The organism is Burkholderia sp. FERM BP-3421 (assembly GCF_028657905.1).
Classification (GTDB): Bacteria; Pseudomonadota; Gammaproteobacteria; order Burkholderiales; family Burkholderiaceae; genus Burkholderia.
On the sequence record NZ_CP117780.1, the window covers coordinates 56128 to 113798 of the forward strand.

Below are 57671 nucleotides of genomic sequence, written 5' to 3' on the forward strand. Positions count from 1 at the left end.
GCGCAGCACGTCGCCGTCGACGAGCGGGACGCGGCTCGCGTCCAGTCCGCGCGACGTGTACTCCGGCAGGCAGACGCCGTAGCGTCGGCCGGCGCGCAGCAGCGTCATGCGGCTCGCGTCGCCCGTGCTGAGCACGCCGTCCGCCTCGTGCAGCGCCTGCGCGAGCGTCATCGGCACGTCGGTGATCGGTTTCACGCCGGGCGAATGCACTTCGCCGTTCACGTACACCTTCTTGCTGCGGTAGCCGATCACGCGCAGCGAGATCTGCGGATCGTGGATGTACGGCTCGAGCGCGGCCTCGAGCCGCTGCTGCGCCTCGATCTCGGTCATGCCGCCGACCCGGAAGCGCTTCACGTACGGAAACTGCAGCAGGCCGTCCTCGCTGACGACGTAGCCCGGCAGCCGCTGGCTCGCGAGGCCGACGCTCTGCGGCTGCGCGCCGCCCGTCGAGCCGATGTCGTAGGTGAGATTCGGCATCACCAGTTCGGGGTGGTCCCAGACGATGACGGAAATCACGTCGGCCGGGCCGATCCGGTAAGGCTCGCCCATGCCCGCGAGCGCATCGGTCTCGCAACGTTTCGCGAGTGCCTGTTCGTTGAGCGCGTCGAGTTGCGCGATATTCGACGGAGCGAGTTCGGTGACCGCGATCGGCGGCCCGGCCAGCGCGCGCGCGTCGAACTTCATGCCGGGTGCGAGCACACAGCCGGACAGTCCGCACAGCAACGACAGAAGGGCGCACCCGCGTGCAAGCCCAGGAAGTGGAAACAGCATCGTCGATTCGAATGAGAGTGGGAAAGACTGCCGCGCCGCCCCGCCCGGGGATCCGCGGCGCGGACCCGCCGAGGCGGCCGCGGACGACGCGCGGCCGGATCAGTGTGCGTTGGCGCCTCTGAACCCTTTCAGGACGGTGAGCAGCACGATCTTCAGGTCGAACCAGAAGGTTCGGTTGCGAATGTAGTAAAGGTCGAACGCGACGCGGTCCGCCATGTTCTCGACGCGTCCGGTTTCGCCGCGCAGGCCGTTGACCTGGGCCCAGCCGGTGATGCCCGGCTTGATCCGGTAGCGATACATGTAGTGCTTGACGAGGTTCTTGTAGAACTCGTCATGCTGGGTCGCGTGCGGACGCGGTCCCACGACCGACATCTCGCCGCGCAGCACGTTGAGGAACTGCGGCAGTTCGTCCAGGCTCGTGCGGCGCAGGAACGCGCCAATCCGGGTGATGCGTGGATCGTGCCGCGTCGCCTGCGTGACCTGGTTGGCGTGCTCGTGATGCACGACCATCGAGCGGAATTTGTAGATCGTGAAGACCGCGCCGTCGGCGCCCATGCGGCGCTGGCGAAACAGCACGGGACCGGGGGACGACAGCTTCACGGCGATCGCGATCGTGGCGAGCGCCGGCGCGAGCCCGATCAGCGCGAGCGCGGCGAACATGCGGTCGAAGATCGCCTTCGGCACGATCTGCAAGCGGTTGACGGGCGAGGTCACGATATTGATCGCCGGGACGCCGAGCAGCTCGACGGCGCCGGCGTCGCCGAACGCGAGGCTGCCGAGGTCGGGGAAGAAACGGATGTTGACGAAATCGTGCTGGAAGGTCTCGACGAACCATTCGACGGGCTGCGCCTCGCCCGGCCGGCCGACGATCCAGACTTCCGACACCTGCTCGCGACGCACCGCGACGACGAACTCCTCCAGCCGGCGGGTAACGGGCACGCCGAGCACGTTCGTGTTGTCGTGTTCGCGCATATCGAACACGATCGCGGGCCTGAAACCGGCGTGGCGGGCGAGCAGGACCCGCTTCACCATGCGGCGGATCTCGGTGTCGCCCGCCACGATCGCGACCGCGCGGCCGTTGCGGCCGGTGCTGCGCAGATAATTGAGCGTCGCGCGGATCGACACTTTCGTGCACAGCAGCCCGACGATCGACAGCAGGCTCCACAGCGCGAACCAGCCGCGCGACACCAGCGTGGATTCGCGCGTCGTGAACACCAGCACCACGTTCATCGCTTGCACGGTCGTCCAGGCGAGCAGGGTGTTGAGCAGCAGCGCGAACACCGGCTTGCCGCGCCAGGAGCGGTAGACGTCGAACAGCGGAAAGATCACGAGCGACAGCGCGACCGAGGAGCCGACGAGCAGGGCCTGGAGATCGGAGAAGCCGCTCGCGGTGTCGAACCGCAACAGATGCGCGCCCAAGGCGGCGAGCAGGATCAGGAAGACGTCCGCGAGTTGCGACAGAGTGGGAATCATGCGGCCCTCCCCGCGGCGGCGCGGTAGCGCGCCGTCACGCGATACTCGGTGGGCGACATCGCCAGGCGCTGGCGGAACAGCTTCGCGAGGCGGTCTCCGCAGCCGAGTCCGGCGCGGCGCGCGATCTTGTCGACCGGCAGGTCCAGGTCGGCGAGCAGCGCGCAGGCGAGATCGAGACGCGCGCGCAACAGGTACTCGGACGGCGTCACCCCCATCTCCAGCTTGAAGCGGCGCAGGAAATTGCGCTCGCTCATCGACGCCATCTGCGCGGCGTCGGGGATCGACAGGCACTGTTCGCAATCCTCGCGCATCCGGTGCGCGACGGCTTTGATCGGTTCGCTGATGCGCGCCGGCAGCGTGTCGGGCCATGCGTTCGGCGGAGCCGCGAGGCGGGCGGTCGTCAGTTGCTGCGCGACGCGCGTGGCGAGCCCGGCGTTCGACGTGCGACGCACCAGCGACAGCGCGTGGCCGGCGGCGTCTGCGTACTGCGGCTCGTTGACGCCCTGCATCGCGGGCATCGCGACGAGCGCGAGACCCTCGCGGTAGGCGGTCTCGCGGACGTTCGGGTGGGCGAGCAGCCGCCGCCAGTCGAGCGCCTCATCAGCGGAACGGGGGGCATCGCCAACGACGAACAGCATGTCGAAACAGCCCGCGTGCCGCACGTCGGCGCGCTCCGTCCACGTACACATGCCGGAGCGCGATCGCACCATTCCGCCCCGCGCGGAGAGCCAGTTCACCGCGTAGGGCCGCGAGCCCGGCGCATGCAGGCGGTTGGCTAGATCAAAGATTTCGGCCACGTTGCTCGCGTCGGGCAGCGGAAAGAGATCCTGCAACAGGATGCCGATCTGCCAGGTGACGCGGGCCGGCGCGGAAGCGGCGGCAGGAGGAACGCAATCGACGAGTACGGAAAAATCGGCAGCATTGTCCATTGATATCCCACTGTATATTTACGGATTCCTTTCTGAAATTGAATATTAAGGCTTGTAAAGCCATGAGCCGATAGCGGCGTCGGATCGAGCCTGCATATTGTCGGATTTTGTCGGGGATTTGCCGCAAAGCGAAAATCCCGAGCGTTGATACTAAATAAATGATCGAATTGTTATTGGTTTTATATTTTATTTAGAAGCCTTCAGTGAGGCTGGGGCATGCGACGGCGGCAGTCGGGGCAAGTAAAACGATATGATAAGTTCGAAGCGAATACGCGGTTTTACGTAGCCGGAGAACCAGGTATTCGTGTGTTCGGCCAGCCAACGATACCGTCCGAGCAGCTCGCCGCTTTGCTTGTGGCGATGGGCCTGCGAGCCGTGGCGCTTACCGACTTCACATGATACTGGCAACGAGTAAAGTCGGAATTCTTGTCCGAAGTCAATTTAATGGGGCGTCTTTAGTACGCTTGGGTTTGATGGAGACAGTGAGTTGGCGGCCACTTTTTGTCACCGCGATTCAAGGAAGTTGCTGGGCGGCGCCAATTATTCTGGCTGGTTTGAATTGAGTCGCGAACGTTTGGCTCGGGTCTGGCGAGATTTTTTTGGCTTTGCCTTTCTTCCACTGAGTACGCTAATTCGGCTGATAAATCGGATGCAGGAATATTCCGAGTTGACATGACTTTTCTCCGCGGCAAAGTGAGTGGCGAGGCCGCGGGAGGCGGTTGCAGAACGCCGCCTTCGCCCGTACCGGCAGACCTCGATGAGTGAGCGACGGCGAACCCGAGATTCACCGATTGTCGCGCTGCGCCTGATTCGCGTCGGCGACTCGAAGCACGCGCCCCAGGCGCTTGTGTTCGATGCAGCGCCTTGATCGATTTCGTCCAGGCGGTCCTCCTTATTACCTGCAGCGCAACACACGGCCATCGGTCAGGCTTTCGATCCCATGCGGTCGATCAGCTTCCGTTCTCGTGCGTATCCTCCAGCAAGTACATCAGCCGGGCGCACTGTACCGTAAGCGATTTCGTCACTTTTCCCAGCTCGGGCCGCCGTCGGCGCCAAGTCCAAATTCTCGTCGGGTGCGTATTGAAGCCGCTCTTCGGCGGCTTTGCGAAGCGCGCGTTGTAAGCGGCCATGGAAGAGGGCATATACCGCTGCCCTCTCGATCCTGATTCTCCGTGCGCGGCGGATCGCCGGCCGCGTGCGCGGCCGGCCTCGAACGCATCATGGACAGGCCGTGCGTCGCATGTACCAGTCCGCCCGCGGCTCCGTCTCGACCCGCGTGCCTTTCGGCACCGACGTGTTCAGCAAAACGAACTGCCAGCACTGGTGACGTGCATCGTCGGTCAGCGTGACCGGCCGGTTGACGTCGACGCGCCGTGGCTCATCGTGCTCGAGCAGATAGACGAAATCGCCGTTGATCTTGCTGACGACGTGGCCGGGCAGCAACTGGCTGCGCTGGCCGCCGTTTGCCGTCAGCCGCAGCCATGGGGTGTCGTCCCCCGCGGTGCGAAAGGTCATGATCCGCATCGGCCCCGCCGGATGCATGACGACCCATGCCGCGACATACTGGGCGCCCAGGTGCCTGGGAAGCTGCGCCGGCCAGGGCGAGATGCTGACCTGCTGTTCGTCGAGCCGGAATTGCAGCCCGGCCTTCGCATGCAACTCGAAGTGCGGCACGAGCACCTCCGCCGCCGCGCCTGCCACGGGCGGCGGGGAGAGACCGTCGATTCGCAGGGGTTCCGCGGGAAGCGGCATCGACAATCCGAGAAGTACGGCGACAGCGGCGCCCCGCAAACCGAAAGTGGCCATCCATGATCTCCCGTTACTTGGCGCTGACTTGCTTCAGATGCGCGAGCAAGGCCGCGGGCAGGGCTTCTTCCGTCTCGATCCGGCTGACCTTGATCAGCGGCGGCTGAACGGCGCCGATCCCAAAGCTTTGCGCGATTCCGACGAGGTTGTAGTTCTTGCCGGTCACCAGCGCGAGATGATCCCAGTCATTGTAGTCGCGCAGGATCGCATAGACGGGTCGGCCGAAGTTGTCCGTCTGAGCCGTCAGCGACAATAGGTACGGAACTTCCTGCTTGACGCCGTCCAGGTTCCAGTCGCCAAAAGCGGTGGGCACGGCCCCCGCACCCCGGCCGACATAGTCATTTTCGCTGAGCGCATTCTCGTTCAGGTTGAGGCCGCTACCGTCGGAGTAGTCGATCTTGAAGCTGTCCGAGGTCGGGCCGTGCGGTAACGCGTTGGCGGGATACGTCCCCGCCGCATAGATTGCGTTCGGCATCCTCGTATTGGGCACCGGGACGCCGTCCCAGGCATTCCGACGATAGTAGTAGCGCTCGACTGCATCAGTGCCGGTGCCGTCGGTGGGTACGCCCGACAGCTGGTACAGATAGTTCATGATGCTGAGGTAGTTCGGCTTATTGTTGATGCCTACGTCGCCGCCGTGTTGCAGACCCAGGCTATGGCCGAATTCGTGCATCAGCGTGGCGGCCTGGTAGTTCACGCGTATCATTTTCCCTGCGTCACTCAGGTCGTTCGCGAGGGCCCCTCCTAAGGTCACGAGCGCCTTGTTGCCGGGTAGCTCGGAAGAACCGGACGATCCCGCGCCGCCGTTGCTCCGTTGCGAAGAGGCAAGCAGACCATAGCGGAAGAAGGCCCGGCGTCGCGGATCGACGTACTGGCTATAGTATGAATACATCGACGTGCAGCCGTCGTCGAGCTGTGTGCGGCTCGGATTCTCGCCGAGCGTGGTGACCTGCGAGCACCTGTTGAAGGGGCGTTCGTGGCTCTTGCCGTCAAGATTGTAGTGAGTGCCGTCGACATTGGCGGAGAAGCGTGTCCCCGCATCGAAGTGCACCACGATGTGGTGCGGGTTGAACGCATTGACCATCTTGGTCAGCGCGGCCTCCTGCAACTGGCGGGCCGTGTCCTGGCGAGCCGCGCCGGCGTCGTCGCCCATGTAGTCAAGCTGGATGAACATGTCCTTCTGTCCCTTCCGCGCGCCCATCGCGTACAGGTTCAGGCCTGCGTAGGTTCCGCTCGCAGCCTTGGCCGTGTCGGGGATACCGTCGTGATCGCTGTCCGTGACGCCCGCCGCCACGTCGTTGGGCCCGCCGGGCGTCGGGAAGTTGACCAACGTCCAGTCCTTGCTGGTTCCGGTGACGGTGAAATGGTTGCTGAGACGGACGAGGGACTGGTCATGCGTGTCCAGCGGATCCAGTGACTGGCTGCCGACGTAAGTCGCCGGAGGTGTGGCGAAAGCCGGCACGCTCGGGCCTGCCCACGCGGCCCTGGTGAGCGGAGCGGTGGTGTTCGCGCCGAAGCGGACGAAGTCCACCGTTTTTGCCGCCGCCGTCGCGGTTTTGGCCGCCTGCAGCTCGATGAATCCGCCGCTGTTGCTCCAGTACGGCAGGTAGGTCTCGCTGGCGTCGAGAATGTAGACGACCTTGCTGGTGTCGGTCACGGTCGAATTCGTCAGGTAGGACGACTTCTTCCCCGCGATCACGACGTAGCCGTGGGCCGGGATCGCCACGTCAGGCAGCGCGTAGTCGACCGATTCGCTGATCTGCGACGGATCGTTCTGTTCGATGCCGCCGGTGCGCAGCACGTAGTCCCTCAGGTTCACCGCGACATCCTGCTTGTTGTACAGCTCCACCCACGCGACGCTGTTGGTCACGACTCCCGTGTCATAGTTCTTGTCCTGGCGAAAGTTGCCCGCCACTTCACTGATGAACAACCCGGTCGGCGCGACCTCGGCGGCTCGCTGTTCCGCCATGGATTGAGCGGATTGGGCGGCGTTCGCCTGTGCTGATGTACCGGCGGCGGAGGACGGCGCGGGGCTGCCGTCACCGCCGCAGGCGGTGAGAAGCAGCGCGGCGCAGAACGGGAAGAGCTTCCAGAGCATGTGCAGCCCGGCATGGCGTATGCAGACGTGACGCATAGTGTTCCCTCTGTGTGGCGGCGGCGGGCCCGAACGGCGCTGAGAACCGACCAGCCTGCCATTTATGTTTGATAGTGAAGAAATTTCAGTGGGTGAGCGATCTTGCTTAAGCGCACGAAAAACAGGTAGTCCTCCTAAAAATATAAAGTGATAATTTCCATGCTGCTTTCCGATAATCGAACCCTGTCGGTTAATAAGATCCAATATGTGAACACGTCTCTTTACGAAATGCTTTCGCGTGCTTTAACGTTGACAGGATGGGTTGCAGCTGACTTTCCGCTGCGGGTTCCTATGAAATCCACTGACTCGCGTTCACATTCTCACAAGCGCTGAGAAGGCGAGATAGTTGCCCGCGAGCTTGTCGTATCGAGTGGCGACGCGACGAAATTTTTGATGCGATTGAAGAAGCGTTCAACGATGTGTCGAGTTCGGTGCAGCACTCGGCTGTGCCGACGTTTGGCCTTTCGATTCGACCGTGGCGGGATGACAACCTTGCCACGCGCGGCACGGATCGCATTCGCACAGGCATCCGAGTCGTAGCCTTTGTCGGGAATTCCCGCGCCCGTGCGCACATGCTCGACCCAGGCGTGCGCGCACGAATTATCGACAACCTGTCCCACGGAGAGGCTCATGCGCAGGGGGCGTCCGGCTTCATCGCCAGCCAGAGGCGGCTTGGTCGTCAGTCCACCGCGCGAACGCCTTCCTTGCCTGGCAAAACCGATTCGATTTGCGCCCACCTCCATCGGGCACAGCTTGCCATCCGCAAGCATCAACAGAGCGGCTGCCCGCGTGCGCGTGTCCTGGTACGGATGATTGATCGGCAGCGGCTGCAAGATCTTCCCCTCGATTTAAATCAGTACACCGATGCACTTAGTTCAGCGCTCCAACGAGCGGTTTCGCCGAAGTTGGAAAACTTCAATCCCGTTTGCCAGCAATACTTATCATCATCGCGTGGCGTTTATCGCGCATTGCTAAACATAATGAATGGTGGCTTGTAAAACTGCGAAATATTTAAGACGAGATGAAGCGACAATCAAATTAAAGAAGCAAGTCATTTTCACAAAAATCGACAAATTTTCCGGCGAAACGCCGAGATCCAGGTTAAAGCCACTGCGTTATACCGAGGTCGGTCGTCGATATTCAGCCGCTCGGTATCGGGACGTAATGGCCTTGCCGGATCAAGCGCCCGCGTGAGGCCGTCCACGCATTAACGCGCCGGCTCCATCCCCGCGGCGACGAAAGCCTCGACCGCCGCAAGGATCTGGCTTTCCGTCAGGCGCTGGGCCTGCACATGCCGGACCGTTTCCGTCCGGATCGGCCGAAACACCGTCGATGTATCGCATCCCCACACGAACAGCACGGGGCGACCGAGTTCCGCTGCAAGATGGCTGAGTCCCGTGGACCCGCCAATGCACGCGTGCGCACTGGCGATCAGGTCGACCAGTTCGCCGCCGGACAGGTCGGTCAACACGTCGACGCCGGGCGGCCAGGCGGCCAGGCCGCGCACGGCGGACAGGCCGACCACGGCGGTCGGCGCGCGCGACGACGCGAACGCGGCGATGGCCTGCCAGCAACCCAGCTGCTGACAGCCCGTCATCGCATGGGGAAACAGCAGCAGGCGGGCGCCGGGTGCGCCGGTCGTGCGCAGTGCCGGTCTCGGGCGGCCCTGATCGGGCAGATCCAGCATGCTTCTGAATATGTCGGCGAAGTGCGCATGGCCCCAGCGCCGCACGCTGGCCGGGTCGTCCCATTCGCGCGTCGCGCGCGGATGGATCGGTGTGTCGAACAGATGTCGGTAGGCGGGCCAGTCGAGCCAGGCATTCAGCTGCTGCAGATCGATCACGCCGCCGCGCGGCCGCAGCGAGCGGGCGAGCCGGAAGGACGCGGGTTCGGTCGCGACGCAACGGAATTCGATGTTGTCGATGCCGAAGCGCTCCAGCACACCGGCGACGGTCGGCGTCGCGACATAGATCAGGCGCGCATGCGCGCGGCTCGCCTCGTGGGCGATCTCCCAGGTCAGCAGGTTGTCGCCGATTTTCGTGATGTCGGGCGGAAAGTAATAGGCCGTCGAATTCATCGCGCTCCGCTTGGTAGGGTCGCGAGATCGTCGCGGCGACACGGGCGATCGGCGGGAATATCGGACATCTAATCATTCGCGGATTTTCCGGGGCAACTACCAATTCAGGTAGTTACGCGTCGGGGGAAAAGGGGTTGCAATCACCGCACGGCATCGACGACGCATGTGGACGGAGCGAGTCCGCATGCGCGTCCGGCGAACCCGGCACGTACGCAGGGCGCGGCGCCGTGCTTCAGGCGCCCGGCTCCCCACTCAGTCCCTGACGGGAAGAGAGAACATGCGTACCCAGACAGTCCGCTTTCACGATACCCGCTCCCCGGACGTACCCGAGGTGCATGCGAGCCTGCCGCGCGCAATCTATGTCGAGTTGACCGACCTGTGCAATCTGACTTGCCCGATGTGCCGGTGCAGTCCGGTCAAGGGCAACATCCTGCCGTTGCCGCTGTTCTCGGAGATGGCCGCGGCCCTGTTTCCATCCGCCGATTTCGTCGATCTGCGCGGTTGGGGGGAAAGCACGATCATCCCCGATTTCGAACGTTACCTCGACGTCGCACAGGCCTATCCGGTCAGGGTCAAGCTGATCACGAACGGGGTCGCGCGCCGGCCGGGGCTGTGGGCGAGGCTCGGCCGCGACGGGATCACGGTCGGCGTGTCGTTCGATGCCGCCGACGCCGACCTGTTCCACGCGCTGCGCGGCGGGGCGGACCTGGGTCAGGTGATCGCGAATCTCCGGATGCTGGTCGATGCGCAGCGTAGCGCCGGCCACGATCCGGGCGAGCGGCTCTATTTCTGCATCACGGCGAGCGGCCGCAACGTCGGGCAGCTCGACCGGATCGTCGAAACCGGCATGGCGCTCGGCGTGCGGCGTTTCAAGATCGAGCCGCTGCACGCGGCCGACGACGATCCCGACCGCCTCGAGCGCCACGCGGACAAGATCCCGCCGGCGCTCGCCCGGCTGGCCGCGCTCAGCCGCGACCACGACCTGATGATCGAACTGTCGGCGTCGCTGCTGCCCGCCGGCACCCGCGGCGATGCGGTGCGCAAGACCTGCATCCATCCGTGGGAATACCTGTATATCAACAGCCGAGGCCGCCTCGGCTTCTGCGATCACCTCAACGGTCGCGACGAATACACGTTCGGGGACTGGCAGACGGACGGCTTTGCCGCGTTCTGGAACGGCGCCGCGATGCGCCGGCTGCGCGCCGAGCACCTGAGCCGGCTGTCCGGCGACACGATTACCCAGTGCGTCGACTGCAACTGGTGTTACGAGCGTCGCTATATGGATCTCGAGGACTGGATCGCGCCGGACTGGTCGGCTTATCGCGTAACGGTGTAAACGGACGGAGATCGGGATGCAGGCAAACGATGTGCCCTGGTTGTCGAATTTCTATGATCCCGCGCTGTTCGATGCGGGGGCGGGGGAGAGCGACTCCATCGCGACGATCTCCCACTCCCGCGCCCAGCTCGCGGGCACGGAACAGGATGTGGCCGACATCGGCTGCGGGACGGGACGGATCGCCCTGCGGTTGATCGACGATGGTCATCGCGTCCATGGCGTCGACACGTCGGAGACGATGCTGGCGCCACTGGGCCGCAAGGCGGAGCGCCTGCCGCGCGACGCGCGCGACCGGCTCGACCGGTGGCATGTCGACGTGCTCGCGCCGGCGCCGCCGCGAACGTTCGACGCACTGATCACCATGGACGATTTCGTCAGCCACTTCGACACGCGTTCGATCGAGCGCTTCTTCCAGGTCGCGGCGACGTGGCTCAAGCCGGACGGCGTATTGCTGCTGTGCGACCTGCGGGTGCGCGGCGCGCCTCGCGGCGGCGTCGGCGGGTTTCCCGAAACCTACGGCCTCACCGAGGGCATGCGGACGGAGGACGGCATGCGGCATGCCGCGATGATGGGCTGGGAAGAATACGATCCCGCCAACCGCCGGCTGGTCAGCCACCAGATCTACAGTTTCATCGACGTTGACGTTGACGTTGACGTCGACGGCCGCGAGGCGCAGCGGGTCTGGACGACGATCGTTCAGTACAACCATTCGAATGCGCTGCTGATCGATGCGGCGGAACGGGCGGGATTCTCCCTGGAATCGGCGACCGGCCGCGCCGGCGAGACGGAGGCCGGCGGGCAGGGCGGCTATTTCCGGTGGCGCCGGCAGCGGGCCGCGTGACATGGCGTTCGATCTGATCTGGGTCGTGCCGTCGCTGGCCAATCTCGGCGGCACCGAGTACGCGGCCGTCACGTTCGCGAAGCTGATCGCGGCCGATGGTCACCGGTTGCGCTTCGTCACCGGGCGGGGCGCGCATCCATCCTGGCGAGCGCGGCTGCGCGACGACGAAAGCGGGCGGCTCGATCTGATCGAGGCGGAGCAGGATTCACCATTGGCGCTATGCGCGCTGGCGCGCCGCCTGCATCAGACGGCGCCGGCCGACCTGATCCAGTTCATGCCGATCGAGGCGCATTGCCTGGCATGGCTGAGCGATGCCCCCGCGCTGCCCGTCGCGGGCTGGGAGCCGACTGACCTGAGCGCGCGCTGCTGGTGGCTGTCCGATGCGCTCGATACGCTGATTCATCGGCTCGACGCGCTGCTGGTTTTCAATCCCGACGCGGCCAGCCATGCGGTGCGCCGCTATGGCTATCGCGGCGGGATACACGTGGTGCCGAACACGGTGGCGCCCGCCGGACCGTACGTGCCGTCCGTCCGCGCCGGGTCCGCCCCGGTAGTGGGCTGCATCGCCCGGCTCTCGGCGGAGAAGGGGATCGAATTCCTGCTGGCCGCGTTCGGCTTGTTGCGGCGGACGATGCCGGCGGCGCGGCTCGCGATCTGGGGAGACGGCGACGACCGGACGCGGCTAGGCGAGCTGGCCACGATGCTCGATATCGCGTCCCAGGTCGAGTTTCGGGGGGCGTTCGCGCCGTTCAGCGCGATCGACGACATCGCGCACGCGGCCGACGTGTTCGTCTCGAGTTCGCTGTTCGAAGGCGCGCCGGTGGCGTTGCTGGAGCTGGCGGCGCGCGGCCGGCCGGTCGTCGCGACCGGAACCGCCGGTGCGCGCTGGGTTTGCGGCAGCGACTACGACTGGATCGTGCCGATCGGCGATACCGGCGGCCTCGCGGCCGCGCTCGCGAGCCTGCTCGCGTCGGAGCCGTCGCGCCGCGCCGCGGGGGCGCGACTGACGAGCCGCTTCACGCAGTGTTTTTCGCCCGAGCAGTCGGTCGGCGCGCTGCGCACGGCCTACGCGACGATGCTCGGACATGCGGCCGCCGGATGAGCGCGGCGCCAGTGCTCTATTTGTCCCCGCATCGCGACGACATCGCCTATTCGCTGGCTGGCCGGCTCCTTTGCGCGGCCGCGTCGCGCTCGGCCGGCGTCGCCGTCACGGTGTTCACGCGCAGCAATTTCGCACCGTATGCGCGGCCGGGACTCGGCATCGCGGCGATCACGCGGCTGCGCGGCGCGGAGGATGCCGAAGCGTATCGCGCGCTGCGCTTGCGCAGCCTGTCGCTGCCGTTCGCCGAAGCGCCGCTGCGCGGCTACCGCACGGTCGATGCGCTGTTCGTCGACGATGCCGTCGCGATGCGCGATCCGGCCGTCGGCGCGCTGGTCCGGCACCTGACGACGCTGAACGCGATGCTCCGGCCGCGCGCGGTCTATGCGCCGCTCGGTATCGGCGGCCACGTCGATCATCTCGTGACCCGCGTCGCCGCCCAGGCGGCGTTCGCCTCGCGGTGCGAGGTGTGGCTGTACGAGGACCTGCCTTACGCGGGCGAGCTGGACGCGCGCGCTTACGGGACGGAGCTGGCACGCCGGACCGGCCGGGCCCGGCCGGCTCTCACGCCGAACGGCGCATGGCTGGCGGACAAGCTGCGCGTGCTGGCCGGCTATACGTCGCAAGTCGCGCGGAAGGACCTGTGCGCCGTCGTCGCACATACCTATCGAATTGGAGGCGAGCGTGTCTGGTGCTGTCGTTGATGTGTGTGTTCTGACTTTCGCGGTCGATCGTCCGGAGGCGCTGGCGCGTTGCATCGCGAGCGTCGCGGCGCAATCCGTCCGGCATCGCGTGCGGCATCGCGTGCTGTCGGAGCGGATCGACGCGCTGCGTGCCGCCGCCCCGCTGGCGTGCCGCCGCCCCGCTGGCGGGCTGGCGCGACGCGGTCGAGTGGCGCGCGCTTGACGGCGCGCCATTCCAGGGCGCGTCGTCGCCGCGCATTGCGCGCCTGCGCGCAGCGGCGCTGGACGACGTCGAGACGCCGTTCGTCTGCTTTCTCGACGATGACAACGCGCTCGATCCGCATCATGTCGAATCGCTGCTGAACCTGATCGAACGCGACGGACTCGATGCCGCGCACGCGTGGCGCTTCGTCAGGAATCCGGATGGGTCGCCGTTCTCGTTCGATCGCTATCCGTGGCACGACGATCCCGACATCGCCGCGCGGCTTTATCGCGCGTGCATCGAGCACGGCGTCATCGTGCCGGGCGACCCGGTGATGCGCGACGGCGCGTCGGTTGCCGCGGAGGATGCGGACTGGGCGACGGTGGACATGAACGAATGGCTGTTCCGGACGGCCGTGCTGCGGCGGGTCGGTTTCGACACCGCTTTCAGCGCGGCCGATCTGCGGATGCGGGTGGGCGAGGACGACAAACTCTACCGGCGCTGCGTCGATGCGGCGATCCGTTTCGCGTGCAGCCGCCGGCCGAGCGTGCAGTACTACCTGGGGGGCGTGTCGAACCTGCGTGTGACGAGCGGCCCGACCCTCGATCGTTGACGGAGAGCATCGCATGAGTGAACTGGCTTGGGAAGGCGGGCGCGCGGTACGCGATCGGCCGTGGCCGCGCTGGCCGCGCACGACGGACGCGCTGGAGCGGGAAGTCGTCGAGGTGCTGCGCAGCGGCCGCTGGGCGGTCAGCGGGTTGTCGAACGGGCCGCAGGACGCCTACGACACACGCTTCGCGCGCGCGTTCGCCGCGTACAACGGCGTCGAACACTGCATCCCGACGGCGAACGGCACCAGTGCGCTGATGTGCGCGATGCGCGCGCTTGGGATCGGCGCCGGTGACGAGGTCCTCGTGCCGGCGCTGACCTGGGTGGCCTGCGCGAGCGCGGTGAGCGCGGTCGGCGCGACGCCGGTGCTCGTCGACATCGATCCGGCGTCGCTTTGCATCGATCCGCGCCGGGCGCGCGACGCGATCACGCCGCGCACGCGCGCGCTGATGGTGGTGCACCTGTACAACGCGATCGCGGATCTCGATGCGCTGACCACGCTTGCGCAGCAGGCCGGCATCGCATTGATCGAGGACTGCGCGCAGGCGCACGGCGCGCTCTGGCGAGGCCGGCGGGTCGGGTCGATCGGCACGGTCGGCACCTTCAGCATGCAGAACGGCAAAGTGCTGACGGCCGGCGAGGGCGGCGCCTGCATCTGCCGCGACGGCGAGCTGGCCGACCGGATCTATCGCGCGCGCTCGGACGGGCGCCGGCTGACGGCGCAGCGCGCGCCGGAAGGGCGGATGGATCTCGAGGACGCCGGCGGGATCTTCGCGCAGAATTTCTGCCTGAGCGAACTGCAGGCGGCGATGCTGCACGTGCGCCTGGCGGATCTCGACGACGAGAATCGCCGGCGGGGGCAGCGCGCGCAGCGGTTGCGCCGCGCGTTGACGGAAATCGGTGGCTTCGGCCTCCAGCACAGCGCGCCCGGCAGCGACGCGACGACGCTCTATCACTTTCCCGTGCGTCTCGAGCACCCGGTGTTCGACGGCGTCGAGGCAACCCGGTTCGGCGCCGCGCTGTCCGCCGAACTGCGCTGCTGGGTCCATCCGCCCTATGCGCCGCTCGACCGGCACGCGCTGCTCGCCCCCGGCACGGCGGAGGCGCGCGCGCCGCTGCCGCATGCGCTCGACGCGCATCGCCGGCACATCGTGCTGCCGCACTGGCTGTTTCTCGGCGACGAGGCCGACATCGACGATCTCGCCGCCGCCTTCGACAAGCTCAAGCGCCACGCGCACCGACTCCGGGCCTGAATCATGGAACAGACGCAAGGCTGCGACTTTCGCGGCGACGAGGCCGCGGCAACGCCCGGTGCCGTCGATACGATGGATTTCCGTTTCGGCGCGCGCGACATGCGGTTTCTGCTCGGCTATCGGTGCACGGACGCGCTGGCCGAACAGATCGCGGGGTTGACCGACCATGTCGTGTTGGTGGCCGACGCGCGAGTGCATGCGCTGTGGGGGGCGGAGCTGGTCCGCGCACTGCGGGCGCGGGTCAGGGTGTCCAGCATCCTGGTCGAGGCGACCGAAGCCGCCAAGTCGCTCGACCGCGTCCAGTCGATCCTTGACGAGGCAGTCGGCGCGGGCGCGACGCGACGCTCGGTGGTGGTCTCGTTCGGCGGCGGCCTCACCGGCAATCTCGCGGGACTCGCCGCCGGATTGCTGTTTCGCGGCGTCCGGCTGGTGCATGTGCCAACGACCCTGCTGGCAATGTCCGATTCCGTGCTGTCGCAGAAGCAGGCCGTCAACGGGCTGGGCGCGAAGAATCTGTACGGCCTCTACCATCCCGCCCAGCTGAGCGGCGTCGACGTACAGTACCTGCATACGTTGCCGCCGGCCGAGTTCTCGGCGGGCGTGGTCGAGCTGTGCAAGAACGGGCTGGCGTTCGACGCGGCGTCGCTGCCGTACTACGACGCAATCGCGGGGCGCGCCGATCCCGCCGCATGGTGCGCGCTCGTCAAGCTGGGCGTCGCCGCGAAGCAGCGGCTGCTGGACGACGATCCGTTCGAGCAGCAGCAGGGCGTCGTGCTCGAATACGGGCATACGGTCGGTCACGCACTGGAGCTGGAGACGGGCACGCTGACCCACGGCCACGCGGTCGGCCTCGGCATGCTGGTCGCGGCGGCGATATCGCGTGCGCGCGGCTGGTTGACGGAGGCGGAGGAAGCGCGCCACGCAGACCTGCTGTCACGCGCGCGCGCGCCCGTGACGCTGCCGGGCCCGGTCGATACGGCGGCAGTGGTCGAGCGCATCCGGCGCGACAACAAGCGCGGCCGGATCGCGCTGAAACCGCGCGAACATTCGTTCGTGCTGCTGGAACGCCTCGGCCGGCCGGCCGTGACCGCGGGGTTGCCGCTCGTGGCGGTCGACGAAGCGGAACTGGTCGACGGCTTCGCGAAACTCGCGTCCGGTTATTACGCCGTCGCCGGAAGTGTGCGATGAGGCGGACCGTGGGCATCTCGATCAAACGCACGCATGGGCTGGGCAATCTCGTCATGTTGCTGCCCGTCGTGGACAAGCTGGCCGCGCAGGGCGTCGACGTGCATCTCGTGACCCGGCCCGACTGGATCGAGGCCGTTCAGTCGGGCCGGCCCGACGTGACCTGCTCGGCGACGGCGCGCGCCGGGACGATCGATCTCGACGCGGCCACCTGCACACTGGCGCCGACGACGCACCGGACCCTGGAATTCGCCCGTCTGCTGCGCGTGACCGGGCCGTTCGACGCGCCGCGCCTGCATGTGCCGAAGACGTGGAGCGAGCCGTTCGTCCGACATGCGGGCGCGCTGGTGATTGCGCCGGAATCCGGTCATCCTGCGCGCAGCTGGCCGGTCGCGCATCTGAAGGCGCTCGCATCGCGACTCGCGCGCGAGCACGTGGTGCTGAGCGGCCTGAGCGAGACACCCGCGCTGCCGTGCCGCGCCGATCTGCGCGGCCGGCTGAGCCTGCCGCAATTGCTCGGGCTGCTCGACCAGGCGCGCGCGGTGCTGTGCTTCGATTCAGGCATGCTGCATCTGGCGATGGCGCGCGCGGTCCCGACGCTGGCGATATTCGGCGGCATCGAGCCGCGCTTTCGCGCGACCCGGCAACAACGGGTGCGGGTCCTGCAGGCCGAACTCGACTGTTGTCCGTGCAACAAGGCGGAAACCTGCGCGGGCCGCTATCCGTGCCTGGCGCAGATCGCGCCCGAACAGGTGGTTGAGGCGCTGGCGTCGATCGACCGGCTCGCGCAGCGTGAAATTCTCCGCATCAAGGTGCCGGCATGCCTGCACTGACCGATGCGCTTGCCTATGTCGACCCGGTACGGATCGATGCCGCCGTATCCGCCGCGAACGAGCGGGGGCGACCGCTCTATCTGCTCGTGCTGGCCACCAAGCCTTGCTACATCAAGCTGGCCAGTCTGGTGCACGCCTGCCTCGCGGCGGAGGTGCCGTTCCTGCTCGTCGACAGCGGCCAGCATTACGATCTCGAACTGACGGGCGCGAAGCGGGAGCTGGGCTATGCCGAGCACGTCGCGGTGTTGTTCGGCATTCGCGGCACCTTGCTCGAACGCGCTGCGCACCTCGCCCGCGGAATCGACGCGCTGGGCGAGCAACTCGCGCGACGCGGCAGCCGGACCGCCATCGTGCCGGTCGTGTCGGGCGACACGTCGACGGCGGCGCTATTTCCGCAGTACTGGTATTTCGCGAACGGCGTGCGCAGCGTGCACGTCGAGGCGGGGTTGCGCAGCCTGGGGCCGTCATGGCCAGGCGGCTGGGAAGCGCTGGACGACGTCCGGGCGCAGCGCACCGGCGCATGGACGGCGTTTCATGACGAGCCGTTTCCGGAGGGCATCGATACCCGGCTCGCGTCCGTCGCATCGGATCTGCTGCTGGCGCCCGTCGAGCGCAACGTCGATCAGTTGGTGCGGGAAGGGTACCCGGCCGGGCGGATCGCCCGTGTGGGTTCGCTGAGCAGCGACGCGGTCCGGCTCGCGCACGCGGCGGCCGGATCGGCATCGCTGTTCCAGCGCTATCCGCGGCTGGCGTCGGGGCGCTGGCTCAGGGTCGACCTGCATCGTCGCGAGAACATGACGCCCGCGCGGCTGCGGGCGGTGCTGGAGGGCGTGGCCCGGCTGAGCCGCGCGGGCGTGCAGGTCGTGCTGGTGAAGACCAATGCGCTCCTCGGCGCGCTGCATCAGCATGCACTGGAAGGCCTGCTCGACGACGCGGCCCGGCATGGCGTGATGATCCATGAACTGTGGCCGGGCTACGTCGACGTGATCGCGTTTCTCGCGTCGCCGCATTGCCACGCGGTGTATACCGACAGCGGCGGCCTGCAGGAGGAAGCGGCCGTGCTCGGCGTGCCGTGCATCACGTGCCGTTTCAGCACCGACCGCCCGGAAACCGTGCTGGATGCGGAAACCAATCTGCTGGTGCCGCCGTTGTCGGCGGCATTCGTTTACGCGCAGCTGGACTTGCTGTTGCGGGAGGATCCCGAAGCTAGCTGGCCCGGCCTGTCGCGGGGCGGCGAGTTTTACGGGCAGTCGGTCGGCGCGGGCATCGCCCGGCTGCTGGCGGACTATCAGCCCGCCACGCCGCTGGCTGGCTCGCGCGCGCGCTTCGAACGACGCTGACCGGGGGGGCGAAGCGCGTGATTGTCATCGATTGATGACGATCGCCATGCATTCCGGAGTACGGTGATGTGGGCGAATTTTGCGCAGCTCCCGGCGCAGCTGTTCCGGTGATGTTTGCCGTTCCGGTTCGATGATTTCCCCAGGCCGGTACGAGTTTTACTTCCGGAATGGATCAACTTTCACTTCGTCGAACGGCAGGTCGTGATCGAGACGGAAAGCGTGGTGGGCAACACGGTGTTCGCGCAGCCGGGGAGTCGGGGCTGTTCGCGCGGCACCGGCCGCTGCGCCGCGCCCGGCAAGGCATTCCGGACAGGGCCCAAAAAATATTCCCAGTTTGGTCAAAAAAGTGAAGGGGGCATTATGGAAGCAATGGGCCCCTGCGCTCACATTCAACTAAGTCTGCTGCTCGCGGCTGCCAACAAGGTCCGTTGGCAGCCTCCCTCTGGCGTCCTGCTGGCCCAGCTTCCTGGCAAAGCCCCCTTAGTCAATCTTCGGCCGGGTTTCGTCACAGGAACGTGCCGACGTGAGAACAGGGTTTATCTTGCCGTTGCCGAGGCCCGCCGCCAGAACGTCCCGCTCGCGTCGTCCAGTGCGGCGCAACTTTAGTTGAAAGCGGAATTGACCTTGAACCCCTGCGCAGCAAGGGTTTTCGGGAAATATTGCGGTGCGCGATGGCAGTAACAAAATTAGTTGCGTGAGCGGCCCGCGAGCCGCTGCCTGACGCGCTACGGTGCGTCTCTTCTTCATCGACATATCCATGATTTTTACACCTCATGATATGCCCCGCACACGAAATCACGGATAGGTCCGGGGGATGCGGCTGACGCCGGAACTGCTTGCGGCTTTCAGTCCATAGCAGACTCACCATTTCAATCGCTTTGGTCTGTTCAAGTTGAACGCATTCCCCCTGAATTTCCTATACCTGGCAAAAATGTGCCGAACCGGGGTAGCTAGTTATTGGGAACCCATTTCCATTTCTGGTAGGAAAGGTTGTTGCAACTGTAAGTATTGACCTTGGCATTAAGTACGCCGCCACCGCTTGCATCCAGACACTGATTGGACCCCACGTTCAGAAATGCTTGAGTGGACGGTATGTAAAGCCATTCCTGGCTACTGCTTTGATTGCATGCGGTCGCCTGGACTGGCGAGCCGGATTGCAGGCACAAACCCCGGTCAACGAGCTTCAGATGATTACTTGCGTCTATGCTGAGGATCTGGTTCGCATCTTTTGTCGTGCAATTCCATAGACCCACGTTGCTGCCCCCAGCTAGCGTATCAGCACAGTATCCATTGACTGCATTCTGGAGCAGCGACTGATTGTTGACTGAACCGGCCTGGTTGACGGTGGCAGTACATGCGAGATCTGAAGTACAGACTGAACTGGCAATGGACTGGCAATTACCGTAGGTGTTGGTCGAAGCCGACGTTGCCGGATGCCCGTCCAGGTTCGGGGTCCGGAAAACGGCGGTGGTCGGCGGAACGTTGGAGCAGCTCGCGTATTGTTGCGCTCCCTGAGTAAAGTTCTCGACGAACTGGCTCACGGTGCCCTGCAGAAGGCCTTGCGAAGCGGGAACGTAAATATCACCGATCGTCGTGGAATGCCCGGCCTGATCGGTAACTGTCGCCCGCCAGGTGGAGTTACCGCTACCGGAGCCGGTAGCAACCGGAAAGACGGAAAGGGTGTAGGTTGAACCCTCAACCCAACTGTAGTTTATTTTGCACTGTATGCCGGTACCTTCGCCGCCGAATGACTGGCATTGGGCAGCAGTTGAAGGTGCCGCAGCTGATACGTTCCAGATAGAAAATATGGCGATCTTCTGGGTGCCGGAATTCTGCTGTATCCCCACATACCCGCCAATTCCACCCAAGAACCAGAACTGGTTGGCATAAAATGTATTTCCGTTTGCGCCAGGCTCATGAGTCACCTGCACACTGGTGTTAATCCGACTTCCGCTTGAATTCGGTGAAAATGAAAATGAATTTGAAACCATCCCGCCGGCGATGACAGCACTCGAAATGCTAGGCCACAAAAGAATCGGAGCGAGAAGTATCGATATGTAGCGAAAAAGCCTTGCTTTCCTGAGCATTTTATTCCCTATCTTTGTTGTATTTGCACGCTGTTCAATCCGCACGCTTAAAGTACCTTGATAAACAGGTTGAATAAGCTTGTTTGATTGTATGGGCGCACGTTGCTATATGAGTCCGGGGCTGACACTCCGCGTTGTACGGCAATGCCAACGGCGAGGCAATGTCATGCAGCATGAAGAACGCCCCCGTCTGCGCGCAGATCAGAAAATACGTGCCGGCTGGGCGCGGACGCGACTCGGGACAACACAGCCGGCAAGGCCGACTCCACGGCTCGCCAGCAACATCGTTGCGATAAGACCTTTCATGCAAACTCCTTAAAATTTTCCAGGAAAGGCTTCTTCCGCCATGTTTTTCCCATGCCGTAAACAAAGGTACGACCTGATGGCCAAGGCAGTTCAGCCACTACCACGACTATCGCCGCTCAGTGTAGCCGTCCCCGTGCAGAGGATCGTGAAAAATTGTTACGCCCCGAAAGAGGTATTCGGGCAGTGCATGCGCAGAGGTCGCGCCGGGAATTCGGACAGGTCGGTAAGTGGAACGGTCGGGGCTGATCTGGTCGTAGGGGCCAGAAAAAGGAACCTGAAGAGGGCAAAAAGAAGCCTCCAGCCGCATAGCCCGGTATTCAAGGAAAAGGCGCGGCGTTGGCAGTCCTGAAGATGGGCTTCGAGCGCCGGCGCGACACGAGACATTGGGGGCCACTCCCGCAATCGACCAACCAACCGACGCACCTGCCGCGCCGTCAACCCGAGTCGTTCGGCTGCACGCCAGCCACGGCTTCAACTTGCCGTCAGCCACATTCAGTTCACCCAGGCAGGCCCGACGCGCTCGCGGCTGATAAACCCTCGGCGGCCGCTGCCGGCGCGGAATCCACAATCCAGCCCTCGTCATGAGCTTGCGCGCCGTTTCCTTCGACAACTTTAGTCCATGGCACTCCCCAAAGCTTCTCGCAAGCCAGCGTCGGCCCGAAATCGGCGTAGCGCTCATGAATAACGGTGAGGGCACGTAACGCCAGCCCGTCGTCGAGCTTGCGGTTGCCTGGCCGGCCGCGACGGCCCGAAGCTACGCCGCTGGCTCCTTGCTCTCGATTCGGATGACCAACCGTTCCACCTGGCGCACGCTCCGGCCCAGACGTTCAGCCGCACGCCCAGGCTTCAAGCCCGTGTCCACCACGGCCTGGATTACCTTGAGTCGATCAAGCTCTCGTATTGTCAGTGTCACCAATCCGACTGGCTGCATGGTCGGCTCCCGTGCTTGCTCAACGAGCCGCCCAGCATGCCAGCAGTCAAAAACACGGCATCTTGAAATAGCCAGAACACGACATTAGGATAGGGCCGCTACAATCAATTTTTTCGATAAATTCCGTTATGTCAAATTACATGCGCAAATTTATCCATGCGATTCGGGCAATCAAAGCAACCCTGTTGCTGGCAATCTCTCGCCCGGCAACAACGTAGCAGACCCAGAATCGCCTCCTTAGAGACGCCTGCCATGAGCAGGCGTTTTTTTTGAACCGCTATCGCATAGTATGCCTGTCGCCGCCGTGCTCCGTGAACACCGCGCCTCGTATTGCGGATCGTCCAATACAGCCGGCGGATCTCCCGGGCAATCTCACTCAACTCACGTTCCGAAAGCTCCGGACGCTCCAGTAGCTCCAATTGAACCATGCCGATTCCGCTAAGTTATAAGTCGGTTATCGGCAGTCGTGCGTGCGGATTCACGTAAATTTTGTCAACAAATGTCGCTGCCCTACATTCCATCGCTCTAGCGGATCAGTTCTACCATCGAGCAATCGACCACCGAGCGCGGGTGGCCGAATCGTAAATGTCTAACGATCGCCTGTCAAATTCACCAACTTCCGCCGAGAAAATTCTGCAATCTTCGCCCGGAAACGCTGATACGAGGCCAGCCTGCTTACTGGTCCTTGGGGATCTAATTCATTAGTTAGTCGAGAGCGCATTTCAGGAAAGCATTTTCTAAATTTACGTAAGCTTCGCCCCTGAACTTGACTCGCTTCGCACAAAGCATCTAGCAATGTGGTTTTGGCATCCAAAATGTCTTCCAATCGATTTAATTCTGGGATGCAATTTATATCCCCCTGATATCTACGATTTCCGGCAATCCTTTTTATTGCCTCATGATCAGTCAGTAACCATGTTTCCAGTTCGGTAACCGGAATAATCGGAATAATTTTCTCCGTAACATTAGCCTCGCCGGCAGCCGCAAGAATTTCTTGCTCCCGGCGAATGCTTCCAATGTTATCCGCATCGCGATGCATAAAAATCAAATCGGCATGAGGGTGATATTTTTGCAAGGCACCAAGTTTGTCACCAACAGAACGCCCTATCGGAGGACGAAATAAGCTTAAATCAGGAGCCTCACCACTAACCTCAGAAAAACCTTCTTCGATCAAAATTTCCTGGATATGGTTTACCAAGTTAAGGTCGGAGGTTCCTTCTCCAGAGAGAACAAAGTGTATTTTCATTCCTTCGCCTCAACGTTTTCATCCTCAAAATTAAGATCCATTTGCGTATTTTCTGGAAGATTAAGATACGCAATTATTGACCCTTTATCTAAATAATTGCTTTCGCCATCTTTTTCTCGCCAACTTCCCGGGATGCTTTTGCAGCGTATGGTCGAGGCCGGCATTCCATCAAGCCCCCTCACCTTAACGATATCGGCATAAATTAAATCATTTGCATCCTCTAATTTTACCAAAACTGGCGAATGTGTTGCAATAAGAATTTGCCGCATTGGATTATCGTCATTGACCTCATTATGTGGGTCAACCGATAGCTCCTTGAGCAAGCTTAGCATTGCATGCATTTTTGCTGGATGGATTCCGTTTTCCGGTTCCTCAAAACAAAGAAGTCCATTGAAATCTGAATCTTCCGCCATAATACAAAGCGCCAGGAATCGTAACGTCCCGTCTGATAGCGCTCTGGCCGGCAAAAATGCACCGGATCGCTCTTTAACTTCTACTGTTAGCAATTCACGCACTTGATCCACATCAAGTCGAATATCCGAGGTGGGAACTATCTGAGATAGTCGACTCGCAATTCGAGAGCAAACATTTTCGTCTTGACGGCTGAGTTTAAACAAAGTGGCGGCCAGCCTTCCACCATCCGCGCCAACACTACTTGGCTCGTGTAATTTATTAGAACGGCGCATGGCACTCGGTTCTAGCGAAAGAAATCTCCAGGATTGCATTTCGCGCCGCGCAGCAAGAACAGTTGGCCAAACTGAGCTATTTGTATTTGCGACCACAGTTTTTGGAATGCGATTCGCCGGTATTTTTTGAGTTCTCCCGCCACCGTCACCATTTGAATGTAGATGCACCTCAACAATACCATCCTCGCTGGTCCGAGTTGAAATGTATCCCTCCCCTTTTCGTTTGTTTACCACAACTCTGTTGCGAAATAGCGCAGCATTGAGCGGGAAGTGAAGTTTATTAGCAGCCTCACCTTTATTTATGTAAATCAATTCCTCTCGCACTAAATACAAACCAAATGCACGAGAAAGTTCATCCTGCGGATTGCGAGCCAACTCTAATTCATAACGCAGGAATGTAGACGTCGCTTGCGCTTTACGACCAAAGTCATCCGTGATATCAAGTGGCACTAGCATTTCAACTGCCAGAAACAATTTCTCGGCACGAAAATTGCCACTAGTCCAAAAAATATCCAAAGGATCGGAGGACTCTGAATCTCGGACTGCCAGGGCAGCCTCAATGAGCGAAACGTCGCTTAGCAACGAAAGAAATTTTATCGCATCGAATATGTTTGATTTTCCAACACCATTTAACCCGGCGATACAGTTAAACGGGCCGAAAGATATCGAGAAATTGAGCAAATTCTTGAAACCGTGGGCTTCGAGTTTAGTCAACATAGCTTTAGGCTTATTCTGCGAGGTTGCAAGATTACATGGCCAAAACAACGGCTCACTTTCTTAGAAGTATGCCACCGAAACAATGATCCGCTTGGGTTTCCCGGACCAGATCTAGAGCGAGTTTTCCGGCGTTTGATCCGCTTGGGTTTCCCGGACCAGATCTAGAGCGAGTTTTCCGGCGTTTCGGGTCTGGTTGAACCCGGCAAAGGCATCAGCTGACGGGCGAATTCAGCTGGTGCCAACTCTTTGAGAGCAGAGTGAGGACGGCTCTCGTTGTAATCCCGGCGCCAGGCCTCGACGATCGCTTTGGCTTCGCCCAACGTCTCGAACCAATGTAGGTTCAAGCACTCATCGCGGAATGATCCGTTAAACGTCTCGATGTGGCAATTGTCCGTCGGCTTGCCCGGTCGGCTGAAGTCGATTTTTGCTTGGTAGTGGTACGCCCACATATCGAGCAGGCGCCCGGAAAACTCGCTGCCGTTGTCGACAAACAGATGCCGCGGAGCGCCGCGCCGAGCGGCGATTCGGTTCAATGCGGATACCACGTGTTCGCCTTTCAAGCGTTGCCCCACTTCGATCGCCAACGCCTCCTTCGTGAACACATCCACGATCGTCAAAGTGCGAAATTTCGAGCCATCAGCAAGCTGGTCAGCCACAAAATCCATACTCCAAGCGTCGTTTGGCCTGACCGGAACGATCTTCGCCACGCGCGTCACCACCATCTTTCGTCGCTTCGGCAATTTCGAGCGCAACTGCAACTGCTCTTCGCAATACAACCGGTACGCCTGATTCCGACCCAACTGCCAGCCTTCCCGGCGCAGCAGTACATGGACGCGTCGATACCCGTAGCGCACACGCGTATAGGCGATCTCGCGCATACGTGAGCGCAGTTCTGGGCGAGGGTCCTTGATGCTTTTGTAGTACTGAACGCTGCGCGGTTGCTTCACGAGCCGACAGGCCCGCCTCATCGTCAATCCGTAGTGGCTCACCACGTAATCCACCACGTCTCGTCTCAGCGCGGGCCGGGCCACTTTTTTGCAGCTACGTCTTGCAAGATGGCCTTGTCCAAGCTCAATTCGGCGACCAGCTTCTTCAGCCGCGCATTCTCGTCCTGCAACTGCTTGAGTTCGCGTACCTGATCAGACTGCATCCCGGCGTATTGCTTCTTCCACCGATAGAACGTCTGTTCCGAAATACCGACCTGCCGGATCACATCGGCCACCGGCATCCCCAGTTCGGCTTGCTTCAGCACTGCCACAATCTGTTCGATCGAAAAGCGTTTCCGTTTCATGACAAACGACCTCCTGGTTCAGGGTCAAGTTTGCCGCAAAACTCGCACTCGGATTGGTCCAGAATTCCTAAAGCGGATCACGCGGCGTCGATTAAGCAAACGGGACCACGGGCGCCGGCAGCGCCGCGGGGTCGAGCTTGCCGATCAGCTTGAGCCGCATAGCCTACAGCGCGACAATCGCGGCCGGCATCATGTGCTCGGGCAGTTCGGCGGGCAGCGTTTTCCGCAAGGCCGCGATGTCGACACCCGCGTCGCCGTGCAGCACCACCTACGCAACCAGATGCGCGGCCACGCCCTCCGCCTGCGACACGCTCGCCGGTCGCTCACGACAAACGGCGCACTGCTGACCGTCAAGGGCGGCATCATCAATATGAATCGAGGCGGTGATGGACGGGCTGCAGGACGTTTCATTCAAGCACGGCGACACGTGCATCGACGGCACGACGCTCGACTGCGCATTGAACGGCACGGCGCATCCAGCTGACCATGTACGCGGTAGCCTGCACTGTGCCGCGACGATGCACGCGCCGACAGGCGCTCGATCTGCTCAACGGACACGATGCAATCCCGCCCGACTGAACCAACGCCTGGCCGCGACGCATCGGGATCGGCTCCAGCACGCCCCCTGCTCGCCCGCCCAACGTCCACCAGCCGTGTGGTCTAACTAACGCGACCATGAAATCGAATCTTCTCCGCCGCTTCTCATGCGCGCTGTTGAGATGCGATCTCGACGCCGCGATTCCGCGCGCCGAGAATTTTTTCGATGGCTTCGACGCGATGGAAGCGCAGGCCTTCGCCCAGGGCGTCGTCGTTCGTGGCAACCCGCCGGCGCAGTTGTCGTGGTACTTTCAGACGCCGCTCACGTACCGAAAAATGCCCCCTGCTCGCCGAAATGGGCGTCGCAGCTGTCTACCAACCGTAATAGACGATGGAAATCAGCGCACTGTTCCGCGACAGCGATTTGACCTCCCGCGACTTCCCGGCGATCGTCGCTCGCCAGTCCAAGATCGTGGCGTCCCTGGCGGTCTTGGCTCCAGCGATGGTGCACGAGCACTGGTTTTTGAAGGGCAACACGCTCAATGAGGCGACGCTCTACCCCGCCTTCGACGCCGACGGATCGCCGTCGACGCCCGCGATCGCCGTGCTGAGCGAAGCGTTCCGCGAGAGCAAGCAAGGGGTGTCGTTCGCCGCGATCTGGAACAACAGCACCGCGCCCAATGGCAGGGGATCGATGACGTGTCGCATCTCCGATGCCAAGGTGCTGCCGGACCGGCTCTCGGTTCGGCTCGGGGCACCGAGCTGCTATGCGACGGTTGATGCGGCCGCTGGCGTGGTGCGCGCCGTGATCGACACGTTTGCGCCGCGCGTCGTCCAGCAAATTCCGCGAGAGCAAAATGCCGGATTCGACATTCGCGCATGACCGAACGAATCCACGCATACGCCCTGAACGGGCGTCACATGCCCCGGTCGTATCCTTTGTCTCGATGGCTTACTGATACGTCATGGTGAAGGTCAGCACCGCATTCGCACTGCCGGCCGTCACGCTGGCGGCCGTCTGGTAGTACGCGGCCGTGAGCGGGATCGTGTAGGAACCGCCCGTCGTCTTGCTGTAGCTCGTCAGTGTGTATTGCGTGTTGTATTTCAACGGATTGCCGCTGCCGTCCTTCAGTTGCAAACCGATGCCGGTGGCCGTCGAACCGCTCGACAGCGCCAGCACGCCATTCGTGGCGTCGAGCACGGCATTGACCGGAATGAACTGATACTGGATCGAGTTCAGCCCCGTCGGACAGGCATTGACCGCCACGTTGAATGCCTTGGCCGGCGTGCTGGTCGAGCCGATGCCCTTGAAGGCCGACTGCATGTACGAACCCATGGTGACCGTCACGTTCGGCGTGGTGCACGCCGCCACGGTGACGGCAGTCTGGGTCAGCGAATACGACACGTGGCCCGAGGTGCCGACCGTATACGGACCGCCGATATTGGATGCCGTGATGGGCGCGCCCTCGAACAGCACGCCGCCCGTTACCGTACCCGCCGTGATCGGGCCGGTCTTGACCAGGGCCGCCTGAGCCTGGCCGCCATTGATGACCGAGCCGCCCGAACCATTCTGGTTGCAAGCCTGGCCCGCCCACGGGCTGGGAAACGCCGAAAACGGCGTGCCGGCATCCTGCCATGACTGCCACCCACACCCGTTCGCGTAGGTCCGCACGCCGATCGCAATACCGACGCCGGGCACATTGGTGTTCCAGACCGTATAGGTCACGCTGTTCGGCCCGGCCACGGTGCCGGCCTTGGTCAACGACAGCGGCTCGAAGACCATGCCGGAGGCAGCCGATCCCGACGTCGTGCAGTTATAGAAGTTGGTGGTGGCCGCGGTACTGATCCAGGAGGTCAGCACCGTCCCGACCGCGGCGTCGCGCGGAACCGTCACCGAAGTCGGCATCGAGAGCGTCACCGTCTGCGCCGTGCCCGTGCAGCTGACGCTCTGGGCGAAGGTCGCACGCGAACCGAAGCCCAGCATCAACACCGCCAGCGCGAGCAGCCAGAACGCCAGGCCACGCGCCGATTTCGCCTGCCTGCGTATCGCGGCCGGCTTCTCATTCCATTTCATAATCTTTCCCAGGCTTTTCGGAGGGCGCGAACGATGTCGAATCCGACGCCCCCGCATGACCGAATGCATCGATGCGCAGACCACGACCGGGCGTCATGCGCCCGGCAGCATCCCTCGCCTCGACGGTCGCCACCATGACTTACTGATACGTCATGGTGAAGGTCAACACCGCGTTCGCACTGCCGGGCGTCACGCTGGCAGCCGTCTGGTAGTACGCGGCCGTGAGCGGGATCGTGTAGGAACCGCCCGTCGTCTTGCTGTAGCTCGTCAGTGTGTATTGCGTGTTGTATTTCAGCGGATTGCCGCTGCCGTCCTTCAGTTGCAAACCGATGCCGGTGGCCGTCGAACCGCTCGACAGCGCCAGCACCCCATTCGTGGCGTCGAGCACGGCATTGACCGGAATGAACTGATACTGGATCGAGTTCAGCCCCGTCGGACAGGCATTGACCGCCACGTTGAATGCCTTGGCCGGCGTGCTGGTCGAGCCGATGCCCTTGAAGGCCGACTGCATGTACGAACCCATGGTGACCGTCACGTTCGGCGTGGTGCACGCCGCCACGTTGACGATGGTCTGGGTCAGCGAGTACGACACGGGGTTCGAGGTGGAGATCGTATAGGTGCTGGTCTGCGCCGTCGCGGACGCCCCCTGGAACAGCACACCGCCCGTCACCGTTCCGGCCGTGATGGGGCCGGTCTTGACCAGCGCCACCTGGGCCTGGCCACCGTTGGTGACCGAACCGTTTTGGTTGCAGGAGGAACCCACCCACGGGCTGGGGAACGTCCCCGACGGCGCCCTGCCAAGATCGAACCATGGTTGCCACCCACACCCGTTCGCATAGGTCCGCACGCCGATCGCGATGCCGACGCCAGGCACGTTGGTGTTCCAGACCGTATAGGCGACACTATTCGGCCCGGTCACGGTCATGCTGGCCTTGGTCAGCGACATCGGATCGAAAAGCATCCCCGAAGGTGACGAATTCGACGCCGTGCAGCTATAGAAATTGGTGGTGGCCGCGGTACTGATCCAGGAGGTCAACACCGTGCCGACCGCGGCGTCGCGCGGAACCGTCACCGAGGAAGGCATCGAGAGCGTCACCGTCTGCGCCGTGCCGGTGCAGCTGACGGTCGCGGATGCCGTGCGCGCGCCCAAGCCGAGCATCAACACCATCAGAGTGAGCAGCCAGAATGCCACGCGGCCCAGTCGTTGCGCGCTCGTCCCCATGTCCGACGCACCGGCTCCGCTTATTGGGTGCATACCGCCTCCGCATCCGTCCAGCGCTGCTTGCTCGACTTGTCGGCCACCGGCAGCGTGTACGTCAGCGAGCACGCCTCGCCGGCCGTATCGCCCCACTTCACCTGCAGGGTGCCGGTATCGGTCTTCACGCCGCGCAGCACGACGCGGCCTTCCTGCGCCACCGTGCCGACGTTCTGCCCCGCCGCATCGCTCACTTCCGCGCCGAACGGAACCGGCTCGCCACCGGCCATGCGCGCGCGCAGGATCACCGCGCGCCCGCCGCCCTCGGTCTCGAACTTCAGGCGCACCACCGCGCCCGCGGTCGGCGCCACGTGCTGGGCGCTCGACTTCAGCTCGACGCTCATCGGCACGCCCTTCGGATCGATCTCCACCTCGTTGGTCGAGAACGGCGTCAGATACGACACCAGCGCATGGCCGAACGGATCGATGCGCAGGCCGCTGCCGGACGTCACGCGCGCCCCGCCCGCGTCCTTGGCCTCGATGATCGCCACCGTGTCGCCCATCGTCGGCGTGAAGGCCACGCCGCCGGCGTACGCCACCATGCCGCCCGAGATGCCGCCGCCGTACTGCGTGAATCCGGTGCCCTTCGAGGCATTGCCCATGAAGGTCGCATACGGCGACAGGTAGGACAGGTTGCCGCCCACGTTGGTGGTCGTCTGCGCGCCGCCGCTGGTGTGGCCGACGTTCACGCCGTAGCTGAGCGCGTTGTCGACGCCGAGCGAGCCCGTCATCGATTGCTGGACCAGCGTCGAACCGTTGGAGTCGTGCTGCAGGCTGGTCGACGCATACACCGTGTGCGAGCCGAGGTTCAGCGGGATCGACAGGTTCAGCATGAAGCGGTTGTCCCAGCGATTCTGCGTCACGTCGAATTGACGAGACGCCGACACGCCGTAGTTGATGCGCCGGAAATTATTGTTGTAGCCGGCCTGGAATTGGGTGTCGTTGCCGGCGCGATTCCAGTAGTTGACGGTCGAGCCCGACAGGTAGAACGAACCCCATCCTTCCGGCAGGCTCTGGTTCAGCGTGACCTGGAACTGGCCGCGACGCACGCCGCCCGACAGCAAATTGTTGACGCCGCCCGTCAGCGACCGCGCAGCATCGCATCCTGCAGGCCGAGGTAGCCGCTGCTCGAATAGCGATAGGCCGCCACGGCAATATTCGTGCTCGTCGGACTGATCAGCTTGCTGTACGAGACCTTCACGCTCTGACCGTGACGCGTGCCCGTGCCGGGTACATCGGTGTTGGCCTGCGTGATGTCGACCGCGAACGCGCCCAGCTCGGTATTGAGCGCAGCGCCGACCAGGCCGGCCACGTAGCCGGGCGCGGCCGTCACGCCGCCGTAGCCGGTGAGCAGGTTGGTGAAACCGTGCTGCACCGTCGCCTGGAACAACGCCGGCTTGCCCGAGAACAGCGCGTTGCGGTACTGGCCGCCCGTCACGCTGAAGTGCGTGACGCCGGGGCGCAGCGAATTGACGGCCGACGCATACGGCACCTTGAAGGTGTGGATGCTGCCGTCGGCCTCGGTCACGACGACATCGAGGTCGCCGCCATAACCGGTCGGATAGAGATCGTCGATCACGAACGGACCGGTCGCGACGTTGGTGCTGTAGATGATGTTGCCGTTCTGGCGCACCTGCACGAGCGCGTTGCTGTTGGCGATGCCGTGGATGGTCGGCGCATATCCGCGCTGCGATTCCGGATACATGCGCTCGTCGCTCGAGAGCACGCCGCGAAACCCACGCTGTCGAACATCGTGCCGTCGGTGAACGCGTCGCCGATCACCAGTTGCGCCTTCAGAGACGCGATCGAGCGCTGCAGGCTGGTCTGCACGCTCTGGTAGTGCGAACCGCCGTGCGTATCGTAGGTGTAGTTGCCGTTGTGGCGGAAGCGCCAGGGCCCGACGTTGAAGCCGGCGGTCAGGCCCAGGTAGGCCTGGGTCGACGACGTGCCCTGGTTCTCGGCGCGATAGATATTGCCGTTGTACGACAGCAGCGCGGCCGGCACGCCCTCGTCCCAGTAGCGCGGGTCCACGTAGCCGCGCGCATCGCGGCTCAGCGCGGCCTGCGGGACACTGACGTCGAGCCGCTGCTCGCCGTTGTCGAAGGTGGCGACGGCGTCCGGCACCAGCATGCCGATCATCAGGCAGGCCTGGCTGCTGTCCGTCAGCATGTGCGTCGCCTCGGGCGACAGCTTCGCGAGATCCACCCCGACCTGCTGCAACAGCTCGCGATCGAAGCAGGGCTGGACGTTGTTCGGATTGTTGCCCACCGGACGCAGCGTGATGCCGGCGCGACCGATCCAGTTCGTGTTGACGAAGAGGTCGACGCGGTACGCACCCGGCATCGCGGCATTCCCCTTTTCGAAGCGGCTCACATCCACCCGCGCACCGCCAGGATGCTGCAGGAACATGTCGTCGAACTGGACTTCCGCCACTTGCGTGGCGTCCGGGATGGCTGCCATCGCGCCCATCGACGCGAACACGGACAGCACGAGCAGCATGCTCTGGCGCGGACGCCAGTACATGGTCCGCGGCAAGCGAGATATACGTTGAATCACGATAGACAGCCGAGCATAAGCGAGCCCGCGCCCTGCCCGTCCGGGCATGCGTGGTCTTGCAATGAAAAGGAGAGCGCGCGCTATCCGCGCCTCGCGCAATGGAAGATGGTCAGCAGTGCATCACGGCGACGTCGCCGCAGCGCCGGATCGCAACGGCGTCTCGCCGCTGACCGCGCCGCCATAGTCATTGAGTGACGTGTAGTGCACGCGAGCGCCCGCCGCGTCGGGAACGTCGCCCTTCAGCGGGAAGGCGCGCGTCTCGCCCGGCCCGACCATGCCGCCGTCGTCGAAAGCCGCGCTGCGGTCGCCCAACTGCACGCTGATCGCGGTCAGCGACACGTGGAACGGGGTCGGGTTATGCGCTTCGATGGCCGGCTTGCCGTCGACCTGCGTGAGGCGCCAGGTGAGCTGCGCCGGCGCATCCGCGGGCGAGCCCTTGAGCGTATCCGGTCGATAGAACACCTTGATGCGCGAACGGAATGCGAGCTGCACCCGGTTCATGTCCGCGTCGGCTGCGCTCGGCTTGGGGGGCACTTCGAGCACGTTGAGCCAGAACACCGACTCGCGATCCTGCGGCATCGGCTCGCCGGTATAGACGATTCGCAGCGTCTGCGACTTCGACGGATCGATTCGCGCGATCGGCGGTGTGACGGTGAATGGAACCTTGATCGTGGACGGCGCGCTGTGCACGTCGCCTGTATCGACCCATGACTGCACGAGCGCCGGTGCCTGGCCTGCGTTCGACAGTTTGAGCGTGACCTCGGACTCGCTCGCGCCGTAGATCACGCGCGTGCCGCCGATCACCACGGAAGCGTCGGCGGGCGTTGCCAATTGGCTGAACCACGCGATACACGCGGAGGCGATCGCAAATCGTAGTGCTTGACGGAACTTCATGGTCTTAACCAGTGCGTGTGAAATGGGAGGAGTGAATACGAATCACCCCATCCCTTATTATTATGTAAAGCTAATTAATTATTTACTGATAAATGAGCGAGTACGTCACGCTCGACGTTGCCGCGCCAGCCGTTGCGGCGCCGGTGGCGACATACTGCGCGTAGTACGCGAGCGTGGCCGCGCCGGCGGAGCTGATCGCGACCGACTTCGAGTTTTGCGAAGCGTCCGCCGCGCCGACCTTGATCGCCGAGAAATCGCTGTTCAGCAGGCCGATCTCGACGTTGGTCGCGCCGCCCGTGGTCAGGACCAGGTTGCCGGTGGCGGTGTCGACCGTCGGGCCCGGTTCGAAGTAGGTGTGGACATTGCCCGATGCCGGCGTGCAGGCCGTCAGCGCGACAGTGAACGGCGTGGCGCCGGCGACCTTGCCAGCAGCAGGCAGTGCGCTGGTCGACACCTTGGGCAGCGTGACCGTGAAGTTGTTCGAGCCGCTGCCGTTGCCGTTGATCGTGCAGGTTTGCGCGGTGATGCTGCCGTTGAACGTGATCGTGCCGTCACTGGCGGAGGCGATTTGCGAAGCGGTGGCGGCGCCCACGAGCAGCAGGGCGGAAATGATTTTGGTTTGCATGGTCTTTTAATTAAAAACTACATAAGTTAATATACGACGCCAAGACATTAATTCAATAACGCCACGTCCCATCCAGCGGCGACCCCGAATCAAGCACCCCTTGCCAACATATTGCTTTCATGCCGGCCACTTTTGGACAGGCGAATCATATCCAAACGACACATCCCGCATATTGAATTAATGTCATACTTTGCAATGCTTGACAGATACCTCGATGTCACAGATATTTAACAATGTTTTATTTTTTGTTCTGTTACCCATTAACTCGAAGACTGCAATCCGTTGCGACAATCCGCCGCCGACAGCAAGATGCCAGCCATGGCTCAGGAGCAGAAGGCAATTCGTGCACGCGCCAAGCACGAAAATGAAGTGCACGGCGATTTCGAGCCCGGATGTCTGGGCTCCTGTCGCGCGCAAAATACGTCCTTTGTCGGTGACCTGCTCCCTGCGTTTAGTACGGTGACCGTGTGGAGTCCGTTCAGAGGAACTGAGCCGATTTCGGCCACCACGGCCACCGCGCACGGTAGCCAACACGAGATGGTTCTCCAGTGACAACGCGCGGTTCTTTTCCATCGACGGCGGTAACAACATTTCTTTCGTCAGACCCCACTCGTCCAGGTCGCTGGGACAAATTTTTCCTGCACCCCACGTTACTCACTCGTCGTGACTCAACTTCGACACATCGTGTCAGCCCCAGGCGATCTAATCTCTGGGGGGAAAGTCGGAGTTATTCCACACATGTTCACAAAGCTTCGATCGCGAAGCAATACCATGACCTTGCAAACTGGGTTGTCGGTTTACGACTCGAAGGCAACCCACCCGTCTGGCGCGTTTCTCGCACGCATGATCTCATATTTCAATCGCCCATATCAGGTGTAACGGATTTTGTGGTTCTGAGTGATGTTGGTAAATGGCGACAGAATAATTGGCAAGTATTTTTCTAATGAAAATGAAAACCCCGTGCCGACATACCAAAAACGTCTCGTAAAACGGATCACACTCGAAGTAGAACTCCATACTGCCAAAGCGGTGAAACGGGAGTCCGCTTTGACGCAAGTTCGCCAACTCGTCGGTGAATTCGATATCAGCGCGCAGGAGATCTTCCCTGCTCACCAACCCCGTAGACATAGTCGCCACGATGCGAAGTATCGCCACCCCGAGTCCGGCGAGACCTGGAGCGGTCGTGGTCGGCCACCTGGGTGGATTGTAGGCAAAGACCGCACACTTTTCGAGACCTAGAGAAGCGTCGCTAGCGTTGGTTGCCTGGCCAGTGGGCCGACATTGTGCACTGGCATTTCCTCAGCACCGCGAACCTCGCGGACCTGATCCCATGGCACACGGCCGACGGTGGAACGCTCATCAACGAATACCTTCGCGCGCACGTCTGCGATCACCGCCGCAATTTCCGCAGCCTGCAACTCCTGGGCCTCAATTTCCAGCGCTTCAATCTGCGCCTTCACCTCTGACAACGTCCGTTTTCTCGTTACTACGGCTTTTCACTCCGGTCGTTTTTCGATATTCAGGCCAGTCCGCCGAAATCCCGTTTGGATCAAGTGCGGACTCGCTGGACCGCGTCGTTTTAGATGGCGAGCAGATCGGGCTGAACTAGGAACGCGGCAGGCTCGTCACCGAGCCAAGTCGGCTGCCGACCCCGGCCAGACCATGTTCTACCTGTCGTCGGGGCGCGGTACTCCAGGGCCGTCGACACGCGCTTCGCGTTGCGCTTCTGCACACGCTCTTGCAGATCCACAACGCTGATATCGAACTCCTGCATCAGCGCCTTGATCTGCGCCGATCGCCGCGCCGCGTTCGACGTCTCGAAGGGCTTTGATTTGCGCATCCAGTGTTTCAAGTTGCGCAATTGCCCGTCGTTTTGGAGGTCATGCTTTAAAATTTCCGGGATGTTGTTATTTACTTAATCGGGCAGGTCAAGGAGCTTCTTGAATATCTTGCTGTCCTCGCGTCGAGTCGGGTCGGTTACTTCATCACGCGTGACGGTCTGCCACACCAGCCATGCGCCCGCAGCGTAGTCGCGAAGATGCCTGGCCGATTGCGAGTTTGGCTCCTTCGCCGCGCGAGCCAACTCGTCTGAGACGATTTGCTTGGCGGCTTCGGTGATTTGCTCGTAGGTGTATGTCTTCATCGTCGCGACCTTTGTTTCCGCTATCTTAGACTTCCGAACTGCCGATCCACTGGCCTCCAAAGAAAGCGTCCGCACCGAAGTGGCGGCTCTCGAATGCCTTCGCGTCATCACGGTTCAGCGCCGCATTCAGGCTTTCGTGTGTCCAAGTAGGCGCGGGATCAATTCGGAGGGTTGCTTGCCCTGCCAATGCACGCAGGAATAACGGCTCACGCTCGTTACCAGCGAGTAGATCGACTTCACTGGAGTCGGCCGGCCGTGCAACAAGGTACCATCACGGTTCCCTTTTCCTTTCGGATTTCGCGCAATATCGCAGGGTGTCGCCCGAAATCGCAAAGCGCTATACGGCACTTCTTCCATTACTCGAGTATTAATTCGAGAAGCCACTGCCGCGCGAAAGCAACCCCGCCTACAATCCTGATGCTCCTGCTTCAGGATCTGTAGCCGCGCGTGGTACTTGGCCGCTTCCTGGCGCATGCGCTGCTGTTCCGCGTTCACGTAGATCGTGGTGGTCTGAAGAGAGGCGTGGCCCAGGGCCTGCTGCAGGACCGCCATTCCAGACGCCGCGGCCTGCGGGCCGGAACGCGTGCCGGAATGCGTGCGGCGAGGTCTGCGCCAGCTGACGCCACGACGACTCGAGGATGTCGGGCAGCTGCTCGATCAGCCGGCCGAGCGCGCGACCTTGCGATCGAGTGCGGGCGACGCCGCCGGCGGATAGCGCTCCGCGTAGAGCGCCGACAGAAATGGGCGCTCGTCAGGCGCAGCAGCGGCCGTCGTGGATCCGCGCGCACCTCAGGCCTGCGTGCGCGCCAAGGCCATCGGATGGCGGTACCTCTTAGTGGACCGCGTGTGGGTCAATCAATGTCCATCGACCTCCTTCGGTTCCAGATACAACCAGGTCATCAGTGTTGCTCGGCTCTCCGCGCAAAGTAGCCAGCGGTCGGTGTCGTTCCAGCCTGACGCCAACGCAGGAATTTTCGATGGATCGCGTGCGCCGGTTGTCAACGTATGCACGTTGAATAGCTCCGCTGAGCGCTCAAGCAGATCCTGCAGACGTTTTTTGCCATCCGGTCGCAGGAACTCATGAAGTTCCACGATGACGTGCGCGCGCTGTAACTGCGTCAGGCATTCGTTTGTCAGCACGTCGAACTCTGCGCCCTCAATGTCGACCAGCACCGCCGCCCGCGCGAAGTCGACGCCATGCGCGGCCAGATCTTCCGCAAACGAAGGCGTTGCCGCGTGATAGACGTGCACGCGATCGGCAACGTTGTTGTTCACCGCGTTACGCGTGATATTCGCCCTGCTCATTTCCTCCAGCTCGAAGCAATGTGACTCGTGATAGAGGTTCTTCGCGACTAAGCCGACGGCGTAGTAGCCATCAGCGCCTCCGAGGTCAATGAAAACGTCACGCGTCGACGCAATCCTTGCGAGCAAATCGCAAACCTCTTGTTCGTAGAACCCTAGCAACTTCACACCGTTGTCTGCCTCACGCCACGTCGCCAATCCTCCGAGATTGAACCCGGCCAGAGGTCCGTGCTGGATGATGCCACCGGTCAGATGCATCAATCGGCGCATCAAAACGAAACGCCGTAGCTCCGAGCCATTCGAAGTGCTGAACTCAAGCATTTGCTCTAACTCATCGGCGCTGAACGCGCCAGTAATGTGATGGCTCATTGATTTCCTCGTGCGTTGAGAGTCAGTTAGTCTACCGTTCAGACGAGCAGATCGTGGTCGTTGCTGGTCTCCCAGCTCGCGATCAAGGCTCGTTGAACCTTGGCGGGCAGGTGTTGCCAGCCTCCCTCCACGTTGAATGCCACAACGCCTCCGATAGGTTGGTCCGCGATGTCAAATCTACCGCACCCTACTCGCCGCGACGCTCCGCCAGTCGCGCGTGGTGCTTCGCCGCTTCCTGACGCATACGCTGCTGTTCGGCATTGACGTAGATGGTGGTGGTCTGCAAGGAGGCGTGGCCCAACGCCTGCTGCAGGACTTCGAGCACCATCCCGGCCGCCGCGGCCTGTGTGCCGAACGTGTGCCGAACGTGTGTCGGAACGCGTGCGGCGAGGTCTGCGCCAGCTGACGCCGCGACGACTCGACTAGATCCGGCACCTGCTCGATCATCCGGCCGAGTGCGCGAATCACGACGCGCCTTGCGCCGCGCGACGTATAGCCAGCCATCCGGGTGACCGCAGCATCCTCGACGCCGAACTTGTCGTGGCCGGCTGGCGTCGGCGGCACGACCGTCGGCGCGACGAGCGGCGGATCGGCGTCGCCGGCGTCGAGGTCCAGCCGCGATCGCGCCAGTGTTCGCACAGCGCGTCGATTGCATCGTCGGTCACCGGTACGAAGCGCTCCTTGTTGCCCTTCTCGATCACGCGCAACATCCAGGCCGCCGGCATCTCGTCATCGGCGGCCGTGTAATCAATGCGTCTCAACAGCTGCCGGTCATTGCATGTATCGATTTTATAAATCGTCATGTGCAGATTTATTAATTAATCGATAATATTTGCTTGATTTTGACAGAATTAATCAGAATTCATCCGAATTGATTTTATTTTGAGATTAACGTTTACCTAGACTGATACCCATTGGCTGAGCTTTACACCCTGACACCGAACATCGATCCCAACAACGAACACGAATAAAGGAGTCGCGATGAATGGAAGCAATGGGCTAGAACTAGGTGTCGCCGCGAACCTGGTGAAAGGCTACGCGTCCGGCTGGGATCCGTCGGCGGGAACATTGGACATCCTGCACCGGCCAGCCGAGCAGCCGATGGTGCCGCAGCCGCTCAGCCCTTCGGGGGCGCGGGGGAACTGGAGCTATCCAGTGATCACCCTGCACGACACGCCGGACAACCTGGTCACGGAACTGCTCGGCTATTCGATCGACGCACCAGCGATCGATCAGGCTCCGCCGCGACTACCCACAGGTGCGCTGCTTCTGTCGTCACCTGGCGGAAGCCTGGCGCGGAGCCGTCTGGCGGCCGCGCTGGGAGTGTCGCTCGACAATCCCGACCTGCGTTATGCCCTCGTCAAGCTGACTCGCGCCGATCAGGTTTTCTCCCATACGACCAAGGAGCATGGCATCCTGACGACGGTGGATGCACTGAGCCCGGATCGGAGAATCGGCGTTAATAGCGAATTCATGCGTTCCATGGCGCGTCTGCGCCACTTTCGGACATCCGACGCGGAGCAAGCCGCCGCCGAGCTGACCTTGGAGGATGCCAATGCCTATTTGAAAGGGTTCGCCCGGTGGGGCACCCATTTCGTATCGTCGATTACCGGCGGCGACCAGATCGTTCAGGTATTTGCCTACGAGGCGGATCGTTTCGAGCGGGTACGGACGGCGTTTGAAGCAGATGGTAATGATTTCACCGGCATTGACGCATGTGATTTCCAGTATTTCACCACGGATGCCAATAAAGGCGCCTTCGGCTTCGTGCGGCAATATGGAAAGATCCTGTGCTTCAGCAACGCCCGGGTGTTTCAGGAGAGTCTCGCGGCCGGAGAATGGGTCGAGAAAACCTGGGCGAAGCAGAACAGCGTGTTCCAGGTTTTCGCCATCGGCACGGCGGTCTCCCGGCGCCGGCTGAACGCGGAATTCACGAACCAAGTGCCGGTCGCCGTGACCCTCGCTCCCCTGACGACCTTCACCGAATACAAACGCACGACCGTGTGGAGGCACGTATTCAAGGCAGCCATGTCGTGTGTATTCGCTGACGCGATCGATCCCAACTTCGTGTCGCACGACGCGACCGACTTCAATGTCCTGATCCCGGAAGAGCAGCCGGGCGTGATCTCCGCGATCGCCACGCCGACCATCAATATTTACAAGGCGCGCCTGAATCTGGCCGGGATGCAGTTGGTCGCGCGCGCCGACGTCCGGAAGTTCATCTCGTTCGGCTACGTCGTCAGCGGCACATCGCCGTCGGCCATCGATCTACCGGGGACGGCTGTTCACGTGTACGGCTACATTCTGGACATGCGGGCGAACGGCCGGCCCAACGTGGTGTCGTTGAGCGATAAGGGCTTCGATGGTCTTGCCATTGGGTGTGACCGGTTTCTCGGCGTCGCGCGCTTCCAGAACGCCGAAGGCCGCAAGCACTTTCTGGTGGCCGACGGCTTGCGCTATGAGCTGGATGCGGACGGCTGGCCATCCGTGACCGGCGACGTGCGGCATCCGCCACCAGCGTCCGGCCTTCACGCGCTAAAGGACAGTCTCGAGTTCTCGCTGGCCTTCGGCGAGACCGTGCTTGGCATGCAGACGGTGGAAACCCTCAATGACCCGACGCGGCTGCTGGCGCGCGACTACCTGAAATGGGTCGGCAAGCTCATCCCGGCCGATTGCGCCGACACGGATCTCCAGACGATGCGCTTTCGCGCGCTCGATTTGAGCAGCTATGCGCCTAACACCGGGGGGGGCGCGTTCGTGCCGATTCTCCCGGCGGCGGATTACCAGCAGGCGGTCGGGAACATCCTGGACTGCTTGCAGGAGATCCAGAGGCAGGTCAGCGAGAGCACCATTCAGATCAACCAGCGCAAGCAGGCCGAACTGACCATCGACGTGGCCAGGACGCTGAATGAAAACATCGTTCAAAGTGGGGAGTTGCTCTCGGGTCTAATCAAGGCAAACGCACAGTCAGCCAGGGATTTGTCCGGCCAGTACGATGCAGTGATTTCCGCCAGGCAGGCGGAGGCCCGAGCGCAACAAACCAAGATCAATGAATTGTCGAAGGCCGTGTTCGAGCAGCAGGCAGAGGTCGACCGGGCGGTTCAGGGCTATCAGGCGGCGCTCGCTCAGTGGGAAACCCTGGAACTGGTCAAGTTCGGCCTGGAGGTGGCAACCAGCACCTTCAGCCTGAGCAGCGCGGTCCTGGTTCCGTCGACTTCCATCTCGGCGGTCAAGGACCTGGGACAAACGGCGCAGCGCATTCAAAAGACCCTGAATGTGCTGAATGCCACCATGAAGGTCTACACGACGGCCTCCGGCGCCGCAAAAAGCATTCAGGATGCCCAGACGACGCTCGACGGCCTGGATGGCCTGGACTATGGCAATACCTCTGCGTTGAACTGGGACGAGATGTCGATTCAGCTCGACGTCGCATTGTCCACCGGACCAGGCGGCAGCGTAACCGCCGCCAAGGCCAGGCTAGTAGCCGCGTTCAAGCTTCTTGCCTTGCGCGGTAAAGCACTCGTCGGTGCGCAATCCAGCTTGCATCAGATCCAGCGCGAAATCTATACGACGCAGCGACAGAAGCTGTTGAACGACCGGCAGACCGAACGCCTCGACGATCTGACCAGGACTTTGCATCCCGCGCGCATCCGAGATCTGGACAGGGAAGCGATCGACCTGGTCGGGCTGACCGGCAGCCTGGACTACCTGCGCCGCCAGATGCTCACCACCTTCACCAAGTCTTTTCTGTTGCAGGATCAGGCACTGCAATACGCATGGCTGCAAAAGCCGACACCCATCGCGAGCCACAGCCTGCTGACCTTCATGCAGGCGCGCATCGCACAGAGCGAGGCGACACTGGAGGCCAAGTCGCAGTTGCTGAAATACCAGGCGGGAACCACCAGTCCGATCTCCATCGACATCGAGGGAGTGCTGGTCGAGGACATCTGCGATGGCAATGCCTTCGAGATCATCATCGATCCTAATTCGCTGCCGTTTCGCCAATACGTGAATCTGCGCGTCCAGGCGGTGGTAGCGGAAGTGCAAGGCGTGAAATCCACCGATAGCGGCAAGGTGCTGCTCAAGCTGACCTTCGAGGACAAGCCTTTCATCGACCGCAACGTCGAACGCGCCACTTTGCGCTTCCACACTCCGTTCCGCGAACGCGTCTACCAGTTCGACGTTGCAACGGGACAACCCGACTTCAGCGATCAGGGCAGGTCATGGTCGACGAACGTCAGTCCGGTCACGCCCTTCGGTTCCTGGCTCGTATCGCTCCCCAAGACCCAAACCAACCAGGGGCTGCGTTTTTCCGGCCTGACAGTCACTATTCGCCTGACGTTCGTCCTCGAGGCCCGCATCGTCGATGTGCCGGTGGCGCTCCGCGGCCACGCCCTCCGTTCCCCGGGAGCAGACGGCGCCGTGGCGATGCTGGCGGCGAGCGGCGCCGAGCGATGGTCCGCGGATCAGCTAATTGCCAAGCTGAACGCCGCTGGCGCGACCACCAACGGCTGGGACGTCGTCTTCAACATGGGGCTGTCACAGATCAACAAGTCCTTGCGCGACCAGTACGACGCGCTTGCAAAAGAATCCAAGTACAAGCACCAAATCTCCGTCCGCACGGAGTACGAGGTGATGGAAGGCACGACTGGAATCAAGAAATTCGACTTCACGTACGGGTATCCATTGCTGGAATTCCAGTCCAACAACCCCAACACCGTCCTGCTGAAAATGCAGATCGAGGATGGGACGCTGACCAAATGCAAGAGAGAGGACGACCAGCCGGAAAAATGCGGCCAGCCCGTGAGCATCAAAGGCAAGACGCTCATGGCGGTGGTGACGCTGTCGTTGACGGAGGGTGTCGTCTTCGTGGATGGATCCAACCAGAATATTCTGCATGTCGAACTGAATATGGCCAAGGGCGCATTCTCTGCTGACGACATCGAACTTATCGACGAGGAAGAGGTCAGTTTCAGCCGGGCGATCAAAGCCCATTTTCAGAACAACCCCATCGTTTATCGGATCAACGCCCTGAATATCACCAACGTGCCGGTGCTCGAAGCCCTGAGACCGAACGGCTTCCGGTTCAAGTTGTTGACGACACCCGCTGGTGTTGACCTCTTGCAGCTCTTCATTCAGACCGGTAGCCGGAAGTTGCCCAACGCGACGCAGACCTTCCTGAACCACGTGGACGAACCGTTGCCGTTAGGCAGTGAGGCATCGCTGTTTATCCGCAGCGATCTGTTCTTCTCGGAAATCCTTCCCCAATCTCTTGACAGGCGTGCATCCGGCTGGAGTCTGGTGGGTCGAAAGGGCCCCGAGTCGGTGAAAGCGTCGTGGTGCGAGTTCACCAATGCCCCTGTCTTCGCCACAGATGTCAAGCTGGGGAGCGTGACCGACACCCAGGTGTCTCCCGGGCCGGATCCGACCGGCATCAGCGTCACCGTGACGACCTATGCCCTTCCAAACGACACGATCAACTGGAACTTGGCGGGCATGACCTTGACGCCTCGACCAGACGGCCAGATGCTGCTGTCCGGAACCAAGGCTCAATCGATGGCGATCAATACATACGTCAGCTCCTCAGCTTTCATCGGAACCATCCCTGGGAAGACGTTCACCAACGAAGCCACTTCCAGCGTGTATGCGATGGCGCAGGTGAAGGTCGAGGGTAGTGGACGCGATCAGACCATCAAATGTGTCATGGAGAGTCAGGCGGTGACGGTGACTGGTGGCGCCGAGGGGGGCGGTCCATCGAACACACCTGACCTACAGTACAGAATCAACGAGAAGATCCGGGACCAAGTGCCGAAACAGATCGTGAAGCAGCTGGACGTCAGTTTTGCCGCAGTGTCGCTGTTCGCGATCAAGAACCTGTTGTTCCCGACCAACAACTACATCACGTTCACCAAGTCCGCCGCGCCCGGCGACATGCTGGTGCTGGGCAACTTCAGTGGAGGTGCCCCGGTAATCCCGGACAAAGCGTCGCACTAAGGTTGCTGAACAGTATCGGTTTCGGTTGCGGCATGTAGATTGAGTCACCCTACTGGCGTTCCGCCTGGCTCCTCGATGGTCCCGGTGAATGCGCAGTCCATCACGTCGCCCGGGAGCAGTTGCCAGCAACCGCCCTCGACAAGGCTCGAAACATGGACAGCCTGCTGTCCTATGTCAGTCAGCATCGGACAACATTGTTCGAATGGGAATCCCGGCTGCCGTTTGAGCGACTACCGCGCCGACGCATGCCGCGCTAGCTGTGAAGCTTCAATAGGTTGTATCGATGGTTCATCCGGACTGAGTCTGGGAGACTGGAAGTCGCCAAACACCCAACCTTCCAGGAACCCAGCCGGATGAACACCCATAAGAATGCCCGACTCACTTTCGCGCGTCGACTTGAGATGGTTCAGGAGATCACCGAATCCGGTTCGAGCGTGCCGCAAGCCGCAGTCGATCATGGCGTGACAGCACCGACGGTACGCAAATGGCTTGGGCGCTATCTGGTCGGCGGCGCACTCGCGCTGGCAGACGCCTCATCGAGACCGGCTCGCTCTCCACGCTCCATTGACCCGGCGACTGCCTTGTTGATCGTGGAGTTGCGCCAGCAGCGCTTGCTGCAACGTCAGATCGCTCGACAGGTGGGCGTGTCGGCCTCGACCGTCAGTCGGGTGCTGGCGCGTGCCGGACTGTCCCGGTTGAGCGACCTGCAACCAAGAGAGCCGGTTCAGCGTTACGAACACGAGGCACCGGGCGACTTGCTGCACATCGACATCAAGAAGCTCGGCCGTATCGCGCGTCCTGGCCATCGTGTGACCGGCAATCGGCGCGATACGGTCGATGGTGTTGGCTGGGAGTATCTGTTCGTCGCCGTGGACGACCATGCCCGGATTGCCTACACAGCAATGCATCCAGACGAGACGAAAGGGAGTGCCGTGAAATTCCTGCGCGATGCCGTGGCTTGGTACGCTGGACTTGGCGTGCGTGTGCGCCGATTGCTAACCGACAACGGTTCGGCGTTCCGTTCACATGAGTTTGCTCGGACCTGTCAGGAACTGGAGATCCGGCACAAATTTACACGGGCGTACCGTCCTCAGACCAACGGCAAGGCCGAACGCTTCATCCAGTCAGCGTTACGTGAGTGGGCCTACGCATGGACGTACCAAAGCTCAGCCCATCGCGTCGAAGCCCTGGCGAGTTGGCAGCATCACTACAACTGGCATCGTGCTCATAGCGCCATCGGCGGCGTTGCGCCGATGGCCAGACTTCCCGTATCGAGAAACAACCTCTTGACGCTTCACAACTAGGCCCAGGCGGCGCCGGCGCCCGATGACGCGATCGCGCGTTGGTTCCGCGCTCGTTGCCCAGCAACTGCGAGATCGAGGTGCGCACCGTTGGACAGCTGCAACCGCCGCCGCGGATCCTGGTGGCGGTCGGTGCCGCGCATCGGCGTCGGCAGGGCCCGCACCGTGGTCGCGTGGCTGCGCCGGCACGCCGAGACGATGGCGACACGGTCACGCTCGACGTCGACAGCATCGATCGATTCGTCGCTGCACCGGAGGCACGCGTCCCGCTGCGCAGCGACCAACCGTGGCGATGCCGAAGGACCTGGACGGCTCGGCCGGAACGAATCGCGCGCCGGCGCTCCCGTACATCTCGGCCATGCACGACCTCGACGCCGTGTTCGCGTACCTGCATCGCTACGACGGCCAGCCGTTGCGCGCGTGGATACCACAACGTCCACGACCTCACGGTGCACACCCACATAGGCAGCTTGCACAACGTCATGCTTCGTCACGGCGCGTTCACCGCATCCTTAAATGCCTTGCCTGCGATGAACTTTACCGTTTTCGCCGCGGCGATCGCGATCTCCGCGCCTGTTGTGGGATTGCGGCCGATACGGGCTGCGCGTTGCCCCTGCGAGAACGCCCCGAAGCCGATGAGTTGTACGGTATCGTCGGCACTCACCGCGTGCGTAATGACCTCCAGCAGGGCTTGGATTACTTCGCTAGTGGCAGTCTTGCTGGCGCCGGTGCTAGCAGCGACTGCGTCAATGAGTTCCTGTTTGTTCATGGACAACCTTGGTCAGTAAGTTAAAGCCGAACCCTACCGCATTGCGCGGCTCGTAAGCGCATCCTGAGGCAAACTTCAGGGCCGGTCAGAACACCCGCAGCGGACTACGCAGCGACCACCCTGTTGCGACCTTGGTGCTTCGCGTGATATAGGCGTTCGTCCGCCTTGCGCAGGATCGCGTCGATCGTCTCCCCATCACGCCCGAACTCGGAAACGCCAATGCTCACGGTGACCTCAATCGGCTGACCGATGTCGGCCTCAAACGGTGTGCCAGCGATCGCTGCGCGAATACGCTCACCAATTGAGCGAGCGGTGTCCAGAGCAGCTTGCGGCAGAAGCACCATGAATTCCTCTCCACCTACCCGCGCGACGCCGTCGAATGGCCGGATCGCATCACGGCATTTCGTAACAAAGCGCTGCAACACGCGGTCGCCCGCCTGATGCCCGTAGCTGTCATTGATAATTTTGAAGTGGTCGAGATCGAGCGCTAGCAACGAGAACGGCGCGCCATTGTGTTTCGCCCGGGCAATTTCGGCCTCCACGCGATCGATGAATTGGCGCCGATTGGCCGCGCCTGTAAGCGGATCCGTTGCCGCCATATGCTCGAGCTTCTCGTTGGTCCGCTGCAGTTCCTGCAGCGCCCTCTCCGTGCGCCCCATCGCTTCTCGCAACCGGGCAAACAGCTCTCCTTGGCTATAGATCTTCGAAAACGAGCGCGTCGTGTGAAAAGCCTGAACAACCCCGAAACTGAGCAGAAAGAAGCCGGCCGCAAAGATTGCGTGCGCAAGCCACCACATATGATTCCACGGTACCCCAAGGATGAATGCGAGAGAGGAAAGTGCGAACGACGTCACCGAAATGCCGTAGATCGTCATCAGCGGAGAGCGAATGCGACGCTGGACGAGCGCAACGACGTTTACGGTGGAAAGCAAGAGCGCGCCTCCCTCCATCGAAACGCGCATCCATGGGGCGCCGGCCACTGGCGAGTAGGCGATTCCGGCAACCGAGAGGTCGATCAGCACAAACAGTGCAATCCACGTCGCCCAGACGCGACGATCAGCACGTTTGGTTGCGCTGTCGGCCGCGTGGCTATAAGTGAGCTGCCCGATGAAAATAAGTATCGACATGACTAGGCGGGAGGCCGGCCCGTACAAAAGAAACAGCCAGATATTGTGATGTGCCATGCCGGTGAAGACGCCATGCAACGCATAGATGAGAGAGAAGCCGAGAAAGCCGAGCGTGAGCCAACGCAGCAGCGGTTCGCCTGACAGACAATAGCAACGCCAGCAGACATAGGTGACGAATCCGCCTTCGAGCGTGGCGGCAGCGATCGCAAGCTCGTGAAAAGCGTGATTCTCGAATTTCAGCGAAGGATCCTGAAAGAAATATAGGTAGGCAATCAAATACAGCGGTATCAGCGCGAAGCCCGTCAGCAGCAGCTTGGCATAGCCCTTGGTGACCAGTTGGATAGTGCTTGAAGGCTCATTGGCGGCAACGCGGATGCTCATGTTCTGCCTCCCGTTTCGTCAGGTGAATCCAGTATAGGAAAGGAGACTCCTACCGTTAGATTTTCATGCAACAAGTTTCTTGGCACCGAGTGGACCGGCCAGTTGAACAGCCCCCGGAAACACCTACAAGGATCTTCGGGTTCACGCCTCGCTGGCATGCCCTGGTCAACATCGCCCGACCGCAGTACTCTTTGCCGTTGTCGGTCCGAATGGCATTCGGCAAGCCGCGAAGCAATGCCACACGATCGAGAATTCGCGTCAACACGTGCCCGATACGGTGCAAGAACCTTGATCGTGTCATCAGGAAGTAGAGTCAACCCGACTGCGGTTGCATACTCTGGCCGCGACGCGACGGCGGCCTACAGCGACTTCAATGGTGGCACGGCGTAACCCAAAGCCGCCTCGAACCAGGTATGAACGGCGGCTTGATTGGTGACCTCCCATGGCAATTGGGGGTGCATCCTGCTTGAATGAGACTGAAACGTTGCGTCGCGCGCGGCAGAAAGATCAGCGCCATCGAAGTACGCAACATCGACGTCACGCAATGCTGACGATGTCTCCAATCCATGCAAAGAGTCCCAGACGAGGTTCCGTACGGCACCAGCACCGATGCACCAGGAAGGTAGATTCAGGGACCGGACTGCAACCAGTGCAGGCCAAAACCATGAAGACTCTCGCGCAAGGGCAACGAGGTGCGCTTCGAAAGCAGTTGATGGCATGGGCGAAGAGTCCGCTGGGTAGCGGCGACGATCTGCCGCTGAGCAAACTCGCCGCTCACGGCAAGTCGATCTTAACCGAGTGTGACGCAGATGGAGGGGAGAGGCGTCCTTTACCGACCGCTTACGCTGAGGCTACGGGATAGACGCGACACGAAGCGAGCCCTACGCGGCGATGATGCGCTTCTGCATGAATACACTCAGTGGATCATTCGTGTAATCGCCAAACGGGCCGCGGCGCTCGTAGCCGGCGGAGGCATACAAAGCTAGCGCCTCGTGTTGGTACGGTCCGGTTTCGAGCTTGAGCAACTTGCAGCCCAGACCTATGGCCTTCGACTCGAGAAGAGCCAAGAGTCTCTTGGCAACGCCTTGCCCGCGACCGCGAGGACTAACATACATGCGTTTGAGTTCGCCAAACTCAGGGTAGAGAACGATCGCTCCACAGCCAATGGCATTACCCGCGCTGTCTCTCGCAACTGCAGACAGGACATTCGATTGCTTCAGCGCCGCGAGGTCAAGGATATGTCTGCTCTCAGGTGGGTACAGGGAGTCTTGATAGGCGTCCAGCTCTGCAATCAGAGCAATCACATCTGGTTGATCTGGCGATTCGATAGCGATAGTCATGACTGAAGAAGCTGAGCGAAAGGGAAATTGTAGGCGCCCTTGTCATACTGTAGCGCCGCTTGTTGACGCAGGAGATGAGCGATTCTATCGGACAGGTTGCGCGCGAGCCGAAGGCGACAACGATGAGGCCACGTTCCACGGCAGCAGTTTGTCGATGCGGTTGCCCCTCTCTTCTACATTGACCGAGCGTGAGATTGAGGTCGCAAGCGCTGCTGGCTCCTTTCGTGCACGCCGCTAGCGGGTTTCGTGACCATCGCTAGTAAAATTTGTGAAGCTCAACAATTGGCGCAGAATGTACAAGACGATTCATTTACAATTCCCTCAGAATGACAACACCCGTTTGAGAATTGCGGCCGCAATCGGTCTCCTGCCAATAATCCGACTGCATCCCAGCGCATTACTTCTTCGATTGACAGAACGTCAGTTCCGAAATGCCGGCCTGACGAATCAAGTCGACAACCGGCATTCCCAGCTCCGCTTGCTTCAGTACCGTCACAATCTTTCGACCTTCAACGCCACTTCACCGGAGACGCTCCCCAAAGGGCTCATGCAATGAACCGCATCGTAATCCTTGGCAAGGCTAAACCTATACCGAGTCAAGACGATGCTCCAAAAGACTCTTGCCTCAAGATTTGCCAAGGCGGCGCCGACACAAGTATGTACACCGTGTCCGAACGGGAGATATTGGCCACGGTGCCGTTGATGCTCCGCGCGCGCCGATGAGAATCGCTCGGGATCAAAGCGCTGTGGATGATCCCAGAGATCCGGATCCTGGCCAAGGAGACCGGTGAAGTTGAAGACCAACGTCCGCGGAGGAGCGACGTAGGAGCCAACTTGACATTCACCCAATGAAACGCGGGGTGTGATGGCCGATACGGGAAACATGCGAAGTGTTTCCTTCCAGACCTGGGTAGTTCGCTCCATGCCATTGAAGTCGGCCAACGTCGCTTGCTCAGGTAGGCGCATGGCTTCTGCTCGCAGGACCTCCTGCCAATGAGGATACTTGGCAAGCAGATAGGCCATGCTGGTTATTCCCATTGTCGTAGTGTCGAACGCGGCAAAGATAATATTGAGCATCAAATCGACAAGTTGGTCGTCATCCAGTCCCCCCGTATCGTCCCTCGACTTGCACAGTTGACTGAACAAATCCACCCCGCCTTCGTCACGGCGTTTCGGAATCAAGTCGTACATAATGCTGCTAAGTGTCGCAACCCCGTCCACGCCTCGTTTCCATCGTTCGCTGAGGTGTCGATTCTTCAAGACAACAGGAATCGCACCCCAGTAATCACGAGTGGCCCCTTCGAGACGTGCGGCCTCCTTTGGGTCTCCAATACCGAAGAAGAGACGCGCTGCAAGCTGGGAAAAAATTTTCCGGGCTTCCACTCGGAATGACACTGCCCCGTCACGAGGCCAAGCCTCGATATTGTGAACGAATTCATGATGGATGACGGTCAAATAGCTCGCGAGTGCGCGATCGCTGAAAGCCGGCTGAACCAAATTACGCATTCGCCGATGAGCATCAAAATCCAATGACATCAATCGACTCTTCTTCTTCAGATCGATATCAAAACTAAGCCCTCGTGTTACCCTCTCTACCGCCAGTGCGGTCGACCAACATCGATCGCCATTTTTCAGGATTTGCGATATGACTTCATGATCAGTCACCCCGACAATGGAGTATGGGCCGAGTTGGCTGCGGAACACCTTGCCATAAATGCTTGCCTGATTTGCAAAGAACTGCAACCCTTCTCGCTTATATGCAAAAAGAGATTTCATGCCCGCAATAAATCCACTCACCCCAGGGATGTTGTTGGGGGCTTTGGCTATGGACGGGAATGCTTCAGGTCGATCCGGGTTTTTGATGATTGACAACACTTCGGGATCTACAGCAATTCCTTTAATGCTCTTGCCATCATTCTCGACATTTCCGGCGTCGCTCATTTAAGAACTCCATGTTTTCGCAATTTCAAAAACCAACAACCCATCAAGAAATATTAACCGTTGCAGAATCCCGCGATCCCAACCCGCTGTCGTTTTAAATCTCTCGCGCCCAAACCAGCCGGCTCGAACCGGAATCAGTTGAATTCTCGAGGACGAGCCGCCCCTCTTCGTACCTTACCTCCCTCACAAGTCTTGTCCCAACGAAATCCGGGTAACTTGATAAATCAACGTGGTGTAAAACCGTTTTCCCATCCGTTGAATATCTTCCGGAATAGCCCAGGACTCCGGAATTTGCCCGGATCAACCTAATTAATCCAATTATTCTTTTAATGCCAAATATATTTAGCCAGAATTTTTCAGGAATGAATCCAACATTCGCCCTGCCCTTGGCGATCAAAAGTACGGACATATGCCCGCTTTCCATGTAGATGATGCGTCCCGATGGATTTCTCCCCAGCGGGTAAGTAATGTTGCCGTTCGCCAGCCTGAATTCGCTCTCTTCCAGCGACCAGGACCCCGTCAGATCACTCATGACTCACTCGCATCATAAAATTCATTGAACGGCGGGGCTCTTGAGCATCGCCAGGGCATTGCCAATAAAATGGTCTAAAAAGCCCACCGGCGACAGAATGGAAAAATGAATGGCTGGATTCATTGAAAATGACTTTCCTGTTCAAGTGATTGGATGCGCGCCCGTCAGTGTATTTTTCATGTGCGCGTGGGCGCTTGATCAAATCATCCGCGACGCGGCCAAGGGCTTGCCGAATATCCACGAGTTATGAATGGCCCGCCTCCAGCTGGCGCATGCTCATGGACGTGCGGAAAGAGCCGAGAATCGCACGTGGACCTGTACATGCGCGGCGACCATGTGATGCGCGCATGTTGTCGATATAGAGAATGTCTGATCTTTCCCACATTACATGGTATTCCCGGTGCTCGTAAGCATGCAGCAAATGATGTATTACATCATCCGGTATCGGATCGCCATTTCCGTACAAAGCCGTCTGCCAGATTTCATCTTGCGAGCGAGGAAGCGATGCAGCCGGGTACGCACGCCTGAGCAAATCCCACCAGCCCGCTGGATGACAGACGCAAACCGAGCTAAAAAAACTTTCCTCCGCGGTAACAGGATGGCGTCTGACCGCCGTGGCATACTGACGAATCTGCAGATGGTCATCGTTGATCCAGATTGGCTCGATTTTCCGCTCCGCGCATATCGCGTTCACTTTATCCCGGTCGCTCGTCCCAAACGTATCCCCGATAGATTTGTACGGCATATTTTTAGGAAAATTCCGTACATACTGGATGCCAAACTTCGAGAATGGATCCAAGATCGTCGGGTTCATGTCCCGTAGGAATTGGCGAGCGTCACATACCGATGTCGTTCCACCCGTACCCGGGGCCGGAGGCTGCTCGCAGAAGAAGAGAACATGCATTGGCCAGTAAAGGTTATAAGCCATCTCATTATGCTGCGGCAGCGCCATCGAGCCGGGTACGTCTATGGTGAAAACATTTGCGTCGACAGAGGTGTGCGGCCCGCTCCCGGCGGTGTAATCGAACTCGCCCGGTTCGAGTCGTTCCGCGATAGTACCGAATGCCTTTCGGTCGCAATCCAAGCCGCGGATCAGAACGACGCCATATCGCAGAAGCGCTTCACGTAACATCTGACGGTGCCGCGTCACCCATTCGACCGCAGGCAAGCGTGAGGTCGCTTGAATGCGAAGGAAAAATTCCTGCTCGGGAAAAAGAAGCTCTATCTGAAAGTCATCTGCGGATCTGAGTTGATCTAGAAGCGCTGTCATGGAATGATTCCAGTAGGTTGGATTTCGGCTCTGACCTTGAGAGGATGGTCAAAAACAGTGCTCAAGAGTGCGACGTGTCACGTGTATGAGAAGCATCGGATCATCAAGCATGCTTCCAAAAGCGTCACCCCGGCATCGTCACCATTCGATACCATCTCATCCCCACAACTTTGACGGACTACTAACAATATCCCTTGAAGAGCGATACGTATGCACTGAATATCCGGTACAACGTGCGGATTTTACGTTTGGGGCGTGCTGTTCTTGCGCAGTGCCCGCCCCGAGCAACAAGGCCGGCGGAGTGCGCGCGGCAGGCGGCTGCGACGCGCGAATTCAGGCAGCCGTCAGCTCGTTGAGATCGAAATAGCCGTGATAGCCTTCCATGTAGACCGCCGCGCGTTGATTGAACAGCACTACCGCTTCCGTTCGCGTGACGAGATCCCGGTACTCGGGGTGCTTCGAGGTCACGCGCGTGCCGACCGGATAGCGACGATTCCACGCCGCCACCTTATCCGCCGCACTTCGCGCATCCGCCGCCACGGCACCCATCGGCGCTACCGTTGAACCCGTCTCTACCTCGGTAGCGATATGGGCGATCACTTCCGGCGATGTTTGCTGGCGAATGGCCTGCACGAGACGCGTCAGCACGTCGCCATTGCCGAGTTCCTCAAACTCGATCTGTTCGCCACGTCGCGCGGCGACGCCAAGCAGATATTGAATACTGTCACACCAGCGTACGGGGCGATCGATCTGACTGGCGAGCGCCGTATCGATACCGGCCGATTCATAGGGACGCGCTGACACGTTCGAGATCACCGGCACGCTCGGCGCCGCGAAACGAAACGATTGCAGAAAACGTGCGAACTCCTCGCGGGCCGATCGCATGAAGGGGGAGTGAAACGCGCCGCTCGTATTGAGGGGGTAGCAGCGCATGTCGCCAGAATTGAACAGGAGTTGAGCCTTCGCCATCTCGTCGGCCGCACCCGAGATCACGATTTGCGACGGCGTGTTGTAGTTCGCGAGACTCAGCTGCGTCAGGCCGTTCTCGATGAGGGTTCTCTCGATCGTAGCCTGATTCGCATTGACGATCGCGGCCATCGCACCATTCTCAGCGCGCCCCATCAGTTGTCCGCGGAACCGCACCAGTTCGAGTCCCGTCAGGAAATCAAAGCACCCGGCGGCGAGTAACGCATTGAATTCCCCAAGGCTGTGCCCCATCACGAAATCTGGCGGTTTTGCCGCTTCCTCAATTCGAGCGTAATACGCGAGCGCATTCACGACATACAGCGCCGGTTGCGTGAAACGCGTATCCTTCAGCTCGTCGCGCGGATCGTCGAGACAAAGTTTTCGAATCGAATAGCCGAGCATGGTGCTCGCGTCGTCGGTCAATTTTCCGAATCGCTTGAACAGTGCACCGCCCATGCCTTTCGCTTGCGAACCCTGTCCCGGAAACATGAATACCTGCATCGTATCGACTCCTATAAAGCGCCGGCGGCAGCCGCATCGTCGCGACTCACGCATACGGCGGTATTGACGCCGCCGAAGCCGATGCTGAGGTTCAGCGCATGCCGGATTTCGTGCGGCACCGACTGCTGGCGCACCCAGTTGAAATCCGACTCGATCGGATGATTGAGATTACGTGTCGGGTGCAAGCGCCCCGCACGCATCTGCAACAACACAGCGACCAGTTCGACCGCGCCGGCTGCCGAAAGACCGTGGCCGGTGATCGACTTGGTCGCGTTGAGATACGCGTGGTCGAGCCCGCATGCGCGCAGCGCCTGCAATTCGATCACGTCACCGAGTGGCGAGCCGGTACCGTGCGGATTCACGTAGTCGATATCGCGCGCGTCGAGGCGGGCGCGCGCGAGCACGTCGCGGATCACGGCGGTCTCGCCCGCGAACGATGGGTCGGGATTGCGATTGGCATCCAATACCGTACTCCAGCCTGCGATATATCCATAGGGTGCAACGCCGTTCCGATGTCGCGCGTCGTCGCGCTCGATCACGAGCGCCGCGCAGGCCTCGCCATAGACGAATCCGTTTCGCTTCGCATCGAACGGCCGGCTGACCAGCGCCGCCTGTATCCCGTCATGTCCGGGCGCCATCGCGCCGAGCGAACTGAATGCTTGGCACTCCCAGTACGAGAGATCCATCAGCCCGCCGATTGCAATACAAACGTCGACGCGGGCCGAGCGCACCGCCTCGATGGCGTGCAGCACCGCCACCTGACCGCTCGCGGACGCGGCTCCCACTGTCTGCGCGAAGCCGCGGATGCCGAATGCTTCGGAGCAGATGCCGCACATGTCTGTGTCCATGAACGACATCGCGTAGGTCGGGCGCATGAACCCGGCACGCTCGCGATAGGCATCCTGCAGAAGAACCTGTTCGCGTTGCTGCATGTTGCTGCCGCCGATCACGAGACCGATGCGCTCCGGATCGACGTCGCCGAGACACGCGTCACGCCATGCTTCATCGAGTACGGCGAGCGCCGCTTGCGCGGACAAAGACGCAGTGCGCGACAAGCCGCGCGACACCGTCGCCGGGATGGTCAGGGCATCGATCTCCGCGCCGAGAAACGCCGTTGCCGGGACGTCGCCATTCGGCCGCCACTGCCTTCCCGGACGACGCATTGTGTCGAACCGGTGCCGCCCTTCGAGCAGCGCATCGATGAATGCCGCGCGGCCCTGCCCGATCGCCGATACGACGCCGACGCCGCTGACGACGATTGCCGCATCGTCACGCATTCGCATCGATGATGCTCGCGAGTTCGCCGATGTTCTGCGCGTTCGCCATCTTGGCAATGGGGATCTCCCGCGCCAGTACCTCGAGCGTCATCACGATGATCTCGGCGCGATCGACCGAGTTCGCGCCAAGGTTGGACAGTGAATCGCCCGGTGCGAACACATGATCTTCGAGCCCAGGGACAATTTCCCGGGTGTGTTTCGCGATCAATTCCAGAATCTGTTGCTGACTCATGATTCCTCTCTCCTTTTGGCTCGTACCGGATTGTGCGCCACGTCATGTCGGCGCGGACCACGGCGGCAGACCGGGTCAGTCGGGTTCCCACGGCAGCTTTCCCGCGTTGACGTAACGCGAGATGCCTTGCAGGTTGTCCGCGTCGCCGAACACTTCGAGGTTGGCTGCGACCGCCGGCGCGCGCGACATGGCCAGGCTGTCGTCGAGCGAGGCCATATAGCGCTTATAGCGTGTGATCGCATCCTTTTTCAGATGTCGAAGCCGCAACAGATCCCGACGCAGCAGATCACGGCTGTCAGCGCCGCAAACGTCGACTAGCCCCCATTCGCGCGCCTGTGCTGCGCCGATGGGCTGCGTCGTCAGCGTCATGTAGTGCGCCCTCGCGAAGCCGACGCGGCGTATCAGGAACGGCAGCACGCACGCTGGCATCAGCCCGAACAACAGCTCGGACAAGCTGAAGCTCGAAGTCTGTGCGGCGACCACGACATCGCACGCGGCCGCGAATCCGACGCCGCCCGCGTTGGCTCGTCCCTGTACATGTGCGATGCTGACATAGGGGCCTGTCGCGAGCCGCGTCCACAAATCGTAAAGCGGTGCGGGATCCGGCGCCTTCAGCGAATCGCCCGTCGTCAACCTTGCGTCGAGTTGCATGAAATCCGCTCCGACGCAAAATTTGTCGGGCAAACCTTCGATCACGACGATGCGTGTGGATGCTTCGTACTCGTCGAGCACGCTGTCCATTTCGTCGACCAGACGCGCATCGATCGCGTTGCCCGTATCGGGGCGATCGATCCGTATCCGGCAGATGCCATCGTCGAACTGGACGGTCAAGTTCCGCCACGCTCCGTTCAGTTCACCCATTCGTATTCCCGATGGAAATCCCGGATCGACTTCAGGAACAGCGTTGGCCGGCGATGCACGCCGCGCGCGCTTGCCAGTAGCGCAGTATCGACGTCCAGGTTTCGCGTGCCGAAGCGGATCTCGCGACTTCGCTCGAGCACGTCATCGTATTCAGCCATCGTCAAATCTCGGCGTCGATCGAGCTGCTCGCCGATCTCCAGCTCGGCCAGCCTGTGCGTGCCTTCGTGTGTCGCGACGCCGCTGAAGAACTCGGAGCAGCAGCCGGAGCCGTAGGAAAACACGCCGACACGCCGCGGCTCGGAAAAGTCGCCGTGGCGGATGGTGCTCGCGAGCGACAGCGCGGCGGTCGCACCCATGATGTTGCCGACGGACTGGCAGTCGGCGAGGCCCGGCGCCACGCGCTGATCGAAGTCCGCCTCGATCTCGGGCGGCTTCGCCATCACGAGCTTGCGCATCATCGTCCGATGCGCCCCCTTGATCATGCCGCCGAATGGCGTATGAAATGCGAGATACGAGAACGTCGTCGCGAAATCCGCGTCGGCGACTCGCTTGCGATAGTCGAGGAACGCATTCTCGCAGCAGTCGAGGTATGCCAGTAACGACAGGTCCGCATTTCCGGCATCGGCATCCGCCGCCGGACGGCAGGTGTCCATCACCTCGTAACCGTAGCAGCCGTTCGCGCCGGCATCGATCTGGAACACATGCGGCTGGTCGCTGACCAGCATCGCGACCGCGCCTGAGCCGCCGCTCGGCTCGGAAAACGACCAGTCCGCCGATAACGCATCGCCCCCCTTCTCCACCATGAAGCGGGACACATCGCTTGCCAGTACCAATACCTTTCCGCCGGGGTACGTCCGCGACAGAACAAAATTGACCGCCATCTGCAGACCGGCCATACCGGAATAGCAGGCGCCCTTGATTTCGAACATGCGGCAGTGACGGCTCAGCCCGAGTAGATCGTGGCAATACGTGCTCATCGACTTGCTGAAATCGAAGCCCGATTCCGTACAGGTGATCACCATCCGGATCTGGTCGCGCTCCGACTGGGTCAATGCGTCGACAATCGGCATCGCGGCATTGACCGCGAACGTCACCGGGTCCTCGTACGGCAGCGCGACCGTCTTCTCCTTCATCATCAGATTGTTGAAGCGCCGCATGTCGAGCCCACGGTGACGGGCCAGCGCCGTCACGTCCAGGCTGGCTACACCGGCATACAGATTCATTGCTTCGATTCCGACCGTGTTCACGTTCTTCTCTCGCCTTCTCTGGAAATTCATACGGAGCGCGTCACATGCCGTGCGGCTGCTCGCTTTCGATATGGCGTTGGAGCCGACTGAGGACATCGCCCGGCTCGACCTCATGGAAGTCGCGATAACCGCGCGCGAGCAGGAATGCAATCGAATCGCGCCATCGCACAGGATTGAACATCTGATTCACCATCATTGGCCGGTAATCGCCGGCCGGATAAGCATGTGCCGTCCAGTTCGAGACGACTTGCATTCTCAGCGGCCGCAACTCGACGCTCAACAGGAAGTCGGCGAAACGTGCGGCCGGCCCCTTCATACGTACGGAATGAAACGCGCCGCCGA

General features: G+C 61.3%; 52 protein-coding genes and 6 pseudogenes (2 of these 58 only partly in view). 18 read left to right on the top strand and 40 right to left on the bottom strand.

Annotated elements, in window-relative coordinates; genetic code table 11:
- The 5 genes from Bsp3421_RS01460 to Bsp3421_RS01485 form a co-directional block, all read right to left on the bottom strand.
- On the bottom strand, window positions 1–684 hold the 5' portion of the coding sequence (locus Bsp3421_RS01460; protein WP_273995455.1) for a polysaccharide biosynthesis/export family protein. It extends 426 nt beyond the left edge of the window; 684 of the gene's 1110 nt are visible here — the first part of the coding sequence; the start codon lies at window positions 682–684; the stop codon falls past the left edge of the window.
- 186 nt (window positions 685–870) lie between these two features.
- Window positions 871–2244, bottom strand: a complete 1374-nt coding sequence (locus tag Bsp3421_RS01465) for an undecaprenyl-phosphate glucose phosphotransferase (RefSeq protein WP_273995456.1) — start codon at window positions 2242–2244, stop codon at window positions 871–873.
- Complete coding sequence (locus Bsp3421_RS01470; protein ID WP_273995457.1) at window positions 2241–3173, bottom strand: helix-turn-helix domain-containing protein; 933 nt, start codon at window positions 3171–3173, stop codon at window positions 2241–2243. Before Bsp3421_RS01470 ends, Bsp3421_RS01465 begins: the two co-directional genes overlap by 4 nt.
- A gap of 1218 nt (window positions 3174–4391) precedes the next feature.
- A complete protein-coding gene (locus tag Bsp3421_RS01480) occupies window positions 4392–4979 on the bottom strand; it encodes a hypothetical protein (protein ID WP_273995458.1) in 588 nt (195 codons plus the stop codon).
- Window positions 4980–4992: 13 nt separating this feature from the next.
- Window positions 4993–7077: a hypothetical protein gene (locus tag Bsp3421_RS01485; protein WP_273995459.1), complete on the bottom strand. Its 2085-nt coding sequence runs from the start codon at window positions 7075–7077 to the stop codon at window positions 4993–4995.
- Window positions 7078–7459: 382 nt separating this feature from the next.
- On the opposite strand from Bsp3421_RS01485, the pseudogene Bsp3421_RS34165 reads away from it, so the two are divergent.
- Window positions 7460–7530, top strand: a pseudogene (locus Bsp3421_RS34165) (hypothetical protein); the annotation flags it as partial.
- Between the two features lie 29 nt (window positions 7531–7559).
- Here the strand turns inward: Bsp3421_RS34165 and Bsp3421_RS01490 are convergent.
- Both Bsp3421_RS01490 and Bsp3421_RS01495 read right to left on the bottom strand, forming a co-directional pair.
- Window positions 7560–7883, bottom strand: a pseudogene (locus Bsp3421_RS01490) (hypothetical protein); the annotation flags it as partial.
- A 437-nt stretch (window positions 7884–8320) separates the two neighbouring features.
- A complete protein-coding gene (locus tag Bsp3421_RS01495; protein ID WP_273995460.1) occupies window positions 8321–9190 on the bottom strand; it encodes a glycosyltransferase family 9 protein in 870 nt (289 codons plus the stop codon).
- A 277-nt stretch (window positions 9191–9467) separates the two neighbouring features.
- Here Bsp3421_RS01495 and Bsp3421_RS01500 point away from each other — a divergent pair, with 277 nt between their 5' ends.
- The 10 genes from Bsp3421_RS01500 (at window position 9468) to Bsp3421_RS01545 (ending at window position 19177) form a co-directional block, all read left to right on the top strand.
- On the top strand, window positions 9468–10526 hold the full coding sequence (locus Bsp3421_RS01500; RefSeq protein ID WP_273995461.1) for a radical SAM protein: 1059 nt from the start codon (window positions 9468–9470) through the stop codon (window positions 10524–10526).
- A 16-nt stretch (window positions 10527–10542) separates the two neighbouring features.
- Window positions 10543–11367: a class I SAM-dependent methyltransferase gene (locus Bsp3421_RS01505; RefSeq protein WP_273995462.1), complete on the top strand. Its 825-nt coding sequence runs from the start codon at window positions 10543–10545 to the stop codon at window positions 11365–11367.
- A gap of 1 nt (window position 11368) precedes the next feature.
- On the top strand, window positions 11369–12469 hold the full coding sequence (locus tag Bsp3421_RS01510; RefSeq protein ID WP_273995463.1) for a glycosyltransferase: 1101 nt from the start codon (window positions 11369–11371) through the stop codon (window positions 12467–12469).
- 11 nt (window positions 12470–12480) lie between these two features.
- The gene (locus Bsp3421_RS01515) at window positions 12481–13170 is read left to right on the top strand and encodes a PIG-L family deacetylase (RefSeq protein ID WP_273995464.1); all 690 of its coding nucleotides are present in this window, start codon (window positions 12481–12483) and stop codon (window positions 13168–13170) included.
- Between the two features lie 128 nt (window positions 13171–13298).
- Entirely contained in the window at window positions 13299–13964 is a 666-nt protein-coding gene (locus tag Bsp3421_RS01520; RefSeq protein WP_273995465.1) for a glycosyltransferase, read from the top strand.
- A gap of 13 nt (window positions 13965–13977) precedes the next feature.
- Window positions 13978–15213: a DegT/DnrJ/EryC1/StrS family aminotransferase gene (locus tag Bsp3421_RS01525; protein ID WP_273995466.1), complete on the top strand. Its 1236-nt coding sequence runs from the start codon at window positions 13978–13980 to the stop codon at window positions 15211–15213.
- Between the two features lie 3 nt (window positions 15214–15216).
- Window positions 15217–16401, top strand: coding sequence for a 2-deoxy-scyllo-inosose synthase (locus Bsp3421_RS01530; protein ID WP_273995467.1), 1185 nt, complete (start codon window positions 15217–15219; stop codon window positions 16399–16401).
- A complete protein-coding gene (locus tag Bsp3421_RS01535; protein ID WP_273995468.1) occupies window positions 16398–17231 on the top strand; it encodes a glycosyltransferase family 9 protein in 834 nt (277 codons plus the stop codon). Before Bsp3421_RS01530 ends, Bsp3421_RS01535 begins: the two co-directional genes overlap by 4 nt.
- Window positions 17219–18571 carry a UDP-N-acetylglucosamine 2-epimerase gene (locus Bsp3421_RS01540; protein ID WP_273995469.1) on the top strand — a complete coding sequence of 451 codons (1353 nt, stop codon included), beginning with the start codon at window positions 17219–17221 and terminating at the stop codon, window positions 18569–18571. Before Bsp3421_RS01535 ends, Bsp3421_RS01540 begins: the two co-directional genes overlap by 13 nt.
- Before the next feature lie 114 nt (window positions 18572–18685).
- Window positions 18686–19177, top strand: a complete 492-nt coding sequence (locus Bsp3421_RS01545; protein ID WP_273995470.1) for a hypothetical protein — start codon at window positions 18686–18688, stop codon at window positions 19175–19177.
- A 344-nt stretch (window positions 19178–19521) separates the two neighbouring features.
- Here Bsp3421_RS01545 and Bsp3421_RS01550 read toward each other — a convergent pair whose 3' ends face one another.
- The 5 genes and pseudogenes from Bsp3421_RS01550 to Bsp3421_RS01570 form a co-directional block, all read right to left on the bottom strand.
- Window positions 19522–20703: an RICIN domain-containing protein gene (locus tag Bsp3421_RS01550; protein WP_273995471.1), complete on the bottom strand. Its 1182-nt coding sequence runs from the start codon at window positions 20701–20703 to the stop codon at window positions 19522–19524.
- Between the two features lie 688 nt (window positions 20704–21391).
- Window positions 21392–21895: pseudogene (locus Bsp3421_RS01555) on the bottom strand (helix-turn-helix domain-containing protein); the annotation flags it as partial.
- 589 nt (window positions 21896–22484) lie between these two features.
- The gene (locus tag Bsp3421_RS01560) at window positions 22485–23141 is read right to left on the bottom strand and encodes a hypothetical protein (RefSeq protein ID WP_273995472.1); all 657 of its coding nucleotides are present in this window, start codon (window positions 23139–23141) and stop codon (window positions 22485–22487) included.
- Window positions 23138–24544: an AAA family ATPase gene (locus Bsp3421_RS01565; protein WP_273995473.1), complete on the bottom strand. Its 1407-nt coding sequence runs from the start codon at window positions 24542–24544 to the stop codon at window positions 23138–23140. Before Bsp3421_RS01565 ends, Bsp3421_RS01560 begins: the two co-directional genes overlap by 4 nt.
- A 161-nt stretch (window positions 24545–24705) precedes the next feature.
- Window positions 24706–25835, bottom strand: a protein-coding gene (locus Bsp3421_RS01570; RefSeq protein WP_443111402.1) for an IS3 family transposase whose coding sequence is annotated in 2 segments (ribosomal slippage) — window positions 24706–25574 and window positions 25574–25835 — 1131 coding nt in all. Because the reading frame shifts where the segments join, the coding sequence is not laid out codon by codon here.
- Here Bsp3421_RS01570 and Bsp3421_RS01575 point away from each other — a divergent pair.
- On the top strand, window positions 25834–26319 hold the full coding sequence (locus tag Bsp3421_RS01575) for a hypothetical protein (RefSeq protein ID WP_273995474.1): 486 nt from the start codon (window positions 25834–25836) through the stop codon (window positions 26317–26319). The two genes, Bsp3421_RS01570 and Bsp3421_RS01575, sit on opposite strands and share 2 nt — an antisense overlap.
- Window positions 26320–26763: 444 nt before the next feature.
- A complete protein-coding gene (locus Bsp3421_RS01580) occupies window positions 26764–27255 on the top strand; it encodes a hypothetical protein (RefSeq protein ID WP_273995475.1) in 492 nt (163 codons plus the stop codon).
- 69 nt (window positions 27256–27324) lie between these two features.
- Here Bsp3421_RS01580 and Bsp3421_RS01585 read toward each other — a convergent pair whose 3' ends face one another.
- From Bsp3421_RS01585 to Bsp3421_RS01615, 7 genes and pseudogenes are all read right to left on the bottom strand, one after another.
- Window positions 27325–28446 (bottom strand): fimbrial protein, encoded by a 1122-nt coding sequence (locus Bsp3421_RS01585; protein ID WP_273995476.1) that lies wholly within the window; start codon window positions 28444–28446, stop codon window positions 27325–27327.
- Complete coding sequence (locus tag Bsp3421_RS01590; protein ID WP_273995477.1) at window positions 28433–28582, bottom strand: hypothetical protein; 150 nt, start codon at window positions 28580–28582, stop codon at window positions 28433–28435. The genes Bsp3421_RS01585 and Bsp3421_RS01590 overlap by 14 nt, the downstream gene beginning before the upstream one ends.
- A gap of 3 nt (window positions 28583–28585) precedes the next feature.
- Window positions 28586–29638 (bottom strand): fimbrial protein, encoded by a 1053-nt coding sequence (locus tag Bsp3421_RS01595; RefSeq protein WP_273995478.1) that lies wholly within the window; start codon window positions 29636–29638, stop codon window positions 28586–28588.
- A gap of 50 nt (window positions 29639–29688) precedes the next feature.
- Window positions 29689–32305 (bottom strand): annotated as a pseudogene (locus tag Bsp3421_RS34170) (fimbria/pilus outer membrane usher protein).
- A 72-nt stretch (window positions 32306–32377) separates the two neighbouring features.
- On the bottom strand, window positions 32378–33151 hold the full coding sequence (locus tag Bsp3421_RS01605; RefSeq protein ID WP_273995479.1) for a fimbria/pilus periplasmic chaperone: 774 nt from the start codon (window positions 33149–33151) through the stop codon (window positions 32378–32380).
- Window positions 33152–33233: 82 nt separating this feature from the next.
- Window positions 33234–33776, bottom strand: a complete 543-nt coding sequence (locus Bsp3421_RS01610) for a fimbrial protein (protein WP_273995480.1) — start codon at window positions 33774–33776, stop codon at window positions 33234–33236.
- Between the two features lie 183 nt (window positions 33777–33959).
- Window positions 33960–34367, bottom strand: a complete 408-nt coding sequence (locus tag Bsp3421_RS01615; protein WP_273995482.1) for a hypothetical protein — start codon at window positions 34365–34367, stop codon at window positions 33960–33962.
- Window positions 34368–34676: 309 nt separating this feature from the next.
- Here Bsp3421_RS01615 and Bsp3421_RS34175 point away from each other — a divergent pair, with 309 nt between their 5' ends.
- A complete protein-coding gene (locus tag Bsp3421_RS34175; protein ID WP_443111413.1) occupies window positions 34677–35015 on the top strand; it encodes an H-NS histone family protein in 339 nt (112 codons plus the stop codon).
- Here the strand turns inward: Bsp3421_RS34175 and Bsp3421_RS01620 are convergent.
- From Bsp3421_RS01620 to Bsp3421_RS01650, 7 genes and pseudogenes are all read right to left on the bottom strand, one after another.
- A complete protein-coding gene (locus Bsp3421_RS01620) occupies window positions 35012–35245 on the bottom strand; it encodes a hypothetical protein (protein WP_273995483.1) in 234 nt (77 codons plus the stop codon). The genes Bsp3421_RS34175 and Bsp3421_RS01620 overlap by 4 nt on opposite strands.
- Window positions 35246–35355: 110 nt before the next feature.
- A complete protein-coding gene (locus tag Bsp3421_RS01625) occupies window positions 35356–35616 on the bottom strand; it encodes an H-NS histone family protein (protein ID WP_273995484.1) in 261 nt (86 codons plus the stop codon).
- Window positions 35617–35691: 75 nt separating this feature from the next.
- A complete protein-coding gene (locus Bsp3421_RS01630) occupies window positions 35692–35919 on the bottom strand; it encodes a hypothetical protein (RefSeq protein ID WP_273995485.1) in 228 nt (75 codons plus the stop codon).
- A 126-nt stretch (window positions 35920–36045) separates the two neighbouring features.
- Entirely contained in the window at window positions 36046–36471 is a 426-nt protein-coding gene (locus tag Bsp3421_RS01635) for a hypothetical protein (protein WP_273995486.1), read from the bottom strand.
- Between the two features lie 303 nt (window positions 36472–36774).
- The gene (locus Bsp3421_RS01640; protein ID WP_273995487.1) at window positions 36775–37590 is read right to left on the bottom strand and encodes a hypothetical protein; all 816 of its coding nucleotides are present in this window, start codon (window positions 37588–37590) and stop codon (window positions 36775–36777) included.
- A gap of 187 nt (window positions 37591–37777) precedes the next feature.
- Window positions 37778–37927, bottom strand: a pseudogene (locus Bsp3421_RS01645) (hypothetical protein); the annotation flags it as partial.
- A 127-nt stretch (window positions 37928–38054) separates the two neighbouring features.
- The gene (locus tag Bsp3421_RS01650) at window positions 38055–38351 is read right to left on the bottom strand and encodes a hypothetical protein (RefSeq protein WP_273995668.1); all 297 of its coding nucleotides are present in this window, start codon (window positions 38349–38351) and stop codon (window positions 38055–38057) included.
- 220 nt (window positions 38352–38571) lie between these two features.
- On the opposite strand from Bsp3421_RS01650, the gene Bsp3421_RS01655 reads away from it, so the two are divergent.
- From Bsp3421_RS01655 to Bsp3421_RS01665, 3 genes are all read left to right on the top strand, one after another.
- Complete coding sequence (locus Bsp3421_RS01655) at window positions 38572–43584, top strand: hypothetical protein (protein ID WP_273995488.1); 5013 nt, start codon at window positions 38572–38574, stop codon at window positions 43582–43584.
- A 353-nt stretch (window positions 43585–43937) separates the two neighbouring features.
- On the top strand, window positions 43938–44888 hold the full coding sequence (locus tag Bsp3421_RS01660) for an IS481 family transposase (RefSeq protein ID WP_273995489.1): 951 nt from the start codon (window positions 43938–43940) through the stop codon (window positions 44886–44888).
- Window positions 44889–44918: 30 nt separating this feature from the next.
- Window positions 44919–45350, top strand: a complete 432-nt coding sequence (locus Bsp3421_RS01665; protein WP_273995656.1) for a phage integrase family protein — start codon at window positions 44919–44921, stop codon at window positions 45348–45350.
- A gap of 25 nt (window positions 45351–45375) precedes the next feature.
- Here Bsp3421_RS01665 and Bsp3421_RS01670 read toward each other — a convergent pair whose 3' ends face one another.
- The 7 genes and pseudogenes from Bsp3421_RS01670 to Bsp3421_RS01695 all read right to left on the bottom strand — a co-directional run bounded on the left by Bsp3421_RS01670 (window position 45376) and on the right by Bsp3421_RS01695 (window position 50975).
- Window positions 45376–45654, bottom strand: coding sequence for an HU family DNA-binding protein (locus Bsp3421_RS01670; RefSeq protein WP_273995491.1), 279 nt, complete (start codon window positions 45652–45654; stop codon window positions 45376–45378).
- A 104-nt stretch (window positions 45655–45758) separates the two neighbouring features.
- Complete coding sequence (locus Bsp3421_RS01675; RefSeq protein WP_273995493.1) at window positions 45759–47162, bottom strand: GGDEF domain-containing protein; 1404 nt, start codon at window positions 47160–47162, stop codon at window positions 45759–45761.
- A 157-nt stretch (window positions 47163–47319) separates the two neighbouring features.
- Window positions 47320–47433, bottom strand: a pseudogene (locus tag Bsp3421_RS34180) (IS3 family transposase); the annotation flags it as partial.
- Window positions 47434–47521: 88 nt separating this feature from the next.
- Window positions 47522–47881 (bottom strand): nucleotidyltransferase family protein, encoded by a 360-nt coding sequence (locus tag Bsp3421_RS01680; RefSeq protein ID WP_273995494.1) that lies wholly within the window; start codon window positions 47879–47881, stop codon window positions 47522–47524.
- Window positions 47882–48043: 162 nt separating this feature from the next.
- The gene (locus Bsp3421_RS01685) at window positions 48044–48502 is read right to left on the bottom strand and encodes a GNAT family N-acetyltransferase (protein ID WP_273995495.1); all 459 of its coding nucleotides are present in this window, start codon (window positions 48500–48502) and stop codon (window positions 48044–48046) included.
- Between the two features lie 492 nt (window positions 48503–48994).
- On the bottom strand, window positions 48995–50443 hold the full coding sequence (locus Bsp3421_RS01690) for a cytochrome P450 (protein ID WP_273995497.1): 1449 nt from the start codon (window positions 50441–50443) through the stop codon (window positions 48995–48997).
- A gap of 94 nt (window positions 50444–50537) precedes the next feature.
- A complete protein-coding gene (locus tag Bsp3421_RS01695) occupies window positions 50538–50975 on the bottom strand; it encodes a lipocalin-like domain-containing protein (protein WP_273995499.1) in 438 nt (145 codons plus the stop codon).
- Between the two features lie 109 nt (window positions 50976–51084).
- Between Bsp3421_RS01695 and Bsp3421_RS01700 the strand changes: the two genes are divergently transcribed.
- Complete coding sequence (locus Bsp3421_RS01700; protein WP_273995500.1) at window positions 51085–51225, top strand: hypothetical protein; 141 nt, start codon at window positions 51085–51087, stop codon at window positions 51223–51225.
- Here the strand turns inward: Bsp3421_RS01700 and Bsp3421_RS01705 are convergent.
- From Bsp3421_RS01705 to fabD (Bsp3421_RS01735), 7 genes are all read right to left on the bottom strand, one after another.
- On the bottom strand, window positions 51220–52245 hold the full coding sequence (locus tag Bsp3421_RS01705) for a TauD/TfdA family dioxygenase (RefSeq protein ID WP_273995502.1): 1026 nt from the start codon (window positions 52243–52245) through the stop codon (window positions 51220–51222). The genes Bsp3421_RS01700 and Bsp3421_RS01705 overlap by 6 nt on opposite strands.
- Before the next feature lie 333 nt (window positions 52246–52578).
- Window positions 52579–53712 carry an ACP S-malonyltransferase gene (gene fabD, locus Bsp3421_RS01710; RefSeq protein WP_273995504.1) on the bottom strand — a complete coding sequence of 378 codons (1134 nt, stop codon included), beginning with the start codon at window positions 53710–53712 and terminating at the stop codon, window positions 52579–52581.
- 11 nt (window positions 53713–53723) lie between these two features.
- Window positions 53724–54989, bottom strand: coding sequence for a beta-ketoacyl synthase N-terminal-like domain-containing protein (locus tag Bsp3421_RS01715; RefSeq protein WP_443111419.1), 1266 nt, complete (start codon window positions 54987–54989; stop codon window positions 53724–53726).
- On the bottom strand, window positions 54982–55221 hold the full coding sequence (locus Bsp3421_RS01720; protein ID WP_273995508.1) for an acyl carrier protein: 240 nt from the start codon (window positions 55219–55221) through the stop codon (window positions 54982–54984). Before Bsp3421_RS01720 ends, Bsp3421_RS01715 begins: the two co-directional genes overlap by 8 nt.
- Before the next feature lie 75 nt (window positions 55222–55296).
- A complete protein-coding gene (locus Bsp3421_RS01725; protein WP_273995510.1) occupies window positions 55297–56082 on the bottom strand; it encodes an enoyl-CoA hydratase/isomerase in 786 nt (261 codons plus the stop codon).
- Entirely contained in the window at window positions 56070–57329 is a 1260-nt protein-coding gene (locus Bsp3421_RS01730) for a hydroxymethylglutaryl-CoA synthase family protein (RefSeq protein WP_273995658.1), read from the bottom strand. Before Bsp3421_RS01730 ends, Bsp3421_RS01725 begins: the two co-directional genes overlap by 13 nt.
- A 40-nt stretch (window positions 57330–57369) precedes the next feature.
- A protein-coding gene (gene fabD, locus Bsp3421_RS01735; protein WP_273995512.1) for an ACP S-malonyltransferase crosses the window boundary here: on the bottom strand, window positions 57370–57671 show its 3' end. 589 nt of this gene lie beyond the right edge of the window; 302 of the gene's 891 nt are visible here — the last part of the coding sequence; the start codon falls outside the window, past its right edge — the gene reads right to left on this strand; the stop codon is at window positions 57370–57372.

Bases quoted from the DNA above. Each gene is read 5' to 3' on its own strand.
- Bsp3421_RS01715 (WP_443111419.1), bottom strand. From the start codon at position 54,989: ATGCGTGACGATGCGGCAATCGTCGTCAGCGGCGTCGGCGTCGTATCG.
- Bsp3421_RS01610 (WP_273995480.1), bottom strand. From the start codon at position 33,776: ATGCAAACCAAAATCATTTCCGCCCTGCTGCTCGTGGGCGCCGCCACC.
- Bsp3421_RS01575 (WP_273995474.1), top strand. From the start codon at position 25,834: ATGACAAACGACCTCCTGGTTCAGGGTCAAGTTTGCCGCAAAACTCGC.
- Bsp3421_RS34175 (WP_443111413.1), top strand. From the start codon at position 34,677: ATGTTGGTAAATGGCGACAGAATAATTGGCAAGTATTTTTCTAATGAA.
- Bsp3421_RS01535 (WP_273995468.1), top strand. From the start codon at position 16,398: ATGAGGCGGACCGTGGGCATCTCGATCAAACGCACGCATGGGCTGGGC.
- Bsp3421_RS01630 (WP_273995485.1), bottom strand. From the start codon at position 35,919: ATGAAGACATACACCTACGAGCAAATCACCGAAGCCGCCAAGCAAATC.
- Bsp3421_RS01565 (WP_273995473.1), bottom strand. From the start codon at position 24,544: ATGTTGACTAAACTCGAAGCCCACGGTTTCAAGAATTTGCTCAATTTC.
- Bsp3421_RS01485 (WP_273995459.1), bottom strand. From the start codon at position 7,077: ATGCTCTGGAAGCTCTTCCCGTTCTGCGCCGCGCTGCTTCTCACCGCC.
- Bsp3421_RS01525 (WP_273995466.1), top strand. From the start codon at position 13,978: ATGAGTGAACTGGCTTGGGAAGGCGGGCGCGCGGTACGCGATCGGCCG.
- Bsp3421_RS01505 (WP_273995462.1), top strand. From the start codon at position 10,543: ATGCAGGCAAACGATGTGCCCTGGTTGTCGAATTTCTATGATCCCGCG.
- Bsp3421_RS01640 (WP_273995487.1), bottom strand. From the start codon at position 37,590: ATGAGCCATCACATTACTGGCGCGTTCAGCGCCGATGAGTTAGAGCAA.
- Bsp3421_RS01625 (WP_273995484.1), bottom strand. From the start codon at position 35,616: ATGCGCAAATCAAAGCCCTTCGAGACGTCGAACGCGGCGCGGCGATCG.
- Bsp3421_RS01705 (WP_273995502.1), bottom strand. From the start codon at position 52,245: ATGACAGCGCTTCTAGATCAACTCAGATCCGCAGATGACTTTCAGATA.
- Bsp3421_RS01465 (WP_273995456.1), bottom strand. From the start codon at position 2,244: ATGATTCCCACTCTGTCGCAACTCGCGGACGTCTTCCTGATCCTGCTC.
- Bsp3421_RS01690 (WP_273995497.1), bottom strand. From the start codon at position 50,443: ATGAGCGACGCCGGAAATGTCGAGAATGATGGCAAGAGCATTAAAGGA.
- Bsp3421_RS01585 (WP_273995476.1), bottom strand. From the start codon at position 28,446: ATGAAATGGAATGAGAAGCCGGCCGCGATACGCAGGCAGGCGAAATCG.
- Bsp3421_RS01695 (WP_273995499.1), bottom strand. From the start codon at position 50,975: ATGAGTGATCTGACGGGGTCCTGGTCGCTGGAAGAGAGCGAATTCAGG.
- Bsp3421_RS01615 (WP_273995482.1), bottom strand. From the start codon at position 34,367: ATGTTGTTACCGCCGTCGATGGAAAAGAACCGCGCGTTGTCACTGGAG.
- Bsp3421_RS01500 (WP_273995461.1), top strand. From the start codon at position 9,468: ATGCGTACCCAGACAGTCCGCTTTCACGATACCCGCTCCCCGGACGTA.
- Bsp3421_RS01495 (WP_273995460.1), bottom strand. From the start codon at position 9,190: ATGAATTCGACGGCCTATTACTTTCCGCCCGACATCACGAAAATCGGC.
- Bsp3421_RS01540 (WP_273995469.1), top strand. From the start codon at position 17,219: ATGCCTGCACTGACCGATGCGCTTGCCTATGTCGACCCGGTACGGATC.
- Bsp3421_RS01605 (WP_273995479.1), bottom strand. From the start codon at position 33,151: ATGAAGTTCCGTCAAGCACTACGATTTGCGATCGCCTCCGCGTGTATC.
- Bsp3421_RS01530 (WP_273995467.1), top strand. From the start codon at position 15,217: ATGGAACAGACGCAAGGCTGCGACTTTCGCGGCGACGAGGCCGCGGCA.
- Bsp3421_RS01725 (WP_273995510.1), bottom strand. From the start codon at position 56,082: ATGGGTGAACTGAACGGAGCGTGGCGGAACTTGACCGTCCAGTTCGAC.
- Bsp3421_RS01560 (WP_273995472.1), bottom strand. From the start codon at position 23,141: ATGAAAATACACTTTGTTCTCTCTGGAGAAGGAACCTCCGACCTTAAC.
- Bsp3421_RS01635 (WP_273995486.1), bottom strand. From the start codon at position 36,471: ATGGCGGTCCTGCAGCAGGCCCTGGGCCACGCCTCTCTTCAGACCACC.
- Bsp3421_RS01660 (WP_273995489.1), top strand. From the start codon at position 43,938: ATGAACACCCATAAGAATGCCCGACTCACTTTCGCGCGTCGACTTGAG.
- Bsp3421_RS01670 (WP_273995491.1), bottom strand. From the start codon at position 45,654: ATGAACAAACAGGAACTCATTGACGCAGTCGCTGCTAGCACCGGCGCC.
- Bsp3421_RS01580 (WP_273995475.1), top strand. From the start codon at position 26,764: ATGGAAATCAGCGCACTGTTCCGCGACAGCGATTTGACCTCCCGCGAC.
- Bsp3421_RS01510 (WP_273995463.1), top strand. From the start codon at position 11,369: ATGGCGTTCGATCTGATCTGGGTCGTGCCGTCGCTGGCCAATCTCGGC.
- Bsp3421_RS01680 (WP_273995494.1), bottom strand. From the start codon at position 47,881: ATGCCATCAACTGCTTTCGAAGCGCACCTCGTTGCCCTTGCGCGAGAG.
- Bsp3421_RS01470 (WP_273995457.1), bottom strand. From the start codon at position 3,173: ATGGACAATGCTGCCGATTTTTCCGTACTCGTCGATTGCGTTCCTCCT.
- fabD (WP_273995504.1), bottom strand. From the start codon at position 53,712: ATGCAGGTATTCATGTTTCCGGGACAGGGTTCGCAAGCGAAAGGCATG.
- Bsp3421_RS01480 (WP_273995458.1), bottom strand. From the start codon at position 4,979: ATGGCCACTTTCGGTTTGCGGGGCGCCGCTGTCGCCGTACTTCTCGGA.
- Bsp3421_RS01675 (WP_273995493.1), bottom strand. From the start codon at position 47,162: ATGAGCATCCGCGTTGCCGCCAATGAGCCTTCAAGCACTATCCAACTG.
- Bsp3421_RS01655 (WP_273995488.1), top strand. From the start codon at position 38,572: ATGAATGGAAGCAATGGGCTAGAACTAGGTGTCGCCGCGAACCTGGTG.
- Bsp3421_RS01685 (WP_273995495.1), bottom strand. From the start codon at position 48,502: ATGACTATCGCTATCGAATCGCCAGATCAACCAGATGTGATTGCTCTG.
- Bsp3421_RS01700 (WP_273995500.1), top strand. From the start codon at position 51,085: ATGGCTGGATTCATTGAAAATGACTTTCCTGTTCAAGTGATTGGATGC.
- Bsp3421_RS01720 (WP_273995508.1), bottom strand. From the start codon at position 55,221: ATGAGTCAGCAACAGATTCTGGAATTGATCGCGAAACACACCCGGGAA.
- Bsp3421_RS01590 (WP_273995477.1), bottom strand. From the start codon at position 28,582: ATGGTGGCGACCGTCGAGGCGAGGGATGCTGCCGGGCGCATGACGCCC.